The organism is Streptomyces sp. NPDC048338, assembly GCF_043201055.1.
Lineage (GTDB): Bacteria > Actinomycetota > Actinomycetes > Streptomycetales > Streptomycetaceae > Streptomyces.
In genome coordinates, this window is record NZ_JBICYQ010000008.1 from 343,347 (window position 1) to 399,606 (window position 56,260).

Genomic DNA, 56,260 nt, shown 5'->3' on the forward strand with positions numbered 1-56,260 from the left:
TGACGCCCAGGTGCTCCATCTTCGCGATCAGCCGCGGCAGGGCCGACTCGGAGGAGGACGTGGAGAGGATGAGCAGGAACTCGCGGCCCAGGTACTTCAGCAGCTTCAGGATGTCGACGCCGGCGACCAGCCGCAGCAGCGTGCCGAGGACCACGAAGACGAACAGCGCGCAGGTCACGTAGAAGCCGATCATGATGACGGCGAGCGACTTCAGCGCGTCCATGCCGGTGGCGCCGACGACCGCGGCGATCGCACCGAAGGCGCCGACGGGCGCGGCCCACATGATCATGCCGAGGATGCGGAACACCAGGCGCTGGATGTGCCCGATCCCGCGCAGGACCGGCTCGCCCGCCGTGCCCATCGCCTGGAGCGCGAAGCCGGCGAGCAGCGCGACGAGCAGGGTCTGCAGCACCTCGCCCTCCGTGAAGGCCGAGACCAGCGTCTTCGGGATGATCCCGAGCAGGAAGTCCGCTGTGGACTCGCTCGCCCCCTCCGCCTGCCGGGAACCGACCTCGGCGATCTCCTTCGTCAGGTGCAGCCCGGAGCCCGGCTCCAGGAGGTTGCCGACGACGAGGCCGATCGCGAGGGCCACGGTCGACATCACGAGGAAGTACCCGAGGGCGAGCCCGCCGACCGCGCCGACCTTCGCCGCCTTCCGGACCGAGCCGACACCGAGCACGATCGTGCAGAAGATGATCGGCGAGATCATCATCTTGATCAGGTTGACGAAGCCGGTGCCGAGCGGCTTGAGCTCGACGGCGACGCCCGGCGCCAGGAAGCCGACGGCGATGCCGAGCAGCACGGCGCCGATGACTGCCAGGTACAGGTAATGGGTACGGTCCCGTTGTGCGGCCACGGGGTCCTCCTCGTGCTGATGGGTGTCCACGTCCCGGTGGATCCCCGCGACTATCCATCAGCCTGTGACCCGGGTCACGGTTACGTGCCTTTCGTTCACGCACGACTCCGCGACACCGTCACGGACGGCCCGGCCTCGACCCGGGAACGATTCGGACGATCCGATTCCCCGGCGCAAATCCGGCCGGGCACACTTACCCGCATGCGCATACCCTTCCCCCGGCCCCGGAGCCTCGCCGGCCAGCTCTTCGCGATGCAGGTCGTGCTGGTCGCGGCGATCGTGGCAGGCTGCGCCGCCTTCGCGTACGTCACCGACCGGAGCCAGGCCGAGGAGACCGCCCGCCGGCAGTCCCACGCCACCGCGACGGCGGTGGCCGAGTCCCCGGCGGTGCTCGAGGCGGCCCGCTCGGGGCACCCGACGGCGCTGCTCCAGCCGTACGCGGAGTCGCTGCGGCACCACTCGGGTGTCACGTTCGTGGTGATCATGGCACCGGACGGGACCCGGTGGACCCATCCCGAGCCGGACCAGATCGGGCGCACGTATCTCGGGCACATCGAGCCGGCCCTGCGGGGACGGACCTTCTCCGAGACGCACCTGGGCGTCCTCGGCCCCTCCGTGCGGACGGTGGCCCCGGTCCTCGACCACGGCCGCGTCGTCGCGCTGGTGAGCGCGGGCATCACGATCGAGAAGATCAGCGAACAGGTCCGGGAGCAGGTCACGGCACTGCTGGGGATGGCGGGGGCCGCGCTGGCGCTCGGCGGCGTCGGCACGTACGTCATCAACGCGCGGCTGCGCCGGCACACCCACGGCATGAACGCGGGCGAGCTGAGCCGGATGCACGACTACCACGAGGCCGCGCTGCACGCGGTGCGCGAGGGGCTCGTGATGCTGGACGGACGGCGCCGGATCGCGCTGATCAACGACGGCGCGCGGGAGCTGCTCGGCCTCGACGCGGACGTGGTGGGCAGGTCGGCGGCCGACCTGGGGCTGCCCGCCTCCCTGACCGGAGCCCTGCTGGCCTCGGAGCCGCGGGTGGACGAGCTGCATCTGACGGCGGACCGGGTCCTGGTGGTGAGCACCGGACCGGTGGTGGGCGGCGAACGGCGCGGGACGGTCGTCACCCTGCGGGACCGCACCGAACTCCAGGCACTGTCCGGGGAGTTGACCTCGGAGCGGGGGTTCACCCAGGCTCTGCGCTCCCAGGCGCACGAGGCGGCGAACCGCCTGCACACCGTGGTCTCGCTGATCGAACTGGGCCGGGTGGACGAGGCCGTCGACTTCGCCACGGCCGAACTGGAACTGGCCCAGGCGCTCACCGACCGCGTGGTCGACGCGGTGGCCGAGCCGGTCCTGGCGGCACTGCTGCTGGGCAAGGCGGCGCAGGCGAACGAGCGGGGCGTGGAGCTCGTCCTGACCGAGGACAGCCGCATCGACGACGGCCTGCTGCCGCCCGCGATCCCGTCCCGCGATCTGGTGACGATCCTGGGCAACCTGATCGACAACGCGGTGGAGGCGGCGGGCGAGGCGACGTTCGACCCGGAGGGGTCCGAGGACGGGAACGCAGGGAACCCGGCCGAGGACGCCGAGAACGCCGAGAACGCCGAGAACCCAGAGAACCCAGAGGACGCGGAGAACGGGCCGAACGCCGAGGACGCGGCCGGCCCCGGATCCACCGGCGGTCCCGGGTTCCCGGCCGGCCCCGGACCGCGGGTGACGGTCACCGCCCGGGCCGGGGACGGGGTGCTGCTGATCCGTGTCGTCGACACCGGCCCCGGGGTCGCCGAGGAGGCCCGGGAGACGGTGTTCGACCGGGGGTGGTCCACCCGCGGACCGGGCCGTGGGCTCGGTCTCGCACTGGTCCGCCAGGCGACGGCGCGCGCGGGCGGCACGGTGACGCTGGCCGCGTCCCCGGACGGCGGCGCCGAGTTCACCGTACGGCTGCCGCTGGACCGGAGGCCCGGCCTCGTGGGGCAGCGGACCACCGATCCGGCCGTCCCCGCGACCGGCACCGTCCCCGCCGCCCCGTCCGTCAGCGGCGGCGCCGGGCCCGCGGCGGCCGGCTCCACGCGCACCGAGGTGACCGCATGAACAGCACGCCCATCCGTGTCCTCGTCGTCGAGGACGACCCCGTCGCCGCCGACGCGCACGCGCTGTACGCCGGGCGCGTGCCCGGGTTCACGGTCACCGGGGTCGCCCATTCCCGGGCGGCCGCCGTGCGGTGCCTGGAGCGCGGCCCGGTCGACCTGATCCTGCTCGACCTCTACCTCCCCGACGGCCACGGCCTCCACCTGCTCCGCTCGCTGCGCGCCGCCGGGCACTCCGCCGACGTCATCGCCGTCACCTCCGCACGCGACCTGGCGATCGTCCGCGAAGGGGTGTCCCTCGGGGTCGTGCAGTACGTGCTGAAGCCGTTCACGTTCGCCACGCTCCGGGACCGGCTCGCCCGGTACGCGGAGTTCCGCGCCGCCGCGGGCGAGGCGTCCGGGCAGGACGAGGTCGACCGGGCGCTGGCCACCCTGCGGACCCCGCAGCCCGCGGCCCTCCCCAAGGGGCTGAGCGCCCCCACGCTGGAGGCGGTCACCCGCACGCTCCGGGACTCCCCCGAGGGACTGACCGCGGCCGAGGCCGGGAACGTCGTCGGCATCTCGCGGATCACCGCGCGCCGCTACCTGGAGCACCTGGTCACGGACGGCCGGGCCGCGCGGGCGCCGCAGTACGGGCAGATCGGGCGGCCGGAGCTACAGTACCGGTGGATCACGTCGGCCGGGCGCACCCGCTGACCGACCGCCGGACCCCGCTTCCCCGGGCGCCCCGGCCCCTTCCGGGGGCGGCCCGTCGCTCGCGGCGCCGGCGAGAGCCGCCCTCTACGCGCGAAGACTCACCGTGAGTGACCGATCTCCCTCGGTTACTCATCGGTTCCCCCATTCCTACGACATTTGGCCTTGGGTAAACGCACCGTAGCCATCCGTGACGATCCGCTTCTACTGTGGCGCCGTGCACCAACCCCAGTCCCAGCCCTCTCCCCCGTTCGACACCGTCGCCGCGCGCCGTCTGCGCGAGGGCCTCGGCATGGCCCCGGGCCATGTCGCCTACGGTCTGCGGGCCCAGTACGGGCTCCTCGTCACCCCCGACACCGTGGTCGCGTGGGAGCGCGGGCGGCTCGCCCCGAACTCGCAGGAGATGACCGCGCTCGCGGGAGTCCTGTGGTGCGCGCCCGGTGACCTGCTCGCCGCGGCGACCACCCTGCGCGAGTACCGGATGGCCCGCTCCCTCACGCCCGAGGACCTGGCCCGGCGGGTCGGCGTGGACCCGGCCGCGTATCTGAGGATGGAGGAGAGCGGGCGCTGGCGCGGCAACGAACGCCAGACCGCCGCCCTCGCCGAGGCCCTCTCCCTCGGGCCGCGCGCCCTGCTGACCGCGACCGGCCGGGACGAGGACCTCGCCGCCCTGCTCCGCGACGCGGCGACCACCCGCTGGCAGGCGTACGTCCGCCCCGCCGTGCGGATGCTGCCTCTGCCCAAGCGGGTCCTGGAGTCCGCGCTCCAGCGGCTGCACACCGACTACCACGCCAGGATGGCCGCCACGAGCAGCTGGGGCGCCTCGGGCGACAGCGGGGACGCGGGCCGCGCCTACCTGGACGGCATCGTCGACCACTTCTGGGACGCGACGGGCGACTGAGGTCGTACTTCCAGCGCGTCCCCGGGGGAAGGGCTGCCGAGAACCGGCTGCGGATGTCCCAGGACCCGCTCGGGGTCAGCCGGACGCGGCCCGGCGGTCGAAGCTGAAGAGCTGGCCCCGCCCGTCCGCCCGGCACGGGGCCTGGGCCAGCCTCGCCCACGCGGCGGTGCGGTCGCCGACCACGGTCACGCACACGCCGGCGGTCGCCGAGCCCACGGGCACGATGCGGTAGCCGCGGACCGGCGTGCCGAGGGGCTCCAGCGTGAAGCGCTCGACGCGGGTCGGATCACCGCACTCCGAGTCCTCCAGCGCGGCGTCCGGTAGGCGGCCCCCGGAGGGGATGCCGGAGCAGCCGGGGCCGTGGTCGGGGTGGTCGGAGACGATCCGCCAGCGCTCCGCGCCGAGGTCCTTCAGCGAGTAGAGCGGGGTCGTGGCACCGGCGCACTCCTGCTGGAAGACCTGGCCGCTCCTTCCGCCGCGCCGCTCGCCGAGGCAGAGGTCCGAGCCGATCACCCGGATCCGCACGTCGCCCGCGGCCGGTGCCGTCAGCCGGGGCCGCCCCGGGGGCGCCTCCGGGGTGCCGTCGCCGACGAGCGCGACGACGACGCTGACCCCGGCGAGGACGAGTCCCGTGACGGCGACGAGCGCGACGAGCGTGCGCCGCACCCGGGGGCCGGCCCCGGGGCGCGGCGGCTCGGGTCCGGGGTCCGGCTCCGGGGCAGCGGGCCAGCGGAGCGCGCCGTCCGCGTGGTCGGGGCTCTCGCCGTCCTCGGTGCCTCCGTCGTCCTCGGTGCCGTCGTCCTCGCCGGCGGTCGGCCCCACCCTCTGACCGGGCACCGTGCCGGCCGCCTCGGGACCGGAGCCGTACGCCCCGCGCGCGGCCAGCTCCTTGCGGACCACCAGCCAGCTCTCCAGGGACGCCGGGTCCACCCCGCAGGCCAGGACGAAGGACGTCAGCAGCTCCTCGCGGGGCAGGGTCGCGCGCGACAGCATGTTCGCCACGGTGGAGCGGGGCAGCACCTGCCCCAGCGCCTCCGCATGGGCCGTCAGCTCGCGGTAGGTCAGTCCGGACCAGTTCTTGAGGTCCTGCAGGCGTGCGACGAAGGCCGCGGGGTCGCCGGCCCCGCGCGGGTCGGGTGCGCGCCGCCCGCCGCGGTCCCGCTCGGTCATCCGTACTCCCCGCCCTCGCCGTGCACGCCTCCGGCCGCGCCCGGGACGGAGTTGGGACATGTCCCGGACAGGGCCAAGCCTTGTTGATCGCGCTGTTCGGCTCAAGAGTGGAAACCGGCAATTCCGGGTCGGGGGCCGGAAGGGCGCGGGAGAACGCGAAGGGCCCCGACCGTCCACGGGGGGACGGTCGGGGCCCTTCGACGTGCGGGCCGCCCCGTGAGGTACGGGGGCGGCCGGGTCAGAAGACCGACTCCGCCTCGGACATCCGGTTCGCGGGCACCGTCTTGAGCTGCGTGATGGCCTCCGCGAGCGGCACCATCACGACGTCCGTGCCGCGCAGCGCCGTCATCCGGCCGAAGTCGCCGCGGTGCGCCGCCTCCACCGCGTGCCAGCCGAAGCGGGTCGCGAGCACCCGGTCGTACGCGGTGGGCGTACCGCCGCGCTGGACGTGACCGAGGATGACCGGCCGGGCCTCCTTGCCGAGGCGCCGCTCCAGTTCGACCGCGAGCCGGTTGCCGATGCCCTGGAAGCGCTCGTGGCCGTACTGGTCGATCTCGCCCTTCCGGTACTCCATGGAGCCCTCCGCCGGGTGGGCGCCCTCGGCGACACAGATGACGGCGAACTTCTTGCCGCGCGAGAAGCGCTCCTCGACCATCTTGACCAGGTCGTCGACCTGGAAGGGCCGCTCGGGCAGGCAGATGCCGTGGGCGCCGCCGGCCATGCCCGACTCCAGGGCGATCCAGCCCGCGTGACGGCCCATCACCTCGACGACCATCACCCGCTGGTGGGACTCGGCGGTGGTCTTGAGACGGTCTATGGCCTCGGTCGCCACACCCACCGCGGTGTCGAAGCCGAAGGTGCGGTCGGTGGCGGAGATGTCGTTGTCGATGGTCTTCGGCACACCGACGACGGGCATGCCGGCGTCGGAGAGCATCCGCGAGGCGGTCAGGGTGCCCTCGCCGCCGATCGGGATGAGGACGTCGATGCCGTACTCCCTGGCCAACTCCGGTGCGGACGCGGCGGCTTCGGCCAGCCGGTTGCGCTCCAGCCGGGCGGAGCCGAGGATCGTGCCGCCACGGGCGAGGATGCCGCTCACCGCGTTGAGGTCGAGCGGGCGGAAGTGCCCGTCGAGGAGACCCTTGAACCCGTCCTCGAAGCCGATGACTTCGTCTCCGTGACCGGTGAGCGCGCGGTGGACGACCGACCGGATCACTGCGTTCAGGCCAGGGCAGTCGCCGCCTGCGGTGAGAACTCCGATACGCATCGTGCTGTGTCTCCTGCTCGGGTAGCGGAAGGGGTGAGCCCTGTCGATTCTCACACGCCCCGACCGGCGCCCGCGCTCCCGACCGCCCGGCGCGTCCGGCTCCGGCCCCGCCCGGGCGGGGCCGGAGGGCGGCTCCCGCGCGGGTCCGCCGCGGCCCGGAACAGGGGCCGCGGCGGGCTCGGGCGGCCCTCCGGGACGGCTGCCCGGGGCCTTTCGTCCCGACCTCGCGGGACCGTCGTCAGGACCTTCCGTCCGGCGGGCGTTCTAGCCATCCCCGGAGGTATTGTCAAGAGGGCATTGCCACCCTATCGAGCTGCCTTGAGAACACTCGGCTGACGGAAACGGGACAGGAGACCACGGCGTGACGCGCAGCGTGTACGTGACCGGGATCGACCGCGGGGACGGCCGGCAGGTCGTCGAGCTGGGAGTCATGGAGCTCCTGACCCGCCAGGTGGACCGGGTGGGGGTCTTCCGGCCACTCGTGCACGACGGCCCCGACCGCCTCTTCGATCTGCTGCGGGCCCGCTACCGGCTCTCCCAGGACGCGTCGACCGTCTACGGCATGGACTACCACGAGGCGTCCGACCTCCAGGCGGAGCAGGGCACCGACGAGCTGGTCTCCCGGCTCGTCGAGCGTTTCCACGCGGTGGCCCGGGAGTACGAGGTCGTCCTCGTCCTCGGCACGGACTTCGCCGCCACCCAGCTCCCCGACGAGCTGGCCATCAACGCCCGGCTCGCCAACGAGTTCGGCGCCTCGGTCATACCCGTGGTGGGCGGCAAGGGCCAGCCCGCCGAGTCCGTACGGGCCGAGGCACGCAACGCCTACCGGGCGTACCACGGGCTCGGCTGCGACGTGCTCGCGATGGTCGTCAACCGGGTGGCCGCCGAGGACCGCGAGGTCATCGCCGAACGCCTCGCGAGCCGGCTGCCCGTCCCCTGCTACGTCCTGCCCGACGAGCCGGCGCTGGCCGCCCCCACCGTCGCCCAGATCGCGCACGCGCTCGGCGCCTCGGTCGTGCTCGGCGACGACGCGGGCATGGCCCGGGACGCCCTCGACTTCGTCTTCGGCGGCGCGATGCTGCCGAACTTCCTCAGCGCGCTGACCCCCGGCTGTCTCGTCGTCACCCCCGGGGACCGCGCCGACCTGGTCGTGGGCGCGCTGGCCGCCCACTCGTCCGGCACCCCGCCGATCGCCGGAGTGCTGCTCACCCTGAACGAGCGGCCCAGCGACACGGTGCTGACCCTGGCGGCCCGGCTCGCGCCCGGTACCCCGGTGATCTCCGTCCCCGGCACCAGTTTCCCCACGGCCACCGAACTGTTCGCCCTCGAAGGCAAGTTGAACGCGGCCACACCGCGCAAGGCGGAGACCGCGATCGGCCTCTTCGAGCGGCACGTGGACACCGGCGACCTGCTCAAGCGGATCTCGGTGGCCCGCAGCGGCCGGGTCACGCCGATGATGTTCGAGCACGACCTGCTGGAGCAGGCCCGCGCACACCGCCGCCGGGTGGTGCTGCCCGAGGGCGGCGAGGAGCGGGTGCTGCGCGCCGCCGACGTCCTGCTGCGCCGCGACGTCTGCGACCTGACGCTGCTCGGCGACGTGGAGGCGATCCGCAAGAAGGCCGCCGACCTCGGCATCGACCTGTCGGCCACCCAGCTGATCGACCCGCGCACCTCCGAGCTGCGCGACGCCTTCGCGGAGAAGTACGCGGCGCTGCGCGCCCACAAGGGCGTCACGGTCGAGCTCGCGTACGACGTGGTGTCGGACGTGAACTACTTCGGGACGCTGATGGTCGAGGAGGGCCTGGCCGACGGCATGGTCTCCGGTTCGGTGCACTCCACGGCCGCGACGATCCGGCCGGCCTTCGAGATCATCAAGACGAAGCCGGAGGCGTCGATCGTCTCCTCGGTCTTCTTCATGTGCCTCGCGGACAGGGTGCTCGTCTACGGCGACTGCGCGGTCAACCCGGACCCGGACGCCGAGCAGCTCGCGGACATCGCCGTGCAGTCGGCGGCGACGGCGGCCCGCTTCGGCGTCGAGCCGCGGATCGCGATGCTCTCGTACTCCACCGGCACCTCGGGTTCCGGCGCGGACGTGGACAAGGTGCGCGAGGCGACCAAGCTGGTGCGCGAGTCCCGTCCGGAGCTGCGCATCGAGGGGCCGATCCAGTACGACGCGGCGGTCGAGCCCTCCGTCGCCGCGACCAAGCTGCCGGAGTCGGAGGTGGCCGGCCAGGCGACCGTGCTGATCTTCCCGGACCTCAACACCGGCAACAACACCTACAAGGCCGTGCAGCGTTCGGCCGGCGCGGTGGCCGTGGGACCGGTGCTCCAGGGTCTGCGCAAGCCGGTGAACGACCTGTCGCGCGGCGCGCTCGTCAGCGACATCGTGAACACGGTCGCCATCACCGCGATCCAGTCCCAGGGTGAGGAGCTCCCCGCATGACCGCGTCCCGTGTCCTCGTCCTCAACTCCGGCTCGTCGTCGGTGAAGTACCAGTTGCTGGACATGCGCCGGCACACCCGGCTGGCGGTCGGGCTGGTGGAGCGGATCGGCGAGGAGACCTCGCGGCTGGTGCACACCCCGCTCCAGGGCGGGGGCGGCGAGAGGCGCGAGCGGACGAGCCCGGTCGCCGACCACGCGGCCGCGCTGAAGGCGGTGGCCGAGGAGCTGGCCGCGGACGGACTCGGACTGGACTCCCCCGAACTGGCCGCGATCGGGCACCGGGTGGTGCACGGCGGACTGCGGTTCACACAGCCGACCGTCGTCGACGACGAGGTGCTGGCCGAGATCGAGCGGCTGGTGCCGGTCGCCCCGCTGCACAACCCGGCGAACCTGACCGGCATCCGCACGGCGATGGAGCTGCGCCCCGACCTGCCGCAGGTCGCCGTCTTCGACACCGCGTTCCACACGACGATGCCGGAGCACGCGGCCCGGTACGCGATCGACGTGGAGACGGCGGACGCCCACCGCATCCGCCGCTACGGCTTCCACGGCACCTCGCACGCCTACGTGTCGCGCGAGACGGCGAAGCTCCTCGGCAAGGCGCCCGAGGAGGTGAACGTCATCGTGCTGCACCTGGGCAACGGGGCCTCCGCCTCGGCCGTTCGGGGCGGGCGGTGCGTGGACACCTCGATGGGCCTGACCCCGCTGGAGGGCCTGGTGATGGGGACCCGTTCGGGCGACATCGACCCGGCGGTCACCTTCCACCTCGAGCGGGTGGCCGGCATGTCGACCGACGAGATCGACGTGCTGCTGAACAAGCGGAGCGGGCTGGTCGGGCTGTGCGGCGACAACGACATGCGGGAGATCCGGCGCCGGATCGACGAGGGCGACGAGCGGGCGGCGCTCGCCTTCGACGTGTACATCCACCGGCTGAAGAAGTACATCGGGGCTTACTACGCGGTTCTGGGGAAGGTGGACGCGGTGGCGTTCACGGCGGGCGTCGGGGAGAACGCGGCTCCGGTGCGGGAGGCGGCGGTCGCGGGCCTGGAGGAACTGGGCCTCGCGGTGGACGCCGGCCTCAACGCGGTGCGGTCCGACGAGGCCCGGCTGATCTCGCCCGAGTACGCGCGAGTGGCGGTCGCCGTGGTGCCGACCGACGAGGAGCTGGAGATCGCCCGGCAGAGCTTCGCACTGGTGGAGGAAGTGAACGCCTGAGCGGCCACGCGCCCATTTGTACATTCCGCCAGACGGAATATTCCGCAGTGAAACAAACCGATAGGATCCGCCTCATGCGCCGTTCCAAAATCGTCTGCACGCTGGGCCCCGCCGTCGACTCGTATGAGCAGCTGAAGGCTCTCATCGAGGCCGGTATGAACGTGGCCCGATTCAACATGAGCCACGGGACCCAGGCCGAGCACCAGGAGCGGTACGACCGTCTCCGCAGGGCGGTGGCGGACACCGGCCGCGCCGTGGGCGTGCTCGCCGACCTCCAGGGCCCCAAGATCCGTCTGGAGACCTTCGCGGAGGGTCCCGTCGAGCTGGTGCGCGGTGACGAGTTCACCATCACCGTCGAGGACGTCCCCGGGGACAAGTCCATCTGCGGCACCACCTACAAGGGCCTGCCCGGCGACGTGTCCAAGGGCGACCAGGTCCTGATCAACGACGGCAACGTCGAGCTCCGCGTCGTCGAGGTCGAGGGCCCGCGGGTGAAGACGATCGTCGTCGAGGGCGGTGTCATCTCCGACCACAAGGGCATCAACCTGCCCGGCGCGGCGGTGAACGTCCCCGCCCTGTCGGAGAAGGACGTCGAGGACCTCCGCTTCGCCCTCCGGATGGGCTGCGACATGGTCGCCCTCTCCTTCGTCCGCGACGCCAACGACGTCAAGGACGTCCACAAGGTGATGGACGAGGAGGGCCGCCGGGTCCCCGTCATCGCCAAGGTGGAGAAGCCGCAGGCCGTCGAGAACATGGCGGATGTCGTCGCCGCCTTCGACGCGGTCATGGTGGCCCGCGGCGACCTCGCCGTGGAGTACCCGCTGGAGAAGGTCCCGATGGTGCAGAAGCGCCTCGTGGAGATGTGCCGCCGCAACGCCAAGCCGGTCATCGTCGCCACCCAGATGATGGAGTCGATGATCACCAACTCCCGCCCCACGCGCGCCGAGGCCTCCGACGTGGCCAACGCGATCCTGGACGGCGCGGACGCGGTCATGCTCTCGGCGGAGTCCTCCGTCGGCGCGTACCCGATCGAGACCGTGAAGACGATGTCGAAGATCGTCGTCGCGGCCGAGGAGGAGCTGCTCTCCAAGGGCCTGCAGCCGCTCGTGCCCGGCAAGAAGCCGCGTACGCAGGGCGGCTCGGTCGCCCGTGCGGCCTGCGAGATCGCGGACTTCCTGGGTGGCCAGGCGCTGATCGCCTTCACGCAGTCCGGCGACACCGCCCGCCGCCTCTCGCGCTACCGCGCGACGCAGCCGATCCTGGCCTTCACGACGGAGGAGTCGACCCGCAACCAGCTCACCCTGAGCTGGGGCGTGGAGCCCTTCCTCGCGCCGTTCGTGCAGACCACCGACGCGATGGTCGAGCTGGTCGACGCGGAGCTGCTGAAGCTCCAGCGCTACAACGAGGGTGACACGATGGTCATCACCGCCGGCTCGCCTCCCGGCGTCCCCGGCAGCACGAACATGGTCCGGGTCCACCACCTGGGCGGCGGAGAGCGCGACTGACGCGCTCCGCACGCGGCATGACGAGGGCCCCCGTCCGGATCGGACGGGGGCCCTCGTCATGTGTGGCCACCGGAGTGGCCGGTCAGCTCGGTTCGACCGTGTTGCGCAGGCCGGGCACCTTGAGCGTGCCGCCGAACTGGCCCGCCTGGATGACCTCCACGTCGCTGAAGAAGGCGAACGGGACGTCGAGCGGCGGCGGGGTCTGCGGGTTGAAGGTGATCGGGATCAGGCCGAAGAGGTTGCCCTTCAGCTGCTCCGTGTACATGGTCACCGTGCCGCTGCGGATGGTCGACGTCGAGCCCTTGTCGGAGCGGACGTGACCGGTGCGGCCCTGCGAGTGCACCGTGAACTGGTGCAGGTCCTTGATGTCGACCTCGCTCGCGGTGAACTTCAGTACCTTCTTGATCTTGCCGCTGCCCGTCTTGACCTCGACGATGCCGTGGTACTTGAGGCCCTTCAGCGTGAGCAGCGAGCTCTCGAGCTTCCACGGCTCGTCCGGGAGCAGCGGGATGCCCGGCTCCAGGTCGGCCGCCGCGAGCGCCTCGGGGTCGGGCTCGGGGCACGGGAAGCGCGGCTTGGCGCCCTCGGGTATGTCCTCGTCCTTCTTGACGTCGAGGCCCTTGGCGTCCTCGGGCAGCTCCTCGACCTTGGCACCCGCCTTGTCGGCGGCGTCCTTGATCGCGTCCTTGGCCTTGTCGGCCGGGGTCTGCGTCTTGGGTGCCGTGCCCGTCTCGGGAGCCTTCGTCGGAGCCGTCGTGGGGGCCGTCGTCGGCTCGGGAGCCTCGGTGGTGGCCGTCGGGGACGGCGTGCTCGTCGGCGTGGCGTCGGGGCCGTCGAAGAGGTCCTTGAGCTTGTCGCCGAGGCCCAGCGGGTCGAGCGGGTTGACGCTCTTCGTCGGGGTCGGCGTCGGAGCGGGCGCCTGCTGTACGGCGGGCCGCTGCTCCGTGACGGCCTTCGCGCTCTCGTCGGCCGAGGGCGTGGCGCCGGGTGCCGGCGTCTCCTTCTCCTCGGTGGCCTCCGGGGCGGGCTTCTCCGTCGCGGACGCGCTGGCGGTCGGCTCGGGCGTCTCGGCGGGCTTCGTCGTCTCCTCGGCGGCCGGCTCGTCCGAGCGGGTCACACACGGACCGGGAGCGAACGGGATGTCCTTCTCGTCGGCGAGGGCGAGCCGGGGCGTCAACCCCATGCCGACGAGCACCGCGGTCGGCATGGCCGCCAGGGCCATCGCCTTGCCCGCCGGTACCTGGATTCTGTTCAGCAGTGACTTGCGCGGGGCCGCGTGCCGCGGACCCCTGCTGGCCAGAGTGGCGCTGTCCCCAGTCGTCGCCGACTGCGACGACTGTGTTTCGTCACCCCGCACTGTTCCTCCCGCCGTTGGCGTCGATCGTCGTTTCGGTCGGCTGCGCACCGGGACCCGCCGAGAGGCCCGGCTCCTGACCGGCGCGCTGCTCCGGAACCGGCACCGGCACGACGGCGTCGAAGCCTTCGTCCCCCTCCGGGCCCTGCTGCGGACCGTCGTACCCGTACTCGCCCGGGACTTCCTCGTCCTCGCTCTGCTCGGTCTCCTCCACCGGGGCGCCCGGCGCCCAGGCGACCGAGAGGCAGCCGCCGACCATGGAGAAGAGGAAGCCGAAGACGAGACCGCCGAAGTTCGACACCGGGATGGAGACGAGCGCCAGCACGATCGCGGCCACACCCGCGAACACCCGGACGATCGGCTGGAACCACATGGTGAGGCCGAGCGTCACCAGCAGTACGCCGATGATCAGCGCGCCGGCACCGGCCGTGGTCGCCATGGCGATCGTCATGTTGCCGAGCCGCATGTCGGCGTACGGGAGGTACGCGATCGGCACGCCGCCCAGCATGGTGAACAGACCGGCCCAGAACGGCCGGGTACCCCGCCAGGTGCGGAAGCGGTGTTCGTTCGGGACTCCGCGGGAAGCAGTGGACTCGGCGCTCATGGAAAACAGCTCCCTGGAAGCGGTGTTGCTGTGAAAAGTCGAGAAAGTGGCGCTATGGCCGATAACGGGCGCAGGCCGTACGGGAACGACGGCCCACGCCCGCCGAGCGGGATGCTCGCCGAGTGATTACTCGGAGAAGCACTCCTTGGTGCCCTTGTGCAGCGACAGCTTCAGGTCGGGAAGCTTGAAGGTACCGGCGGTGGTCGCCCAGGCCTTCTGCTCCACGTTCTTCAGCGTCGCCGTCTCGGCACGCTGCGAGAAGCCGTACGGGTTCGCCTGGGTGCCCGGCTGGATGCCCGGCTTGCCCTGCGACTTCGGCAGGGAGCCCGCCGCAACACCGATGTCGATGTTGCCGAACTCCGCGTCCGCCTTCAGCGAGGAGACATCGAGGTAGATGTCCTTCGCGTAGACGGGCTCGCCGTTGTCCGTACCGGCGCGCAGCTCCAGCGAGACGTTGCCGATGAACGGAACCTTCGGCGTCACGACGGACTGGCACATGTTGGTGATCCACGCCTCGGAGAAGCCCGAGACGCCGACCGGCTCCGCGAACGGCTTGCCCTCGAGGTCCTTGCCGGACGCGAGGCTGCCGTACTGCACGAAGTCCTTGCCGACAAGGCTGTCGGCCTTAACCTTGAACTCCTGGCCGGAGATGCTGAAGGACGCGGCCAGCGCGCCCTGAGCCAGGCCGACACCGATCGCGGCCGTCGCGGCCACACTCGGCACCATGACGACGGCGAACCGCTTCCATCTGGTCCCGCCACGAACCTGGGACTTCATGAGAATTCCTCCTTCTCGGACGTACATCTCCGGATGGGCCCAGGGCCCGTCCTGGGATGGGAGAAGTGCTACGTCCTCGGGAAGAAGCGCCGGAACAACGGCCGCTGTGCGTCCGATTCACCGGCGATCACCCCCGAGCGACAACCACTGGCCACGCCTTGCGCGCAACCTGCTTGGACAGGCCCTGCCGGTGAGAGCAGGAACCCCCCTGTCCACGGCCGGCGCCACTGTCGCCGGCCCGCCCGGTGGGGACCCTCGCCGCTCACCCGGATGGTTGCCGGGCTTGGTGCGGTGGAGGACCGAGCGTCGCCGATCGTGGTCCATTACGGGCCGGGGCACAAGGGGGTTCGTTACTCGCTAGTAACGGCTGGATAACCACGCCACGACAGGGCGATGTCGGGCGGCCACACAGGGTGGAGCCTTGGCCCGAGACATAGGGGGAGGATGCCGTTGAAATACGGACAGAAATCCGGGTTCGATTTACTGCAAGTAACAGCGGCCGCGATTACCAAGTTTTGGTAAAGCGCGGCCGCGTTGTGTCACTGTGTCGCCAAATCGGCACCGTCCCGGGCGGGACGGACGGGGTCAGAACAGCACGCGTGCGAGCGCCTGACGGGCCGTCGTGACCCGCGGGTCGTCCGGACCGATGACCTCGAAGAGCTCCAGCAGGCGCAGGCGCGCCGCGTCCCGGTCCTCACCGGCCGTACGGCGCACGGCGTCCACAAGACGGCTGAAAGCGTCCTCGACATGACCGCCCACCAGATCCAGGTCGGCGGCGGCGATCTGCGCGGCGACGTCGGCCGGCCGGTCCGCCGCCTCCTTGCGCACCAGCTGCGGGTCCAGGTCCTGCACCCGGGCGAGCAACTCGGCCTGGGCCAGACCCAGCTTGGCCTCGGGGTGGGCGGGGTCGTCGGCGAGCACGTTCTTGTACGCCTGCACGGCACCCGCGAGATCGCCGGCGTCGAGCGCGGACATGGCCGCCTCGAGCAGGGCGTCGTACGGGCCGGCCGGCACCGGCGCCTCGTCGGCGACGCCCTCGGCGGAGGAGTCGACGGCGATTCCGGTCAGACCGAAGCGCTCCTCGCCGACCTGGATCAGCTGGTCGAGGGTCTGCCGGATCTGGGCCTCGGGCGCCGCGCCCTGGAAGAGCGGCAGGGCCTGGCCCGCCACGACCGCGAAAACGGCCGGAATTCCCTGGATGCCGAACTGCTGCATCAGCATCTGGTTGGCGTCGACGTCGACCTTGGCCAGCAGGAAGCGGCCGTTGTACTCGACGGCGAGACGCTCCAGGAGGGGGCCGAGCTGCTTGCACGGCTCGCACCACTCGGCCCAGAAGTCGATGACGACCGGAACCTCGGCGGAGCGCTGCAGGACATCGCGCTCGAAGCCGGCCTCGTCGACGTCGATCACCAGGGCGGAAGGGGCGACGGCAGGGGCGCCGCCGTGCCGGGCGGCCTCGGCGCGCGCCTGCTCCGCCTTGGCCTTGGCCTCTCCGGCCGCCTTCACCGCGGCGAGGTCGACGACGCCGCTCATGGACATGTTTCTGGGCTGCATGAGTACATCCTCCCCCTTCCGCGCGCGTTACCGGTAAGCCATGGCTGAACCGTGCCGCCCGCAGGCCTCCCGCCGGTGTGCGAGACGTACGGACGAACACGGTTCTCGTCAGGTTGCACCGGGTCCCCACCCGGTGCGTGTGGTCGTCGCTGGGGCCGCTCAAGCCTTTCGCTACAGGTCGTAGCGTAACTGTGCGGGGCACCGCGCGGCGAGGGGAGCGGGGAGTTCCCGGCGGTGAACTGCCTCACATCACGCGCCTCTGGCGCAATACCTACCGGCGGGTATGGTCGCCTCCATGTGCAGCCGTACCCGCTCCCGCACCACCGGCCGCCCCGGCCGTCCCCGTTCGGTCGAGGCCGATGCCGCGATCCTGGAGGCGACCCGCGCGGCCCTGGTCGACCTGGGCTGGTCCAAGCTCACGATGGGCGACGTGGCGACGCGGGCGGGGGTCGCCAAGACCACGCTGTACCGCCGCTGGGGCAACAAGAACGAGCTCGTGGTGGACGCCGTCGCGGTGCTCTTCGACGAGCTCGAACTGCCCGACCTCGGCAGCCTGCAGGCGGACATCGAGAACGTGGTGCTGCAGTTCGCCGAGCTGCTCCAGCGCCCGGAGACGAAGACGGCCCTGATGGCGGTGGTGGCCGAGTCCACCCGGGACGTACCGCTGCGCGAGCGGATCCGCACCTCGATCGTCGACCGGCAGAAACGGCTGGTACTGGAGGGGCGCCAACGGGCCCAGGCCCGGGGCGAGCTGCCCACCGACCGGGACCCCGCCACGGTCGACGCCACGGACGACCTGATCTTCGACGTGATCGCCGGCGCGGTGGTCCATCGGGCGCTCGTGAGCGCCGAACCGGTCGACGAGCAGTGGGTCCAGCGGCTGTGCGCGCTGCTCGTGGGCGGCATCGGCGCGGCGGCATCGCAGGGCTGAACGCGCCCCGGAAGGGCGGCGGATCCCCCGCTCGCGTGCGGACCTGCACCCGGGCCGCCTCCTGGAAGATCGTCCGGACAGCACCTATCGTCGCGGCGGTGACGACACCTCTGAACAGCGCCGTACGCGCGCTTCTGGACGACACCCATCCGGCGGTCCTGGCCACCGTCCACCCCGACGGCTCCCCGCAGACCTCGGTGGTCTGGGTGGCCCGCGACGGCGACGACCTGCTGATCTCCACCGAGGACGGCCGCCGCAAGGTCCGCAACATCCAGGCCGATCCGCGCGTGAGCCTGACCGTGTACGACCGCCGGGACCCGCTGCACTACGCCGAGATACGGGGCACTGCCACGGTCACCGAGGACGCCGGCCGGGCGCTCGCGGTGGCGCTCGCCGAGCACTACGAGGGGCCGGGCGCGGGCCAGGAGTACCTCGAACTGCCCCCGGAGGTGGTGCGCGTGGCCGTCCGGATCACCCCGCAGCGGGTGCTGGGCACGGCGGCGAAGCAGCCGTGACGACCGGAGGGGGCGGCAGCTGCCGCCCCCTCCGTCGTCCATCTCGCGTCCGCCCGAACAGGACCTAGAAGCCCGGCGGCTCCGTGTAGATGCCCCACTCGTCGCGGAGCACGTCGCAGATCTCGCCGAGCGTGGCCTCCGCGCGGACCGCGTCGAGCATCGGGCCGATCATGTTCGAACCGTCCCGGGCGGCGGCCAGCATCGCGTCGAGCGCGGCGCGGACGCGGGCGTCGTCGCGCCGGTCCTTGCGCTCGCCCAGGACCCGGACCTGCTCCCACTCGACCTCGTGGCTGACCCGCAGGATCTCCAGGTCGCCGGTGACCGAGCCGTGGTGCACGTTGACGCCGACGACCCGCTTGTCACCCTTCTCCAGGGACTGCTGGTACCGGAAGGCGGACTCGGCGATCTCGCCGGTGAACCAGCCGTCCTCGATGCCGCGCAGGATGCCCGAGGTGATCGGACCGATCGGGTGCCGCCCGTCCGGGTGGGCGCGCCGGCCGCGCTCCTTGATCTGGTCGAAGATCTTCTCGGCGTCGGCCTCGATGCGGTCGGTGAGCTGCTCGACGTACCAGGAGCCGCCCAGCGGGTCGGCCACGTTGGCCACACCCGTCTCCTCCATCAGCACCTGCTGCGTGCGCAGCGCGATCTCGGCGGCCTGCGCGCTGGGGAGCGCCAGGGTCTCGTCGAGGGCGTTGGTGTGCAGCGAGTTCGTGCCGCCGAGTACCGCGGAGAGGGCCTCCACGGCCGTGCGCACGACGTTGTTGTACGGCTGCTGGGCGGTGAGCGAGACACCGGCGGTCTGGGTGTGGAAGCGGAGCCACTGGGCCTTGTCGGTCTCGGCCCCGTAGACCTCCTTCATCCAGCGCGCCCAGATCCGGCGGGCGGCGCGGAACTTGGCGATCTCCTCGAAGAAGTCGAGGTGCGCGTCGAAGAAGAAGGAGAGACCGGGCGCGAAGACGTCGACGTCCAGGCCGCGCGAGAGACCGAGCTCCACGTAGCCGAAGCCGTCGGCGAGGGTGTAGGCGAGCTCCTGCGCGGCCGTCGCCCCGGCTTCGCGGATGTGGTAGCCGGAGACCGAGAGCGGCTTGTACGCGGGGATGCCCTGCGCGCAGTGCTCCATCAGGTCGCCGATCAGGCGCAGGTGCGGCTCGGGCTGGAAGAGCCACTCCTTCTGCGCGATGTACTCCTTGAAGATGTCGGTCTGGAGCGTGCCGTTCAGCACGGCCGGGTCGACGCCCTGACGCTCGGCGGCGACCAGGTACATGCAGAAGACGGGCACGGCGGGGCCCGAGATCGTCATGGAGGTCGTCACGTCGCCGAGCGGGATGTCCTTGAACAGGACCTCCATGTCGGCGGCGGAGTCGATGGCGACGCCGCAGTGGCCGACCTCGCCGAGCGAGCGCGGGTCGTCCGAGTCGCGGCCCATCAGGGTCGGCATGTCGAAGGCGACCGAGAGCCCGCCGCCGCCGGCGGCCAGGATCATCTTGTACCGCTCGTTGGTCTGCTCGGCGTTGCCGAAGCCGGCGAACTGGCGGATGGTCCAGGTCCGGCCGCGGTAGCCGGTGGGGTGCAGACCCCGGGTGAAGGGGTACTCGCCCGGCCAGCCGATCCGCTCGAACCCCTCGTAGGCGTCCCCGGGCCGGGGCCCGTAGACCGGCTCGACCGGGTCACCGGAGAGCGTGGTGAAGTCCGCGTCGCGCTTGCGGGCCTTGTCGTAGCGGGCCTGCCAGCGGCGGCGGCCTTCCTCGATCGCGTCAGCGTCCATGCCATCGAATTTACTAGGACGTCCTAGTAAACGTCTAAGGCAAACCTCCGCACATATGTGCGGAGGTGGGAGATCAGGCCTTGACCGGCTCCGGCTGCGCGCCGCTGACCAGCGGAAGCGTGTCGCGGACGACCTTGCGCTCGACGAAGAAGGCGGCGAAGGGGATGGTGCCCGACAGCAGGACCCAGAGCAGCCGGCCGAACGGCCACTTCGCCTTGGAGCCCAGGTCGAAGGCGAAGATCAGGTAGATGATGTAGAGGACGCCGTGGGCCTGGGAGACCGCGAAGGTCACGTCCTCGCCCGTCTCGAACCCGTACTTGAAGACCATGCAGGTGCACAGCACGAGCAGCATGACGGCGGTCACGTACGCCATGACGCGGTAGCGGGTCAGCACGCTGGATTTCATGCCGTCGAGCGTAACGGCACGTTCCGGGCGATCTTCGCGCGGGTCAGCTCTCGTCGAAGTCGTGCGCGTTCACGCGCAGGGGGCGCAGCATCGCGAAGATCTCGGCGCACTCCTCGGCGTCGTAGACCCCGAGCCCGAAGTCCATCCCCATCAGGTCGCGGGTGGCCGCCTCGACCACCTCGCGGCCCTTGTCCGTGATGGAGGCGAGGGTGCCGCGGCCGTCGTTGGGATTGGGCCGCTTGTCGACCAGACCGGACCGCACCAGCCGGTCCACGGTGTTCGTCACCGAGGTGGGGTGGACCATGAGCCGCTCGCCGATCTTGGACATCGGCAGCTCGCCGGCCTTGGAGAAGGTGAGGAGCACCAGCGCCTCGTAGCGCGCGAAGGTCAGTCCGTACGGCTTGACGACCGCGTCGACCTCGGCGAGGAGGATCTGGTGGGCCCGCATGATCGAGGTGATCGCGGCCATCGACGGGACCGGACCCCAGCGCTTCTGCCAGAGTTCGTCGGCGCGGGCGATGGGGTCGAACGGGAGACTGAGCGGCTTCGGCACGCGTCGACCTTACCCACTGGTCACATGCTGGTCAGCCCCGTCTCGTACTTCGGTCGTCCCGGCCTCGGTCGCCCGCACCTCGGCGACGACCCAGAGGACGGCGAACGTGCCGAGCACGCCGGCGCCGGCGACCACGAGATGCACGGCGGCGAACTCCGCGGCGAGGCCGGCCGCGGCCATCCCCACGCCCTGGACCGTCATCATGCCCGCGGTCATCAGCGTCATGGCCCGGCCCCGCTGCTCCTCGGGGACGGCGGCGACGAACCAGGCGTCGAGCCCCAGGGTGTACGCGCCGGTGGCGCCGGCCAGCAGCAGGGCGGCGGCGGCCAGGGCGACGCCCGGCTCGGTCACGTAGAGGAGGAGGGGCAGGAGCCCGACGGCGGCGAGCGGGACGACGATCCGTGACCGGGCCTCGGGCCCCAGCACGGAGCCGGCGAGCAGCTCGCCCGCGATGGTGCCGACCGGAAGGGCGCACATCAGCAGGCCGAGGGCGGCGGTGGAGACGCCGATCTCGTCGACGTAGGGGGCGGCGAGCGCCTCGGGGGTGACCGCGAAGAGCGGCGGGATCCAGAACATCAGCATGAGCGCGCGGACCCGGCGGTGGCGCAGCACGGCGAGCGTCCCGCCGAGCCCCTCGCGCGCGCCGGGCGCCCGGGCGGGCCGCTTCCGGGTGCCGAAGCGCAGCAGCAGCGCGGAGATCAGGAAGGTGGCGGCGGTGATCGCGATGGCCCCGCGCGGCGGGACGAGGGTGAGGAGCACGCCGCCGACGCCGAAGCCGGCGAGCAGGGCGCTCTGCGAGACGATCCGCAGCACGGACCGGCCCAGGACGAAGAGCTCACCCCCGCCCAGGATGTCGGTGAGGGTCGCCATGCGGGTGCCGTTGAAGACGGGCGCGACGGCGGCGACGGCGCAGCGCAGCACGAGGAGTCCGGCGACGGGGGTCACGGGGGCGGCCATGAGCGCGACGCAGCCGGCGCACACGAGGTCGCAGACGACGAGGACCCTGCGGGGCGGGTGGCGGTCGGCGACGCCGGCGAGCAGGGTGCCGCCGAGGAAGTAGGGCAGGAAGCCGAGCGCGAAGGTGAGGGAGGACAGGAGCGGGGAGCCGGTGAGGTCGTAGACGAGGACGGTGAGCGCGATCTCGCTGATGACGACACCGAGGAGGGACAGCAGGTGGGCCACGAAGACGGTCCGGAACTCCCGTACGGCGAACACGGCGCGGTAGCCGCGCCGCCCGTCCTCCCCGCCGGGGCCCGTGGCCCGCTCCGCGTCGGGCGTGGGCGCCGGCTCCCGGGCGGGGGCGGGGGCGGGCCCGGCGGCGGGGACGGGTTCGGAGGCCACGGCGCCCGGCGCGGTCGCGGGGGCGCCTGCGGTCGCGGCCGCCCCCGGGGCCGCGAGGGCGGGCTCGGGTGTCCGCGGGGAGGGCCGGGTCGGGGCCTGGGGCGTGTCGTCGGCTGGTCTCGGCATGCGGCGCAGACTGCCGGGCGCGGGACGGCGGACCTAGACTTTCGGCTCCAGCCGAATCTCCCGAGCCGGAGGACCCGTGCCCTACCACCTCCATTTCGGCGAGTCCGACCCGCTCCGGATCCGGTTCGCGATCTCGCCGCTCTGGGAGACGCACTCCGCCGTGCGGGTGCTCGCCCGGCCCCGGCAGCAGGGCTACCACCTGCCCTGGCTGCGACGGATCCGCGGCGCGGCCGAGGGGCTCGACCTGCGGCCGCTGCACCTGCTGATGCCGCAGCGCGGCCACAGTCCCGACTTCCTCTATCCGCCCCCGCTGCGGGCGACCGCGTCCTTCGAGGACGAGATCGCGGCCGTCCGGGAGACCGATCCGGCCCTCGCCCTGGACGACTTCGAGCGGGCACTCGCCGGCACCCCCGGGGCCGCGGACAGCGCCGAGGGCCAGCGCATGCTCGCCGACCCGGCCGGCGCCGTCCAGCGCCTCGCCGATCTGCTGCGGCTCGCCTGGGAGGTCCTGGTGGCCCCCGACTGGCCGCGGCTGCGCGCGCTGCTGGAGGCGGACGTCGCCTACCACTCGCGCCGGCTGGCGGAGGGCGGTCTGGAACGGCTCCTGGGCGAACTGCACCCCGCGTTCGACTGGGCCGCCGAGCGCGCGACCCTCACCGTCGACTACCGCGGCGAACACGTCCGCGCCCTGGACGGCCAGGGGCTCGTCCTGCTGCCGTCGGTCTTCATCTGGCCCGACGTGGTGAGCGGCTTCGACCCGCCCTGGCAGCCGACCGTCGCCTATCCGGTCCGCGGGATCGGCGGCCTGTGGACCGAGGCCCGCGAGCGGACGCCGGACAGTCTGGCCCGGCTGCTCGGACGGGCCCGCGCCGACGTGCTGTGCGCGCTCGACGAGCCGGCCGGCACGACCGCGCTGGCGCACCGGCTCGGGCTCGCCGCCTCCTCGGTGTCGGCCCATCTGGGCGTGCTGCGGGAGGCGGGCCTGCTGACCTCGCGCCGCCACGGCCACCAGGTGCTGTACGAGCGGACTCCGCTGGGGATCGCCCTGGCGGTGTCGCACCCCGACCCGATATGACCGTTGTGTCACGATGATCCGGCCCGTCTGACCCGTGACCCTGGGGGCCGGATGTCCCGCCGCACCACCACCGCCACCGTCGCGGCCCCCGTGGCCCTCGCCCTGGCCTGCGCGCTCCTCGTCGGCGGCTGCGACACCGGCGGCCGGGGCCGGACACCGGCCGGTCCGCCCTCCCCCGGCACGTCCGCAGCCCCCACCGGCGGCTCCCCCTTCTGGGTCGACCCCGACAGCGACGCGGCCCGGCAGGTCCGGGAGTACGAGGCACAGGGCCGCACCGAGGACGCCCGGATCCTGCGGCGGATCGCGGAGCGTCCGGTCGCCGAGTGGCCGGCCGGGGACGACCCCGCACCGGACGTCGCCAAGGCGGTGCGCGGCGCCGCGGCCGAGCGGCGGACCGTGGTGCTCGTGGCGTACAACATCCCGCACCGCGACTGCGGGATGTACTCGGCGGGCGGCGCGCCCGACGCCGGGGCCTACCGGGCCTGGCTGGACGCCTTCGCCGGCGCGGTCGGGGACGCGCCCGCGGTGGTCGTCCTGGAGCCGGACGCGGTCGCGCACATGGTGGACGGCTGCACCCCGGGGCAGTACCACGACGAGCGCTACCGGCTGCTGGCCGAGGCGATCCACCGGCTGAAGCGGCAGCCGCGCATCCGGGTCTACCTGGACGCCGGAAATCCGCGGTGGATCGACGATCCCGGCAAGCTGGTCGAACCCCTGCGGCGGGCGGGCGTCGGACGCGCGGACGGCTTCTCGCTGAACGTCTCCAACTTCGAGACCAACGACCGCGTGAAGGGCTTCGGCGGGCGGTTGTCGGCGCTGCTCGGCGGCGCCCACTTCACCATCGACACCAGCCGGAACGGCGCAGGCCCCCTGCCGGGGAACCGGGAGGAGGCCTGGTGCAATCCGCCGGGCCGGGCGCTGGGCGTGCCGCCGACCGACGACACCGGGGACGAACGGGTCGACGCGTACCTCTGGATCAAGCGGCCCGGCGACTCGGACGGCACGTGCCGGGGCGGGCCGGCCGCGGGCACCTGGTGGCCGGACTACGCCCTGGGCCTGGCCAGGAGGGCCAGGGCCTGAACCCGCGGACGACGGGCCGTCAGCCGACCTGCACCCACTTCGCCTCGGACGGGGTGCCGTCCCCGTCGGTCACGAAGAGCATGTACCAGCCGGGCGGCACCAGCGTGCGGTCCTTCGGCACGTCCACCGTCACCGTGCCCGCGCCCTTCGTCAGGCCCAGCTCGACGGAGCGCTGTTCGACGTCCGTGGTGTGGGTGACCGCGCTCGGGCGCATCAGCCGGGCGGTGGCGATCCGGGCCGCGTCCGCCGTCCGGAAGGTGACCCGGCCACCGCCGTCGACCTTCTCCGGTCCTTCCCCGAGGACGGGCCGGGTGGCGCCGGCCCGGTGCAGGGCGGGCGGGGTGAAGACCTCGATCCGCTGCTCGAAGGTGCCCAGCCTGGTGTTGTCCTTGTCGTCGAAGAGCGGGTCGGAACCGAAGGTGGCCACCCGCCCGTCGGGGAGCAGCAGCGCCTCGGAGTGGTAGTTGCGTCCGACGGTCGGCTCGGCCGCCTCGGTGAAGCCGTTGGTCCGCGGGTCGTAGAACTGCGCCTTGAGCACGTCACTGCCGCCGCGGCCGCGGTACTGGCGCGAGCCGCCGGTGGTGAAGACGGTGTCGTCGGGCATGAGGACGCTGCTGAGGTAGCGGGTGCCCTGCGGCAGCACCGGCCCGTCCCGGAACGACGGGGAGGCCAGGGAGAGGTCGACGATGGAGGTGCGGGCGGTGGACTTCGGGGATTCGCCGACCCCGCCGCCGCCGAGGACCATGAGCCGCTGCCGCTGGGCGGGCGGCAGGAGGACGGAGGAGGACGTCTCCAGTTGGTCCGGGTCCGTCAGCCCGCCGAGCCGGGTGAACGTGTTCTTCTCCAGGTCCCACAGGCCCGGCGCGCGGCCCTTGTCGGCGGGTCCGTAGCCGGCGTTGGAGCCGGTGTAGAGGAGCTTGCCGCCCTTCGTGAGGAAGAGCGAGGGGTAGGTGGGGAAGTAGCGGGAGGGTCCCCGGGACCACGTCCGGGTCGCCGGGTCGTAGATCTCGTTGTCGCCGGGGACGACGTCGCCCACGTCGTTGAGGCCGGAGACGGCGAGGACCTTGCCGTCGTCGAGGGTGACCAGGGTGGGGTACCAGCGGGCGTCCTTCATCGGGGCGACGGGGACGTAGCGCTCGGCCCGGGGGTCGAACTCGTAGGCGCCCTTGATGCCCTGGAAGTCCTGCTTCTCGGTGGTGAGCCGCTGGGCGAGCCCGTAGACGTTGTCGGCGTCGGCGCCCCTGAGGCCGACGATCTCGTACTGCGCGGCCTCGGTGGTGAGTGCCTGGGGGCCCTCCTCGCGCGCCTCGACGAAGACCCGTGCCTCGGCCGCGGTGACCTTGGTCTTCCACGGCTTCATCTGACCGCTCCCCGTGTACGAGACCTCGAACTCGCGCTTGGCCCTGGGCACCGTGACGTCGAACCTGCTGACGTACTCGACACCCGAGGGAGAGCGGAAGACGGTGCCCTTCCTGAGGGTGACGGCCTTGTCCGGGCTCTCGTTCTTGACGCGCATCCCGCCGCCGGCCTTCCGGACCTCGCCGTCGAGGATCTCGTAGCGGGCGGTGCCGCCGGCGACCAGGAGCCGGCCGTCGGGGAGCTGGGCGTGGCCGGAGCAGAAGAAGTCCACGGGGGTGGGGATCTTCTTGAAGGTGTCGTTCCGCGGGTCCCACAGCACGGTCTCGAAGGTGCCGGAGTCGAACTTCTTCTGGTCGTTGCCCGAGCCGGCGATGAGCAGCACCTTGCCGGTCCGCAGCAGCGCCGCGTGGATCGCGTTGACGCGGTACTCGGAGGGCACGTCGACCTGCTGCCAGGAGCCGTACTTCCGCAGGTACCCGGGCTGGGCGATCTTGTAGGCGTGGTAGTTCGCCTCGACGAAGGAGACGGCGGCGGGGGCGTTCAGCGCCGCGAGGACCACGACGGCTCCCCCGCCGACCAGGTTCTTCCTGAGCTTCTTCGACGGCTGTCGGACCATGTGTCAGCTTCCTCCGGTCGTCGTGGGCGCCGCCGCGGTCGGTCCGGCGGGGCCGGACGCGGCGGTCGTCGTCTTCGTCACCAGGACGGCGGTCGGGAGCGCTCCGGGCTCGGCGGCGGGAGCACCGCCCGTCCGGGCACCGCCGCCGACCCGGCCGCCGCGCAGGACGGTCCAGCCCCAGACGGCGAGCGGGCTGAGCGTGAGCGCCAGGGCGAGGAGGGACCAGGTGCGCATGGCCGCGTGGGTGTGGTGGAAGTGGACGGAGGCGGCCAGGGAGACGACGAGGACGGCCGCCCAGGCGAGGTGGATCCGGAAGGTGAGGGGGCGGTCCGGGCTGGCCTCGCCGCCCTTGGGGGTGACGACGAACCGGCCGCGGGTGCGCAGCACCGCGGCGCCGAGGGACTTGAGGTAGATCGGGGCGGAGAGCGCCGACATCGCCATGCCGGCCAGCCCTCCGGACCCCTCGGGCTCGTGCGGCGAGACGTTGTGCCGCCGGTTCCAGAGGTACAGCCCGATCTGCAGGGCCACCGCGTCGCTGTAGATCATCAGCCAGACCGCGGAGGACACCTGGGTGCCGGACGCCCCGAACCAGAGGAACAGCACGCAGCTGAGGATGCCGAGGAGCCAGTTGACCGCCGTCATCGGGTAGTAGACGAGCATCAGGGTGTAGTTCAGGAAACGGCCGGGCGGCACCCTGAAGGGAGTCTTCCAGTACTGCTTGATCAGCGTCTCGTACGTGCCCCGGGACCAGCGCAGCTGCTGGGTGAAGAAGTCGGTCCAGGAGGCCGGGCCCTCGCCGACGGCGAGGACGTCGGGGGTGTAGACGGACCGCCAGAAGTGACCGGTGCCGGGATTCCTGCGCCGGTGCAGCTCGAAGCCGGTCGCCATGTCCTCGGTGATCGAGTCGTACAGGCCGCCGACCTGTTTCAGTGCGGACACCCGGACGGCGTTGTTGGTGCCGACGAACATGGGCGCGTGGTAGCGGTTCCCGGCCCGCTGGATCAGGGCGTGGAAGAGGAACTGCTGGGACTCCGCGGCCTTGGTGACGGGCCCGGTGTAGTTGCCGTAGACCTGTGGTCCGACGACGAAGGCGACGTCCGGGTCGCGGAAGTAGCCGAGCATCCGCTCCAGGAGGTTCGGCAGGGGGACGTGGTCGGTGTCGACGGAGGCGAAGAACTCGTAGGCGTCGCCGTGCATCGCGAGCCAGGCGTTGTAGTTGCCGTGCTTGGTGCGGGCCTTGTGGACGCCCTTGGCACGGTTCCACTCGGGTACTCCGCGCCGGGTGAAGTGCCGGACCCCGAGTTCGGCGCAGAGGGCCCTGGCCCCCTCGTCGTCGCCCTCGTCGAGCAGCCAGACGTCCAGCGGCCCGTCGTGCCGCAGCCGCCTCGCGGCCGCGAGGGTCGCGCGGACCATGGCGAGCGGTTCCTTGCCCGGCACGTACGTGGTGAGGAAGGCGACCCGGGTGCCCTTCTCGGCGTACACGGGTATCGGGTCGCGGGCGACCATGGTGGCGTGGGCGATCGAGGCGACGTTCACCAGCATGAAGAAGCAGATGAGGCCGATCGACACCAGCATCACCGTGTCGAGATGGACGAGCAGGCTGTCGCCGTCCTCGCGGACGGTCCAGTGGCTGGGCCAGACGAGGTAGACGAGCAGGGTCGCGGACAGCAGGGGCGCGAGGGCCATGAGCAGGACGGCTCGTATGCGGTGCGGCTCCTTCGCCAGCAGGCTGCGGTACCTCACCCGGTACGCCGTCGTCTCCGGCTCCGTGAGGGGACCGGCGATTCGGCTGTAGGTCTCGTAGTCGTAGCCTTCCGGCCGCACGGTGCCTCCAGCTGCCGTCGGACAGGTCGATATCCCCACGAAAGGGGACGACCGTCGCCGACGCGACCGGAATTCGTCCGAGCGAGCGTTTTCGCGGTGCGCGGTGCCGCTGGGCCGATTCAGCGACGCCCGTCGCGCCGCAGCCGGTGCCGGACGGCCCGCTGGGCGAGCGGGCCGAGGTCCTCCAGGGCGGCGGCGATCGAGGCCAGCTGCTCCAGGGAGGCGAGCACCTGCTCCGCTCCGTCCGGGTCCACCCCCTCGTACAGTTCGAGCCCCACGAAGGCCGCGGCGCAGGTACGGGCGAGTCCGGCGGGGTCGGTGAGCTCGCCCAGCGGGTTGCCGGCCAGTACCCGGGCGAGAACGGCTTCGAGTTCCTCGATCCAGAGGTCGAGACCGGCCGCGGTGGCCGGCGCCAGGCGCGGCTGGGTCTGCGCTCCGGCCAGCAGCTGGGCCAGTACGGCGACATGACCGCCGGCCCGCTCCTCGGCGTGCATCTCCCGGCCGAACTGGAGCAGTTCGGCGAAGGTTCCGATCGCGGCGAGCCGCTCGCGGTAGCGGGTCACGCGCCGCTCCGCGCCGTGCCGGCAGGCGGCGGCGAGGAGCTCGTCCATGGAGCCGAAATGGTAGAAGACCAGGGCCTGGTTGACCCCCGCGGCGGCGGCGACGGAGCGGGCCGAGGTCTTGGCGATGCCCTGTTCGGTGAGGGTGCGCAGGGCGCCTTCGAGGAGCTTCTCCCGGGTCTCGCGGCCGCGCGCGTCCTTGGCGGTGCCCGGGGAGGGGCTCCGGCGCGCGTCGCCCGCCTTCCCCGCGTTCTCGGGGTCTGCGGTCACGCGGGTCCCTCCTCCCGTACGGAGCCCGGCGCCGGGCTCTATCACGTCCACCCCGCGGGCGCAGCCGGCCGGCGGGCCGGACGGGCCTCCGCACTCCGTACGCCTGACGGCCAGTCGGTCGACGGGGGGGCACGGAGGAACGGGCCGGGCGGACGGATGCCGGTCGCCGTCGGCCCGGTGGCGCTCCCCCGCGGAGACACCGGTGCCGACGACGGCCGAAACTCATTGAGCGACCGCTCAAAAAGAAGGTAGCCGATTTTGAGCGGTCGCTCAAACGACGGCCACGGAGAGAGCCCCCGACCCGTGGACGGGCGGGGGCTCGACGAGGTGCCGGCGGCACCTCGGGGCGAAGAGCCGGAGGTCAGGCCTCCAGGTGGCGCTCCACCGTGGCGACCTTCGCGGTCAGACCGTCCGTGACGCCCGGCCGGATGTCGGCCTTGAGCACGAGGGAGACCCGCGGGGCGCGCTCCTCGACGGCGGCAACGGCCCGCTTCACGACGGCCATGACCTCGTCCCACTCCCCCTCGACGGAGGTGAACATGGCGTCGGTGCGGTTCGGCAGGCCCGACTCGCGGACGACCCGGACGGCGTCGGCGACGTACTCGCCGACCTCCTCCCCGACGCCCAGCGGGGTGACCGAGAACGCGACGATCACGCGTTCACCGTCCCCTCGTGACGGGCGCGGGACGCGATGACCGCGTCCTCGGCCTCGCCCTTCAGCTTGCGCTCGGCGAAGAAGCCGCCGAAGGGCAGCACGGAGAGCAGGAAGTAGAGCGCCGCCGTCTTGAAGCCCCACTTGGTCCGGTTCCAGGCGTCCAGCCAGAACAGCACGTAGAGGACGAAGAGGATGCCGTGGATCGCGCCCATCACCGGGACCGCGTTGAACTCCGTGGTGCGCTTGAGCACCGAGCAGACCAGCAGCAGGAGGAACGAGACGGCCTCCGGCGCGGAGACGAGTCGGAGACGGTGGAGGGACGAGGCGGTCTTGATGTCCACGGGGGTCACCTTTGGATCGGGATCGACGATCTTGTGAAGGGATGCACAAGCGCCCGCCCATTGTGGCACCCGACTTTGCCGGCTCTTTATCAGGGTCGGGATCCTCCGCAGGTCCCTGGTGGCCGCCGCACCCCGCCCCGTAATCTCCCTCCGTGGCAATGTTCCGACTCCAAGGCAGCAAAGTGCTCGCCGTCGACATGACCGGCGACGCCGTCAAGGCGAAGAACGGCTCGATGGTCGCGTACGACGGCCAGATGGCCTTCAAGAAGATGTCCGGCGGCGGCGAGGGCCTGCGCGGGATGGTCACCCGTCGCCTCACCGGCGAACAGATGGAAGTGATGGAGGTGAAGGGCCAGGGGACCTGCTGGTTCGCCGACCGCGCCTCCGAGATCAACCTGGTCTCCCTGCACGGCGACAAGCTCTTCGTCGAGGCGAGCAACCTGCTCTGCACCGACGCGGGCCTGCGCACCGGCACCACCTTCACCGGCCTGCGCGGTGGGGCGACCGGCAACGGGCTCTTCACGACGACCGTCGAGGGCACCGGCCAGGCCGCGATCATGTCCGACGGCCCGGCCGTGGTCCTGCGCGTCACCCCGCAGTACCCGCTCTCCGTCGACCCCGGCGCGTACATCGCCCACCAGGGCAACCTCCAGCAGCACTTCCAGTCCGGTGTGACCTTCCGCACCTTCCTGGGCGAGGGCGGCGGCGAGGCGTTCCAGATCCGCTTCGAGGGCGACGGGCTCGTCTACGTGCAGCCCAGCGAGCGGAACACGATCGGGGGTGACGTCTGATGCCGTTCCGCGAGATCAACTCGAAGATGGTCGAGGCCACGGTCGTACCGGGGCAGCGCATGTTCAGCCAGCGCGGCGCGATGCTCGCCTATCGGGGCGACGTCTCCTTCACCCCGAACATCGCCGGAGGCCAGGGCGGCGTCATGTCGATGATCGGCCGCCGTGTCGCCGGCGAGGCGACGCCGCTGATGACCGTCGAGGGCAGCGGCACGGTGATGTTCGGCCACGGCGGGCACCACATCCAGGTGATCCGGCTGACCGGCGACACCCTGTACGTCGAGGCCGACCGGCTGCTCGCCTTCGACGGCACGCTGGAGCAGGGCACGATGTTCATGGGCTCCCAGGGCGGGGTCATGGGCATGGTGCGCGGCCAGGTCACGGGCCAGGGGCTCTTCACCACCACGCTCAAGGGGCACGGCGCCGTCGCGGTGATGGCGCACGGCGGCGTCATCGAACTGCCCATCACGCCCGGCCGCGCCGTCCACGTGGACCCGCAGGCGTACGTCGCCCACCACGGCGACGTACGCAACAAGCTCTCCACCGCGCTCGGCTGGCGCGACATGGTGGGACGCGGCTCCGGCGAGGCGTTCCAGCTGGAGCTCAGCGGCAACGGCTCCGTGTACGTCCAGGCCTCGGAGGAGAAGCTGTGAGCGCCCCCGTGATCCACGATCCGATGACCCTGCCGTCGGACGACAACGTCAACGCCTACACCTTCTGTGTGGAGCTCAAGGGCTCCCAGTGGTTCCTGCAGAAGGGGAAGATGATCGCCTACTACGGGCGGATCGACTTCAACGGCATCGGCCACGGCCGGCTGGACCGCCTGGTGCGGACGTCCTTCCACTCGCCGCTGCACGCGAGCGACTGGGTGGTCGCCGAGGGCAGCGGCAAGATGCTGCTCGCCGACCGGGCCTTCGACGTGAACTCGTACGACCTCGACGAGGGCAACCTGACGATCCGTTCGGGCAACCTCCTGGCCTACCAGCCGACGATGGCCCTGAAGCAGTCGATCGTGCCGGGCTTCGTGACGCTGATCGGCACCGGCAAGTTCGTGGCCGCCTCCAACGGCCCGGTGGTCTTCATGGAGCCCCCGCTGCGGGTGGACCCGCAGGCGCTGGTCGGCTGGGCGGACTGCCCCTCCCCGTGCCACCACTACGACCACGGGTACATGACGGGCGTGATGGGCGGGGTACGGGCCCTGACGGGGCTCGGCGGGACCTCGGGCGAGGAGCACCAGTTCGAGTTCGTCGGAGCGGGTACGGTGCTGCTCCAGTCGACCGAGCTGCTGATGGCGGAGCGGGCGATCGGCGAGACGCCGGCCCAGGCGGGCGTTCCGGGCCATGGTCCGCACGGTTCCGGCCAGGGACCGCTCGGATCCGTACCGCGCCTTCCCGGGCAGCTGGGGGACCTCCAGCGCCGCTTCGGCCTCTGACCCTCCCCCCGCCTCCGGGCGGGGGAAACCCCGCTCACCCCGCCCGGAGCCCGGGCGGGGCCGCGGGTCGGGCGCGGTCCGCGGACGCGTCGGCGACCGTCCGGGGCGGGTGCGAACCGGCCGGGTCTGATTCCGGCCCGGCCGGCCGCCGGGCCGCTCCGGGTCCGGCGCGTGAGCGGTAGTCTGCGGAGTGTGACGCCCTCGAACGTCTGCACCCGTTTGCCGGGCTCCGGGTGCCCCGCGTCACAGTCCCCTACTTCGTCCAGTATTCAACTTCTTAGGTAGAATCCATATATGGAGACCGAGACGGCCACCCCCTGGCTCAACGACGCCGAGCAGTGCGCCTGGCGCACCTACCTGGACGTCAACAGAATGCTGACGTACCAGCTGGAGAAGGACCTCCAGCCCTTCGGCCTGACCATCAACGACTACGAGATCCTGGTGAACCTCTCGGAGTCCGACGACCGTCGTCTGCGCATGAGCGATCTGGCCGCGGCCACGCTGCAGTCCAAGAGCCGCCTCTCGCACCAGATCACCCGGATGGAGAACGCCGGCCTCGTCCGCCGCGAGAACTGCGAGTCGGACCGCCGCGGTCTGTACGCCGTCCTGACCGACCAGGGCATGGAGACGATGCGCAAGGTGGCACCCCACCACGTCGACTCGGTGCGCAGGCACTTCATCGACCAGCTCTCCCCCGAGGCGCTCGGCGACCTGCACGAGTCCCTCAAGCCGGTCGCGGAGCAGCTCCGGGGCCGACGCGGCAAGCCGTAGCGCACCGCCGGGCCCCCTCGGGCCCGCACGGCCGCTGCCGGGCGTGTGCGGCGCCGGCGGGCCCGAAAGCGGGGTGACCCCCCGTGGGCGGCCCCGGGCGCGCCGGGAGCGCGGAGCGGCACCGAGAACACCGAAGAGGGCCTCCCCGTGCGGGGAGGCCCTCTTCGGTCGTGTCAGTTGCCCGTCAGGCTCGCGATGAGCTCGTCGGAGGCCGCGTACGGGTCCAGCTCACCGGCCACGATGCGCTCCGCCAGGGCGTCCAGGCGGCGGTCGCCGTGCAGGTCGCCGATCCGCTCGCGCAGCGCGGTGACCGCGATCGTCTCGACCTCGCGCGCCGAGCGGGCCCGGCGGCGGTCGGCGAGCACTCCGTGCTCCTCCATCCACGCGCGGTGCTTCTCCAGCGCCTCGACGACCTCGTCGATGCCCTCGCCCCGCGCCGCGACCGTCTTGACGATCGGCGGACGCCAGTCGCCCGGGCCGCGCGCCTCGCCGAGCCCCAGCATGTGGTTCAGCTCGCGGGCCGTCGCGTCGGCGCCGTCCCGGTCCGCCTTGTTCACGACGTACAGGTCGCCGATCTCCAGGATGCCCGCCTTGGCGGCCTGGATCCCGTCGCCCATGCCCGGCGCCAGCAGCACCACGGAGGTGTCCGCCTGGGAGGCGATCTCCACCTCGGACTGGCCGACACCGACGGTCTCCACGAGGATCACGTCGCAGCCGGCGGCGTCCAGCACGCGGATCGCCTGCGGGGCGGACCAGGCCAGACCGCCGAGGTGGCCACGCGTGGCCATGGAGCGGATGTACACGCCCGGGTCGGAGGCGTGCTCCGACATCCGGACGCGGTCACCGAGCAGCGCGCCGCCGCTGAACGGCGACGACGGGTCGACGGCCAGGACGCCGACCCGCTTGCCGGCCCGCCGGTACGCGGCCACCAGCGCGGAGGTCGACGTGGACTTGCCCACGCCGGGCGAGCCCGTCAGGCCCACCACGTACGCACCGCCGGTCAGCGGCGCCAGCGCCGCCATGACCTCGCGCAGCTGCGGGGACGCCCCCTCCACGAGCGAGATCAGCCGGGCCACGGCCCGCGGCCTGCCCTCCCGCGCCTGGGCGACCAGTTCGGGGACGTCCACCATGTGCCGATGCTCCTTGCTCGCCGGGACTGCGCCTAGTTGCGGACGTGGATGATCAGCGCGTCACCCTGACCGCCGCCGCCGCACAGCGCGGCCGCACCGGTGCCGCCGCCGCGCCGCTTGAGCTCCAGGGCCAGGTGCAGCACCACGCGGGCGCCGGACATGCCGATCGGGTGACCGAGCGCGATCGCGCCACCGTTGACGTTCACCTTCTCGGAGGTGACGCCCAGGTCCTTCATCGACTGGTGGGCGACCGCCGCGAACGCCTCGTTGATCTCGATCAGGTCGAGGTCGTCGACGCTCAGGCCCTCCTTCGCGAGGGCGTGCAGGATCGCGTTGGACGGCTGCGACTGCAGCGAGTTGTCCGGGCCCGCCACGTTGCCGTGCGCGCCGATCTCCGCGATCCACTCCAGGCCCAGCTCCTCGGCCTTGGCCTTGCTCATCACGACGACGGCGGCGGCGCCGTCCGAGATCTGCGAGGAGGTGCCGGCGGTGATGGTGCCGTCCTTGGCGAACGCCGGGCGGAGCTTGCCGAGGGACTCGGCCGTGGTCTCGGCGCGGATGCCCTCGTCCTGGGAGAAGACGACCGGGTCGCCCTTGCGCTGCGGGATCTCGACCGGGGTGATCTCGGCCTCGAAGACGCCGTTCTTCTGCGCGGCGGCCGCGCGCTGGTGCGACAGCGCGGCGATCTCGTCCTGCTCCGCGCGCTGGATGCCCAGGCGGGTGTTGTGCTTCTCCGTGGACTCGCCCATGGCGATGTTCTCGAAGGCGTCGGTGAGGCCGTCGTACGCCATCGCGTCGAGCATCTCGATCGCGCCGTACTTGAAGCCCTCGCGGGACTTGGGCAGCAGGTGCGGGGCGTTGGTCATCGACTCCTGGCCACCGGCCACGACGACGTCGAACTCGCCGGCGCGGATGAGCTGGTCGGCCAGCGCGATCGCGTCCAGGCCGGACAGACACACCTTGTTGACGGTGAGGGCCGGGACGTTCATCGGGATGCCGGCCTTGACGGCGGCCTGACGGGCGGGGATCTGGCCGGCGCCCGCCTGGAGCACCTGGCCCATGATCACGTACTGCACCTGGTCGCCGCCGATGCCGGCGCGGTCGAGCGCCGCCTTGATGGCGAAGCCTCCCAGGTCGGCGCCGGAGAAGGACTTGAGCGAGCCGAGCAGTCGCCCCATGGGCGTGCGGGCGCCCGCGACGATCACTGAGGTGGTACCGGTCGTTCCAGACATGAGACACGGCCCCTTGGGATGAGGAGTGAACGAGGGTTTACCGCCAATGTACTGAGCGGTGCCGCGCGAGGTCACCGGCCCACCGGTGTGACGGCGCGCACGTTGCGTAACCACCTCTCTGGCGCTGCACTGGAGGAATGCTGACGCGAATCGACCACATCGGGATCGCCTGTTTCGACCTCGACAAGACCGTCGAGTTCTACCGTGCGACGTACGGTTTCGAGGTGTTCCACTCCGAGGTCAACGAGGAGCAGGGCGTCCGCGAGGCCATGCTCAAGATCAACGAGACCTCCGACGGCGGTGCCTCGTACCTCCAGCTCCTGGAGCCCACCCGCGAGGACTCCGCGGTGGGCAAGTGGCTGGCCAAGAACGGCGAGGGTGTCCACCACATCGCCTTCGGGACCGCGGACGTGGACGGCGACGCCGCCGACATCCGCTCCAAGGGCGTCCGGGTCCTCTACGACGAGCCCCGGATCGGCTCCATGGGCTCCCGCATCACCTTCCTCCACCCCAAGGACTGCCATGGTGTCCTGACCGAACTGGTCACCTCGGCGGAGCCCTCCGGCGACCACTCCTCGGCGGAGCACTGACCTCCGGATTCCCGGCCCGGTAGAGTGGGCGGCTCCGGGCCGGGGCCGGTCGGTGCCGCATGCCATGCGGCGTCGAAGTCGGGGTATCCGATCTGCCACCATTCCCCGGGGGGCCCGTTCGCCGGGGAACGGTGCTCAGAGGAGTTGCGACCAGGGGACGGATGGGACCGCGCAGTGCGGGGCTACGAACGCCAGGAGAGCCACCGAGCTGAAGACGACCATCTTTCGCGGTTCGAAGCCGAGATGGACCGGCTGAAGACCGAGCGGGAGAAGGCAGTCCAGCACGCCGAGGACCTCGGTTACCAGGTCGAGGTCTTGCGTGCCAAGCTGCACGAAGCGCGCCGCACGATCGCCACCCGGCCCGCGTACGACAGCGCGGACATCGGCTACCAGGCCGAGCAGCTGCTGCGGAACGCGCAGATCCAGGCCGAGCAGCTGCGCCAGGACGCCGAGCGCGAGCTGCGCGACGCCCGCGCCCAGACCCAGCGGATCCTTCAGGAGCACGCCGAGCACCAGGCGCGCCTGCAGGCCGAGCTGCACGCCGAGGCCGTCCAGCGCCGGCAGCGGCTCGACCAGGAGCTGGCGGAGCGCCGCCAGACCGTCGAGGCGCACGTCAACGAGAACGTCGCCTGGGCAGAGCAGCTGCGCGCCCGGACCGAGTCCCAGGCCCGCCGCCTGATGGAGGAGTCCCGCGCCGAGGCCGAGCAGTCGCTCACCACCGCGCGCGCCGAGGCCACCCGGCTCGCCGAGGAGACCCGGCACCGGGTCGGTTCCGAGGCGGAGTCCGCCCGTGCCGAGGCCGAGGCGATCCTGCTCCGCGCCCGCCGGGACGCCGAACGGCTCCTGAACGCCGCCTCCACGCAGGCGCAGGAGGCCACCAGCCACGCCGAGCAGCTCCGGTCGGCCACCACCGCCGAGAGCGACCAGGCCCGCCAGCAGGCCACCGAGCTGTCCCGCGCCGCCGAGCAGCGGATGCAGGAGGCCGAGGAGAAGCTCCGCGAGGCCCGTACGGAGGCCGAGAAGGCCCTCACCGAGGCCAGGGAGCAGGCGGCCAAGACGCTCTCCTCCGCCGAGTCGACGAACGAGCAGCGCACCCGCACGGCGAAGGCGGAGATCGCCCGGCTCGTCGGGGAGGCCACCAAGGAGGCCGAGACCCTCAAGGCCGAGGCCGAGGAGAAGCTCCGCGAGGCGACCGCCGCCGCCGAGAAGCTCGTCTCGGAGGCGTCCGAGAAGGCCCGTACGGTCGTCGCCGAGGACTCCGCCGCAGCGCTGGCCAAGGCCGCGCGGTCCGCCGAGGAGGTCCTCACCAAGGCGTCCGAGGACGCCCGCGAGACCACCCGCAAGGCGTCCGAGGAGGCCGAGCGGATCCGTCGCGAGGCCGAGAGCGAGGCCGACCGGCTGCGCAGCCAGGCCGAGGAGCAGGCCGGCGAGGTCCTGGGTTCGGCCAAGGACGACACCAAGGAGTACCGCGCCAAGACGGTCGAGCTGCAGGAGGAGGCGCGCCGGCTGCGCGGCGAGGCCGAGCAGCTGCGTGCCGAGGCGATCGCCGAGGGCGAGCGGATCCGCGGCGAGGCCCGGCGCGAGGCCGTCCAGCAGATCGAGGAAGCGGCCCGCAGGGCCGAGGAGCTGCTGACCAAGGCCCGCACGGACGCCGACGAGATGCGTGCCGGCGCGAGCGCCGAGGGCGACCGGGTCCGTGCCGAGGCCATGGAGCGCGCGCAGACGCTGCGCACCCAGGCCGAGGAGACCCTGGATCGCACCCGCGCCGAGGCCGAGCGGATGCGGACCGAGGCCGAGGAGCAGGCCGAGGGCGTCAAGGAGGCCGCCGAGCGGGCCGCCACCGAGCTGCGCGAGGAGGCCGAGCGGGCCGTCGAGGCGCGGCACGCGGAGGCCGCCGACGAGCTGACCCGGCTGCACACCGAGGCGGCGTCGCGGGTCGAGAACGCCGAGCAGGCCCTCACCGACGCCCGCGCCGCGAGCGAGCGCATCCGGCGCGAGGCGTCCGAGGAGACGGAGCGGCTGCGCGCCGAGGCCGCCGAGCGGATCCGCACGCTCCAGGCGCAGGCCGAGCAGGAGGCCGAGCGGCTGCGCACGGAGGCCGCGTCGGACGCGTCCACCTCGCGCGCCGAGGCCGAGAACGCCGCGGTCCGGCTGCGGACCGAGGCGTCCGCCGAGGCCGAGCGGCTGAAGACGGAGGCCCAGGAGACCGCGGACCGGGTCCGCGCCGAGGCCGCGGCCGCCGCCGAGCGGGTGGGAGCCGAGGCCGCCGAGGCGCTGGCCGCCGCGCAGGAGGAGGCCAACCGGCGCCGCCGGGAGGCCGAGGAGACCCTGGACTCGGCCCGTTCCGAGGCCGGCCGGGAGCGCGAGAACGCCCGCGAGCAGTCCGAGGAGCTGCTCGCCTCCGCCCGCAAGCGGGTGGAGGAGGCGCAGACCGAGGCGCAGCGTCTGGTCGAGGAGGCGGACAGCCGCGCGACCGAGATGGTGTCGGCGGCCGAACAGACCGCGCAGCAGGTCCGGGACTCCGTCGCCGGGCTCCAGGAGCAGACCGAGGAGGAGGTCGCCGGCCTGCGCAGCGCCGCCGAGCACGCGGCGGAGCGCACCCGCACCGAGGCGCAGGAGGAGGCGGACCGGGTCCGCGCCGACGCGTACGAGGAGCGGGAGCGGGCGACCGAGGACGCCAACCGCATCCGCGCCGGGGTCCAGGAGGAGACCGCGGCCGCGAAGGCGCTGGCCGAGCGGACGGTCGCGGACGCGATCGCCGAGTCGGACCGGCTGCGCGCGGACACCGCCGAGTACGCCCAGCGGGTACGGACCGAGGCGTCGGACTCGCTGGCCGCGGCCGAGCAGGACGCGGCCCGCACCCGTGCGGACGCCCGCGAGGACGCCAACCGGATCCGGTCCGAGGCCGCGGCCCAGGCCGATCTCCTGGTCTCCGAGGCGACGGCCGAGGCCGACCGGATCACGTCCGAGGTCTCGGACCTGCTGACCGAGGCGGAGCAGGTCAAGGAGGACGGGGAGGCGCACGCCGAGGCGCTGCGCACCGCCGCCCTCAGCGACGCGGAGCAGGTCCTCGACGACGCCCGCAGGGCCGCCGACAAGCGCCGCACCGACGCCGCCGAACAGGCCGACCAGCTCATCGGCGAAGCCACCGCCGAGGCCGAGCGTCTCACCGCCGAGGCCGCCGAGCTGCTGGAGAGCACCGAGCAGGACGCGCTGCGGCTGCGGACCGAGGCGGAGCAGGTCAAGCGGGACGGGGAGGCGCACGCCGAGGCGCTGCGCACCGCCGCCCTCAGCGACGCGGAGCAGGTCCTCGACGACGCCCGCAAGGCCGCCGACAAGCGCCGCACCGACGCCGCCGAACAGGCCGACCAGCTCATCGGCGAAGCCACCGCCGAGGCCGAGCGGATCGCCGCCGAGGCGGCGCGCCAGGCCGACCGGACGCGTACCGAGGCGTCGGACGAGGCCGAGCGACTGCGGGCCGAGGCCGCGGACAACGTGGGCCAGGCCCAGCAGGCGGCCGAGCGGATCCGCGCCGAGTCCGAACGCGTCCGCGAGGACGCCGAGGCGGCGGCGGAGCAGATGCGGGCGGACGCCCGGTCCGAGGCGGACCGGACGCTCGACGAGGCGCGCGAGGCCGGTGCCAAGCGCCGTGCCGACGCGGCCGAGCAGGCCGACCAGCTCATGGCGAAGGCCCAGGAGGAGGCGCTGCGCGCGGCCACCGAGGCGGAGTCGCAGGCGGACACGATGGTCGGCGCGGCCCGCAAGGAGGCCGAGCGGATCGTCGCCGAGGCGACGGTCGAGGGCAATTCGCAGGTGGAGAAGGCGCGTACGGACGCGGACGAGCTCCTGGTGGGAGCGCGCAGCGACGCGACGGCCATAAGGGAGCGGGCCGAGGAGCTGCGTGCCCGGCTCGAGGGCGAGATCGAGGAGCTGCACGAGCGGGCGCGGCGCGAGACCGCCGAGCAGATGAAGACGGCCGGCGAGCGGGTCGACAAGCTCGTGAAGGCGGCGACGGAGCAGCGGGCCGAGGCCGAGGCGAAGGCCAAGGAGCTGGTGTCCGAGGCGAGTTCCGAGGCGGGCAAGGTGCGCATCGCCGCGGTCCGCAAGGCCGAGGCGCTGCTCAAGGAGGCGGAGCAGAAGAAGGCCTCGCTCGTCGGTGAGGCGGAGAAGATCAAGGCGGACGCCGAGAGCGAGGCGGAGAAGATGATCTCCGAGGGCAAGCGCGATCTGGATGTCCTGGTGCGTCGCCGCGAGGACATCAATGCCGAGATCTCCCGTGTCCAGGACGTCCTCGAGGCGTTGGAGTCATTCGAAGCACCTGGCGGAGCGAAGGACGGGGTGAAGGCGGGTGCGTCCGCGGGGGTTACACGTTCGAGTGGCAAGCCTTCCGAGGGCTAGCCACTCAAAAGGCTGGACATTCTCCAGATCAAACGGGCATCCGCTCGATGACACGCCGCTTCGGCGCCTAGGATTCCCTCTAACACCTCACCGGTCTCATTCGACAGGAACCCCATGAGCGACACTTCCTCCCCCTTCGGCTTCGAGCTCGTGCGGCGTGGTTACGACCGCGGTCAGGTGGATGACCGCATTACCAAGCTCGTCGCCGACCGTGACAGTGCTCTGGCCCGAATCACCTCTCTGGAAAAGCGCATCGAGGAGCTCCACCTCGAGACGCAGAACGCCCAGGCCCAGGTCACCGACGCCGAGCCGTCGTACGCCGGTCTCGGTGCGCGTGTCGAGAAGATCCTCCGCCTCGCCGAGGAGGAGGCGAAGGACCTGCGCGAGGAGGCCCGGCGCGCCGCCGAGCAGCACCGCGAGCTGGCCGAGTCGGCCGCGCAGCAGGTGCGCAACGACGCCGAGTCGTTCGCCGCGGAGCGCAAGTCGAAGGCCGAGGACGAGGGCGTCCGGATCGTCGAGAAGGCCCAGGGTGAGGCCAACTCGCTGCGCGCCGAGGCGCAGAAGGACGCGCAGTCCAAGCGCGAGGAGGCGGACGCCCTCTTCGAGGAGACCCGCGCCAAGGCCGCCCAGGCCGCCGCGGACTTCGAGACCAACCTGGCCAAGCGCCGCGAGCAGTCGGAGCGCGACCTGGCCTCGCGTCAGGCCAAGGCCGAGAAGCGCCTCGCGGAGATCGAGCACCGCGCCGAGCAGCTGCGGCTGGAGGCCGAGAAGCTGCGTACGGACGCGGAGCGCCGGGCCCGTCAGACGGTGGAGACCGCGCAGCGCCAGGCCGAGGACATCGTGGCCGACGCGAACGCCAAGGCCGACCGGATCCGGTCGGAATCGGAGCGCGAGCTGGCGGCGCTGACGAACCGTCGCGACTCGATCAACGCGCAGCTGACCAACGTCCGCGAGATGCTGGCCACCCTGACCGGTGCGGCCGTGGCCGCGGCGGGTTCCCCGATCGACGACGAGCCGGCCACCCGCGGTGTCCCGGCCCAGCAGACCCGGTAGCAGGCACGGCGAGTGAGCCGAAGGGGCTGAGGGGTCCCGGAGGCGAACCGGGCCTCCAAGAAGGTGCGAAAACCCTCCGTCATTCCGGTGGCGGAGGGTTTTTCGCGCCCGTAGGTTGGTACGCATGATCGAGCTCGAGGGCCTGACGAAACGGTTCGGAACGAAGACGGCGGTCGACCATCTCTCCTTCCAGGTCCGGCCTGGCGTGGTGACCGGCTTCCTGGGGCCCAACGGGGCCGGCAAGTCGACCACCATGCGCATGATGCTGGACCTGGACAACCCGACCAGCGGATCGGTCCGGATCGACGGCAAGCACTACCGCGAGCTCCAGGAACCGCTGAAGTACATCGGGGCGCTGCTCGACGCGAAGGCGATGCACGGCGGCCGGTCGGCGTACAACAACCTGCTGTGCCTCGCGCAGTCCAACCGCATTCCGTCGAGCCGGGTCGGCGAGGTGCTCGACCTGGTCGGTCTGACGCAGGTCGCGAAGAAGAAGTCGAAGGGCTTCTCGCTCGGCATGGGGCAGCGGCTGGGAATCGCCTCGGCGCTTCTCGGTGATCCCGAGATCCTGATGTTCGACGAACCCGTCAATGGTCTGGACCCCGAGGGAATTCACTGGATCCGCAATCTGATGAAGGCGCTGGCCGCCGAAGGCCGGACGATCTTCGTTTCCAGCCATCTGATGAGTGAAATGGCCCTGACAGCCGATCATCTGATCGTGATCGGTCAGGGAAAGCTGCTGGCAGACACGTCGATGGCCGATTTCATCCACCAGAATTCGCGCAGCTACGTACGCCTGCGCTCGCCGCAGCAGGAACAGCTCCGCGACGTCCTGCGGGCCAACGGCTTCACCGCCGTGGAGGCGGGCGGCGGCACCCTCGAGGTGGACGGCGCGACGACGGAGAAGCTGGGTGAACTGGCCGCGGAGAACCGGCTCGTCCTGCACGAGCTGAGTGCCCAGCGCGCCTCCCTGGAGGAGGCGTTCATGCAGATGACGGCCGGCGCCGTGGAGTACCACGCGCACGGCACGGACGTACACGGCGCGGCCGCGCCCGACGCCGCCGGTCCCCGCTGGGGCGACACCACCAAGGGAGCCTGAACGATGGCAGCGGTATCCGCGGTCCTCCAGTCGGAGTGGACCAAGATCCGTACGGTCTCTTCGACGATCTGGACGCTGGCCAGCGCGCTGCTGGTGACCGTGGCGATGAGCGCGGCGCTGTGCGCCCTGCTGGCGTCCACCTTCGACGACCTCTCGGAGGCCGAGCAGGCCACCTTCGACCCGACCTTCGTCAGCTTCTCCGGACTGGTGCTCGGTCAGCTGGCGATGGTCGTCTTCGGCGTCCTGGTGGTCGGCACCGAGTACTCCTCGGGGATGATCCGCACCTCGCTGGCGGCCGTCCCGCAGCGCGCGACCTTCCTCTTCAGCAAGATCGCGGTGGCCGGCGCGCTGGCCCTGCTGGTCGGCCTGGCCACCAGCTTCCTCTCCTTCTTCCTGGGTCAGGCGCTGCTCGGCGAGCACCGCACCACCATCGGCGCGGACAACGTGCTGCGGGCGGTGGTGGGCGGCGGCCTCTACATGGGGCTGATCGCGCTGTTCTCGATGGGCGTGGCGGCGATGCTGCGCTCCTCGATGCTGTCGCTCGGCATCCTGGTCCCGTTCTTCTTCCTCGTCTCGCAGATCCTCTCCGCGGTCCCGAAGGCCAAGGAGGTCGCGCGCTACTTCCCGGACCAGGCCGGCTCGAAGATCATGCAGGTCGTGCCGGACGCGATGAACTCCGAGGAGGCCCCGTACGGCCCGTGGGGCGGACTGGGCATCATGCTGGTCTGGGTGGCCGCGGCACTGCTCGGCGGCTACCTCGTCCTGAAGAAGCGGGACGCCTGAGGGGACGGGAGGCTGGTAGCGGGGGCGCCTGGCAGCGGGGGACTTGTGGGGTGCGGGTCTTGGGGCTCTTGGGCCCTGGCTACTTCGATTGCTTCTGGTGGTTGGCCGCCCTCTCTCCGAGTGTGGCGGGTTGCGGCGCCGCTTCAAGGGCGCTCCTTCGTCGCGTCGGCTTCGCCGATTTCGCTTCGCTCCACCCTTGACCCGTCGCCTCCACCCGCCTTTTCACACTCGGAGGGCGGCCCGGGGAGGGGGTCCAGGGCGGGGGCCGGTGCCTCTCGGGCGCCGTCGGCCCCCGTCGGGTCCGGGGGTGGCTTCCCGCACCCATTGAATGGGGCAGTCGGGCACGGCTTAGCGGGTGCCACTCGATTCCTGGCGGGGATTCATGCCCCGCTGGTCATTCTCCGGTGGTGGGTGAAGCCGAATCCGAGACCCCTTGGAGAGTCGACGCCCCAGACGGGCCTCGTCCACCCGGTCCGGATCCTTCGCTGGCGAGTGGGACTCCCGAATGACGCTACGACGTACATTACTTGCGGTAACTGGGCGGGATATGGGACTTCTAGGGTCATATCGGACTCTCGGGGGGCTTAATGTACGCCGTAGCGTCATCGGGCAGCCGATCCCAGACCGGCGATGGGACGGGCGGGGCGGATGGGATTCGCCTGACCCGAACTGGCGATGCCGCCTGCGGATTCGGCTTCACCCCCACCGGAGAGTGACCAGCGGGGCATGAATCCCAGCCAGGGAACGACCGCTCGACGCTAAGCACCGCCGGGTCGCCCCATTCAATGGGTGCGGGAAGCCACCCCCGGACCCGACACGGGCCGACGGCGCCCGGGAAATGCGCACCCCCCGCCTGGCCCCTCCCCGGGCCGCCCTCCGAGTGTGAAAAGGCAGCCGGGACCGGGCGGTCAAGGGTGGCCGCCAGGCCATCGCGCAGCGACGCGACGAGGAACGAGGAGCGCCCTTGAGGGCACGGGCCCGGCTGCCACACTCGGAGAGAGGGCGGCCAACCACCAGAAACCGACAAGAGCCCCGGCCCCAACGCCCCAAAAACCCGCACCCCCCAAGCCCCCTCCCCCGGAACCCCCTCCCCCTCCCCCCCGCCCTCATCCCGCCGCGGACGGATCGCGCGGCACCGGCACCGCGTCGGACCCAGGCGGCACGTCGGGCGGCGTGCCCTCGTCCGCGAGGACCTCGTCGAAGCCGTCCCATCCGCGCCAGTCCCACACGTCGACGGCCGGGTCCGCGTGGAGCGGGGTGAAGCGGCCGCGCTCGAAGTCGTCGCCGTCCAGGTCGAACCACCGCTCGTCGACGACCTCCGTGCCGAGGCCGACCGTCCGCGCGGTCAGCCGGACGAGGAGCTTCACCCCGACCGAGTCGCTCAGGTCCTTGCCCTGGATGTGCCGGAAGGGCAGCGCGTCCGCGGGCGCGTCCAGCGGGATCCACACGGTGAAGGGCGCGCCCCGTTCGACCGCGAGCCAGGAGCGTTCGTCGGCGGGCTCGCCCTTCTCGTCGAGGACCTTGAGCCACTTCTTGTAGATGACCAGGCTGCCGTCGTGCGGCGACCGCTCCAGGTAGCGCAGATGGGCGCGGGCGCGCAGGTCGACCACGGTGAGGTTGTCCAGGTAGTTGTAGAAGCGGACGGCGATGATGGCGTCGTCGCTGGCCGCGTGCTCCCGGGAGTAGCCGGGGAAGTCGGCGGCCCACGCGTGGGAGATGCTGGCCCTCCGGCGCCAGACGAACGGCCGCAGCGCGAAGAGCTTGATCATGACGACGCCGAGCACCACGGCCGGGGCGAGTGCGCCGGTCACCGAGGCGACCGAGGCCAGCACCTGGTGGGTCAGGTTCCCGTCCTGCGGGCTGAGGTTGTCCGTCCCGACGCAGGCGCGCAACGCCTCCAGCGAGGTGCTGACCACCTTCTCGACGTCGCCGAACCGGTCGGCCAGCGGGACCGGCGACGACTCGGTGAGGGTCCAGGCGACGGCGATGACGGTCGAGAGCGCCATCAGGGCGCCGAGGGTCATGGCCATCAGGACGTGAACCGCGCGCCCGGCGATCCACCACCGTACGGACGTACGACGTCTCGGATGCGGACGGGTGCGCCGTCTCCAGTTTCTTGTGAACCGCAACTCCACTTCCCCCCAAGTGAATTGATACCGCTGGTCGCATTCTGCCCGAGCGGAGGTGTGTCCGGTATACGCCGGGTCGGCCGTCCCGTACGCTCTCCCGGAACGGTCCGGCGCACCCTGCACAGCTCGTCGACCGCACGACCCCGAAGGGCCCATCCGATGAACCGCAGCCTGGCAGCCCTCGGCCTGGACGAAGTCGCCGCCGAGCGTCCCCTCGTCTATCCCGGACGCCCCGCGACCCAGCCCTCCCTGCTCGCTCAGGACGAGCTGCTGCCCCTGGACGTACGCCCCGCCCGGCTGGGCGCCTGGCAGGCCGAGCAGGGCGGCACTCTCGACGACGTCCTCGTGGCGCACGGCCAGACCCCGGTCGGCCGCCGCCATCCGGTCATCGCGGTGGGCTCCAACGCCTCGCCGGGCCAGGTACGGCACAAGCTGCTCCGGCTGGGCCTGCCCGTGTTCGTCCCCATGGTCCCGGTGCGTGTCGAGGGGATCGGCGTCGGCTGCTCCGGCCACATCAGTCCCGCGGGATACGTGGCGGCCACGCCGGTCGTCGCCCCGGGGACCACCACCACCCTGGTGGTCACCTGGCTCGACGGGCGCCAGCTGAAGGCGGTCGACGACACCGAGTTCCCCGACTACCGGCGCGCGATCCTGCCCGGCGAGGAGTTCGCGATGACGATGCCGTCCGGGGAGCGGCTGGGCGGCGCCTACATCTACTTCAGCGCGCACGGCACGCTCGCCCCCGTCGGCGGGCGGCCCCTGCCGGGCGGCGGCGACCAGGCGACGATCCTGTCCGGGCTGCTCGGCCGCTCCCCCCGCCTCCACGAGCTGCTGGGCCCGGACCCCGAGGCGTGGGTGGAGCGGGCGGGCGGGGACACCGGGACGCGGGCCCGGGGGACGACCCTCTTCGGCGAGGAGGGATGGGTGCTGCCGCCGGACGACTTCGTGCCGTACCTCGACGAGTCGGACACCCTGCGCCGGTACGACGACCTGCCGCCGCTGCCGGGCTCCCTGCCGTCCGGGACCGGGACCGGCTGAGCCGGTCCGGCGGTCCGGCGGTCCGGGCACCCGCCGAAGGCGTCCGGCCATTCCTCCGCCTTGGCCGGAACCGTCAACGGCTCGATAAGCTCCTAGCTCATACGGGGGGCTCCGGCCGACGGCCACGGCCCCGACGACGACCTGACCTGTCGATGGGGCTGGAGAATGATCGAGGCAGTCGGCCTGACGAAGCGCTACGGCGCCAAGACGGCCGTGTACAACCTTTCCTTCCAAGTACGGCCGGGGACCGTCACCGGCTTCCTCGGACCCAACGGCTCCGGCAAGTCGACGACGATGCGCATGATCCTCGGCCTCGACCGGCCGACTTCCGGCCACGTCACGATCGGCGGGCACCCCTTCCGGCAGCTGCCGAACGCGCCCCGCCAGGTCGGCGCGCTGCTCGACGCCAAGGCCGTGCACGGCGGACGCAGCGCGCGCAGTCACCTGCTCTCGCTCGCCCAGCTCGCCGGCATCCCGGCGCAGCGGGTCGACGAGGTGCTCGGGGTCGTCGGCCTCCAGGAGGTCGCCAAGCGCCGTTCCAAGGGCTTCTCGCTCGGCATGGGGCAGCGCCTGGGCATCGCGGCGGCGCTCCTCGGCGACCCGCAGGTGCTGCTCTTCGACGAGCCGGTCAACGGCCTCGACCCCGAGGGCATCCTCTGGGTGCGCAACCTGATGAAGAAGCTGGCCTCCGAGGGCCGGACGGTCTTCGTGTCCAGTCACCTCATGAGCGAGATGGCGCTGACCGCCGACCACCTGATCGTGATCGGGCGGGGCCAGCTGCTCGCGGACATGAGCGTCACGGACTTCATCTCGGCGAACTCGGCCGACTTCGCGCGCGTCCGGACGCCGCAGACCGAGCCGCAGCAGCGGGAGAAGCTGACCACCGCCCTCACCGAGGCCGGCGGGCAGGTGATGTCCGAGCCGGACGGGGCGCTGCGGGTGACCGGGCTCGCCCTGCCGCGGATCAGCGACGTGGCGCACGAGGCGGACGTACGGCTCTGGGAGCTGTCGCCGCACCAGGCGTCGCTGGAGGAGGCGTACATGCGGATGACGCAGGGCGCCGTGGACTACCGCTCCACCGAGGACCAGCTGGCGCACCTTCAGCAGCCTCAGCCGCAGCAGTTCCCGCACGCCCCGCAGCAGCAGCCGGGGTACGTGGTGCCCGAGGTGCCGCAGCAGGGCTGGTACGCCCCGCCGCCGCCCGGACAGAACCCGTACGCGACGCAGAGCGAGCCCGCCCCGAAGCCCGAGGACCCCCGATGACGACCCCCTACTCCTACGTGTCCCCCATCCCGGTCCGCAAGGCGCACCTCGGTGACGCGCTCGCCTCGGAGTGGACCAAGATCCGCTCCGTGCGTTCGACGATGTGGACGCTCGGCGTCATGGTGCTGCTGATGCTCGGCATCGGGCTCGGCGTCGCCGCCCTGGTCGCCGCCAACGCCCCCGAGACCCAGAACGAGTCCGCGCTCGGCCTCGGCTTCTTCGGCATGCTGCCGGGCTCGATCTGCGTGATCACCCTCGGCGTGCTGACCATCGCCTCCGAGTACGGCACCGGCATGATCCGTACGACGCTGACCGCGTGCCCGAGCCGGGCCCGGGTGCTGACCGCCAAGGCGATCGTCTTCTTCCTGCTCGTCTTCACCCTGACCACGGTCGTCGCCGCGCTCACCGGCGCGATCCAGGTCGCGATGGTCAGCGCCGCCGAGCCGACGGGCGCGGAGTGGCTGCGGGCGACCGTGGGCGCCGGTCTCTACCTGGCGCTGCTCGGCCTGCTCTCGCTGGCGCTCGGGTCGATCATCCGGCACTCGGCCGGTGCGATCACCGTGATGATCGGCGTGCTGCTGCTGCCGCTGGTGGCCGCCATGTTCATGTTCTCGGAGTCGCTGAAGTCGGTGCAGGAGGCGCTCCTGATGTACGCGATCCCCTCGCAGATGATCGCGCTCTACAGCGAGACCCCCGCCTTCAACGGCGAGGGTCCGGCCGGCTGGGAGCCGGTCCTGGTGCTGGCGGCCGTCACGGCCGCGGCGATGGGCGGCGCGTACGCCCTGCTGAACAGCCGGGACGTCTGACGACGGCCCGGTCCGCGCGTCAGTGGCGCGGTGCGTTACGGGACCGCTGCACCCGCGAGGTGCGGCGGTCCTTCGCGTTCCAGCAGGCCTTGTGCCAGTGCCGCCGGTCCTCCACTCCCCCGTACTCGGGCCAGGCCACCACGTGCGGGGCTCCCCCGGGGATCTCCTGGTCGCAGCCGGGGCAGCGGTAGCGCTTGCCGGGCGCGCTCGCACCGGCCACGTGCCGGACGCACCACTCCTCGCCCTGCCATGACTCCGTGCGCTGCGACCCCCCGTACCGGTCGCCCGCATCACCCTGGGGATCGGGCTTCTCGCCGCCCTGGGGGCGGTTGCGACGCGGCGACACTCTCTTCACCTCACGGGGTCGGGGAACGCTGGGAGCACAGACGGTTCCGTCCAGCCTACGGGGCGCGACGCGCTGCCCCGCCCGGCCCCGGGAGCGGGTTAGCGGAAAATCGCAAGAACTTCATGAAGAGCCGTTGCCTTTGGCACGTGTCAGACGTTGTTGCCGGTGTGGAGGGGGAGAAACGCGTCGGCCGCAAGGAGGCAGAAGGCGATGCGCGTGGGTACGTTTGTTCTGGCCGCCCAGTTCCCGGGGCAGGGCCAGGGGGAGGCACTGCACCGTGCGGTGCGGACCGCCGAGGTCGCCGAGGAGGCGGGGCTCGACTCGGTCTGGCTGGCCGAGCACCATTTCGTTCCGTACGGCGTCTGCCCGTCGGCCGTGACCCTGGCGGCGCTGCTGCTGGGCCGCACGCGCCGCGTCCGGGTGGGCACGGCGGTGAGCGTCCTGCCGAGCGTCCATCCGGTCGCGCTCGGCGAGCAGGCCGCCCTGCTGCACCTCACCTCCGGAGGACGGTTCACCCTCGGGGTGGGCCGCGGAGGTCCGTGGGTCGACCTGGAGGTCTTCGGCGCGGGCCTGGAGGCGTACGACCAGGGCTTCCCCGAGTCGCTCGACCTGCTGTTGCGCTGGCTGAGCGAACCCCGGGTGGGGGCGGACGGCGAGCGGTTCTCCTTCCGCGAGGTGGCCGTGGTGCCCCGTCCGGACGAGCTGATCGGCGGGGACCCGACGCCCGAGGTGGTCGTCGCCTGCACCTCCCTCAGGAGCGTCCGCCTCGCCGCCGAACGCGGGCTGCCGATGCTGCTCGGGATGCACTGCGGCGACGAGGAGAAGGCCGACATGGTCGCCGCGTGGCGGCGCTGCGCACGCGAGGCCGGGCGCGACCCGGACGAGATCGCGCGGATCGGCGCCGGACACGTCTCGGCGGGCGTCGCCCAGCTCGCGGACCGCGGCGCGGACGCCGCCGAGGCGCTGGTGAAGGCCATGCCCGGCTGGCTGAAGCAGGGGCTCGACGCCCATGTGACCGTCGACGGCCGGCACCGGTCGATGCGCGATCCGGTGGCCTACACGGAACTGCTGTGCGGACTGCACCCCGTGGGCACACCGCGACGCGCCGCGGACCGGCTCGCGGCGACGTCGGAGCGGACGGGCATCACGCGCTTCGCGCTGCTCGCCGAGGGCTCGGGCGACCTCGCCGCCACCGAGGAGAACGTGCGGCGGCTGGGTGCCGAGGTGCTGCCCCTGCTCGTCTGAGGCGAAGGACGTCATGGAGGGTCGCCGGGGGGGGGCGGGCACCGGGGGATGCTGCCGCTCCGGTGTCTCTCGCATCGTTCGTGTCTCCCGCGATGCGGAGCGGCAGCACCGTGCCTCAGCAGTCGCGGAGTTCCGGCGACTGGTTGAGCAGCTGGCCCCGCACGGAGGTGAAGCGGGCCAGCCGCTCGTCAACCGCCGGGTCCAGCGGGAACACCGCCACACGGTGGCAGTTCTGGAAGGCAAGACGCACCCCGAAGTGCCGCTGCAGCGCACCACGGATCGCGTCGCTCGCCAGTGCACGCAACAGCTGACCACGTGCCTGCTCGTTCGGCGGCGGCGTCTGGTTGTCGGCGAACTCTCCACCGTCGACCTTCAGCTGGGCCACCAGAGAACTGATCATCTCCCATGCGTAGGGCAGGGAGGTCCGGACGCAGTCGACGAAGTCGGCTTCGTCGACCTCGCCTCGCTCGGCCTGTTCCAACAGCGCCGGTGAGACGTCGAGCGACATGGGTTCTCCTCTCGCGACCCCGACGGGCGGGGTCTTACGGGCAGGGATGAAGGACCCCCCGTACGACACGCTGCGTGCACGGACGGCGACCTCCTGCTTCCACGTTAAGCGCGCGGTCCGAAGCACACCAGGAGATTGGGAACACAACCGGCCAATAACCGACGGGCGCGGGACGGGTGTTAACAGCCGAATCGCGCGGAAGAGCGTGCGTCTTGTAGCGTTGCCGACCATGCGTCTCGTCATCGCCCGCTGCTCCGTGGACTACGCGGGCCGGCTCACGGCCCACCTGCCCTCCGCTCCCCGTCTGATCCTGGTCAAGGCAGACGGAAGCGTCTCCATCCACGCGGACGACCGGGCGTACAAACCGCTCAACTGGATGTCCCCGCCGTGCACGCTGAAGGAGGGCGTCGACGGCGAGGCCGGCATCTGGACCGTGGTGAACAAAGCGGGCGAGAAACTGATCATCACGATGGAGGAGATCCTCCACGACTCCTCGCACGAACTGGGCGTGGACCCGGGCCTCATCAAGGACGGCGTGGAAGCGCACCTCCAGGAGCTGCTCGCCGATCGCATCGAGACACTTGGCGAGGGCCACACCCTGATCCGCCGCGAGTACCCCACGGCGATCGGACCGGTGGACATCCTGTGCCGTGACGCCGACGGCGGCACGGTCGCGGTGGAGATCAAGCGCCGCGGCGAGATCGACGGCGTGGAGCAGCTGACCCGGTACCTGGAGCTGCTGAACCGCGATCCCCACCTCGCGCCGGTGAAGGGCGTCTTCGCGGCGCAGGAGATCAAGCCGCAGGCCCGGGTGCTCGCGACCGACCGCGGCATCGACTGCGTGGTGCTCGACTACGACGCGATGCGCGGCATCGAGGACGACAAGCTGCGGCTGTTCTGACCGCCGCGGGGCCGAACTCCTCCGCCAGGTCCTCACCGAACCAGGTGGGGACGAGCAGCGTTGGCCCTCAGTGATCCGGACGAAGCACCCAGGCACCTCCGGGCGATCGTCCCGGGTCCACGACGACGGCCCCGGACGCGGTGAACGCGTCCGGGGCCGTCGTCGTCGTACGGGAGCCGTCAGGCCGGGGTGCCCTCGGGGGCGGTGGAGACGGGGGGCCCGCTGCTGAGCGTCGCCGAGGCCGAGTTGCCCGGGTTCTCGGAGGTCGCCGTGTCGGTCGGCGTCGGCTGCGTGGTCGGCGGAGTCGTCGGCGGAGTCGTCGGCGGGGTGGTCGGGGGGCGGGTCGTCGGCGGCCGGGTCGTCGGCGTCGTCGTCGGGCGCGGGCTGGTCGGCGCCGTGCTGGGCGCTCCCTTGGTCGGGCCGCCGGGGCTCATGGAGCCGGCCGGGGACGACGGGGTCGCCGCCGTGCCGCTCGCGCCGGGCGAGGCGGATCCGGAGGCGCCGGGAGAGGGGGACTCCGACGGGCCGTCCGTCGAGCCGTCGCCCGCCGGCACGTCCACGTCCAGACCGCCGTCGCCCTCGTCGGCCGTGCTGTCGGAGGTGACCCGGCCGGTGCCGGGGTCGTCGGTGCTGCCGGAGGTGGCGCCGATGATGACCACGGTGCCGAGCACGGCGGCGAGGAGAGCGCCGGTGCTGACGGCGACGACGTTGCGGCGGGCGCCGGCGAGCACGCCCCAGCGACCGGCGGACCGGCGCTTCTCGTCGCCGTCGGCGACGGCGGAGTGGGTGAGCACGGTCGGACCCGGGTCCCCGAAGCCGGGGAAGGCCGGGACCGGCTTCGTGACGGCCTTGGCCGGGCCGGCGGGCAGGGCCGGGATGCCGCGGGGCGGGGACACGGGTCCCTCGCGCCGGGTGGCGGTCGTCTCCTCCTCGCCGTGGCCCGGGACCGCGGTGCGGTCCGCGACCAGGGCGAGCGCCCGGCGGCCGGCGACGGTGCCGCGCTTGTCCGACAGGACGCCGCGCATGCCGACCGAGGCCTCCAGTTCGGCGCGGGCTCGCTCCAGGTTTCCGGAGCAGAGCGCCAGGACGCCCAACTCGTGGTGGAAGTAAGCCTCTTCGGCGACCTCGCCGGCGAGCCGGGCGGCCTCCTGACCGCTGCGCAGCGTCCGCTCCCAGGCGCCCCAGTGCAGCCCGGCGGCGAAGGCGGGGGCCGCGCTGCGGGCGAGGAGGACGGCGGTGGCGGGGTGCTCGGAGTCGGTGCCCGGGACGAGCGCGCCCAGGGCCGCCAGCAGGGCGTCCGACTCGGCGGCGGCCCGTGTGGGCGTGACGGAGGGGTGCCCGGCCCACCAGGCGTAGTGCTGGGCCACGGTGTGGGCCCGGTCGGCCGTGTCCTCGCCGTACCCCTGGGCGAGGAGCTGGGTCTGCACCCCCGCGGCGAGGCGGTAGCGGGTGCCGGCCGGGGAGAGCAGTCCGCAGCCCATGAGCTCGCCGAGGGCGGCGTCGGCGTGGGTGTCGCCGACGAGGGCGGGGAGGTGGGCCTGGTGCGGCACCTCGCCGCCGAGGGCGACGGCGAACCTCAGGGTCTCCTGCGCGGAGCGGCTGAGGCGGGAGGCGAGCAGGGCGGCGGGGGCCGCGCCCTCGCCGAGGCTGGGCAGCGGTATCTCGCGCAGCTCGACCTCGTCGGCGTCGACGACGGCGGCGTCGTTGTCGATGTCGTCGGCCTCGTCGGTGGCCCGGCTCGTGCCGGCGGCCGGGCCGAAGGCGTCGTCGAGCGCCCCGAAGGCGTCGAACTCGACCGGCGTGACCCGCAGTTGGTCTCGCTGCCGGAGCAGCGCGCCCGCCTGCACGAAGCGCAGCGGCAGTCCTTCGGACTCGAACCAGAGGTCACCCGCCCAGTTGGCCTCGTCCTCGGTGAGGGACCGGCCGACGGAGCTCTCCAGGAGTTCGAGGGCGGCGGACCGGCCGAGACCGGCGAGCGCGACCTCCTCGACGTGCGCCGCGGGCGAGGCGGCGGCGACGTCGGGGGTGGCGCTGAACAGGAACGCGCATTCGGGGGCCGCGGTGAGCAGCTCGTCGAGGGTGGCGCCGCCGAACTCCAGGTCGTCCACGACGACGACGGCGCCGATGCCGGCGACCCGGTCGAGCAGGGTGGGGCGGTCGGGGCGCTGGTCCGGCGCGTACTCGACCGCGGCGAGGAGCTCGTACAGCAGCTCGGTGGGGGTGCGGTGCAGGCCCGAGAGCCGGACGACGCCGTCGGGCGCGAGGTCGGCGCAGTCGGCCGCGACGCTGTCGAGGAGGGTGCTGCGGCCGGAGCCGGCGGGGCCGGTCAGGCGCGCGGAGCGGCCCCGGGACAGGAGCTGGACCAGCTGGTCGCGCTGCTCCTGCCGTTCGAGCATCGGGAGCGGCACCGCGGCGGGGCCCGGCAGTACGGGCGGGCCGGCGGCACGGGTCGCCTCGACGCGCTCCTCGCCGGTGCGGCGGCGGGACGGCCCGGGCTGCTCGCCGGGCGGGCAGGCCTCGATCTCGCTGCCGTCGACCGGGTTGACGGTCAGCAGCAGGTCGCCGGAGACGAGCCGGGTGGTACGCGCCCGGGTGGGTACGGAGGGCCCGCGTTCGGGCAGCAGCCCGCCGCGGGTCTCGCGGGTGTCGTCACCCTCGTTGTCGTGGCCGAACTCTTCCGGCCCCCGGTTCATCGGGTCCATGATCCAAGCCCCCAAAAGCGGTGCGCGCCGAAGCCCCTCCCGGCCGATCTGCACGCTCGCCGTCGCTTCTGGTCCGGTGCCCGCCGGGTGGGTTCGTGAATGGGCAGGCGAGCCGAACCCTAGACCGTCTTCCGCCATCCGGGAACAGGCGGGGTACCGCGCCGCCCCAGACGTCACGGTCTTGTGAGGATTGAGGCGGGACGCCTCATTCTCACAAGCGCTTCACAGCCGGTTCACACCCGGGGCAGCGACTCGGCCGCCAGGCCGCCCTCGATGGCGAGGATGCGGTGCAGCCGGGTCGCCACCAGCAGCCGCTGCATCTGCGGCGGCACGCCTCGCAGCACCAGCCGCCGGCCGCAGCGGCCGGCACGGCGGTGCGCGCCCATGATGACCCCGAGCCCGGTCGCGTCCCAGGAGTCGAGACCGGTCAGGTCGAGCACCAGGTCGCCGACGCCGTCGTCGACGGCCGAGTGCAGGACCGTACGGGCGTCCGCCGCGCTACGGACGTCGAGGCGGCCCCCGACGACCAGCTCGACATGGTCGCCCCTGATGTGCATATGCGCTCCCCGGGAGTGCTCCGTCTTTGCAACAACTGACTGCCGTGCGAGCAGAAGCGTTGCGCCTTGTAAGCGAACTGATACCGAATTCACCCTGTGGGGTGATGGTGAAGCGACCGAACAGAACTCAGTTCCGACTCGCAGCGATTCAGTGCTTGTAGAAGCCCTGCCCGCTCTTGCGGCCGATGTCACCCGCGTCCACCATCCGGCGCATCAGCTCCGGCGGGGCGAACTTCTCGTCCTGGCACTCGGTGTAGATGTTGCTCGTGGCGTTCACCAGGATGTCGATGCCCGTCAGGTCGGCGGTCGCGAGCGGGCCCATGGCGTGACCGAAGCCCAGCTTGCAGGCGATGTCGATGTCCTCGGCGGTGGCGACGCCCGACTCGTAGAGCTTCGCGGCCTCGACGACGAGCGCGGAGATCAGCCGCGTGGTGACGAAGCCGGCCACGTCGCGGTTGACGACGATGCAGGTCTTGCCGACCGACTCGGCGAACGCCCGCGCGGCGGCGAGGGTTTCGTCGCTGGTCTTGTACCCGCGGACGAGCTCGCAGAGCTGCATCATCGGGACCGGCGAGAAGAAGTGGGTGCCGACGACGGCCTCCGGGCGCTCCGTCACCGCGGCGATCTTGGTGATCGGGATGGCCGAGGTGTTGGAGGCGAGGACCGCGCCGTCCTTGGCGACCTTGTCGAGGGAGCGGAAGATCTCGTGCTTGACCTCCAGCTTCTCGAAGACGGCCTCGACGACGATGTCGGCGTCGGCCACCGCTTCGAGCTCGGTGGTCGCGGTGATGCGGCCGAGCGCGGCCTCGGCGTCGGCGGCGTCCAGCTTGCCCTTGGCGACGAACCGGTCGTACGACGCCTTGATGCCGTCGGTGCCACGGGTGAGGGCGGCGTCGGTGACGTCACGCAGGACGACGTCCCAGCCCGCCTGGGCCGAGACCTGCGCGATTCCGGACCCCATGAGTCCGGCCCCGATGACGGCGAGCTTCCTGGCCACGATCTTCCACCCCTTAACGCCTGTTCACTTCTCTGGCTCTTCGGCGGAGATTAGCGGGAGTGAGCCGCCGTGTGACCGTGAAGTAATGCGCGTCACGCCCCGTTTGACGGACGTCACACTCGCGACAGGTCCCGCGGCCCGCTCGCCGATCCGGACGCGGGGCGCCCGGCAGGATCCGCGAGACACGCCCCCGCCGCGCAGGGCGTGCGTCAGGAGCCGCGTACGGCGTAGGTCAGGACGCGGTCGCTCAGCAGGTCCTCGATCTCGTCGAGGAGGACCAGGGCCTCGCGGGAGACGGTGGTGGCCTTGCGGCCGGGCGTCATCTCGCGGGTGATGTAGCCGACGACGGTGTTCTCGATCCAGGCCAGCTGTCCGCCGACGAGCAGCGGCAGCGGGTCGTCGGCGGGCGCGCCGGCCTCCTCGCGCAGGGTGGCGACGACCGCGTCCTGGACCTCCTGCTGGAGGTAGAAGAGCCTGGCCTTGAGGGTGGGCGCGTGCTCGATGACGTTCATGAAGGCGTCGAAGCCCTCCATCAGCCCGTACGCGGGTGAGACCGCCCCGATGTCCTGGCGCATCCCGCGCAGCACCGCGGCCGCGGCCGACTCCCCCGCGTCGCGGCCGCGGATCATCCGGGCCAGGCGCATCGTGACCCCGTC

49 protein-coding genes (2 of these 49 only partly in view) are annotated in these 56,260 nt (G+C 72.1%); 24 read left to right on the forward strand and 25 right to left on the reverse strand.

Going from position 1 to position 56,260, the window contains the following annotated elements; genetic code table 11:
* A protein-coding gene (locus tag ACGFZF_RS20825) for a cation:dicarboxylate symporter family transporter (RefSeq protein ID WP_393556095.1) crosses the window boundary here: on the reverse strand, positions 1 to 856 show its 5' portion. Its footprint begins 506 nt before the window's first position; 856 of the gene's 1,362 nt are visible here — the first part of the coding sequence; it begins with the start codon at positions 854 to 856; its stop codon lies off the left edge, out of view.
* Positions 857 to 1,057: 201 nt separating this feature from the next.
* Between ACGFZF_RS20825 and ACGFZF_RS20830 the strand changes: the two genes are divergently transcribed.
* From ACGFZF_RS20830 to ACGFZF_RS20840, 3 genes are all read left to right on the forward strand, one after another.
* Positions 1,058 to 2,944, forward strand: a complete 1,887-nt coding sequence (locus tag ACGFZF_RS20830) for an ATP-binding protein (protein WP_393556097.1) — start codon at positions 1,058 to 1,060, stop codon at positions 2,942 to 2,944.
* Complete coding sequence (locus ACGFZF_RS20835) at positions 2,941 to 3,636, forward strand: response regulator (RefSeq protein WP_356607642.1); 696 nt, start codon at positions 2,941 to 2,943, stop codon at positions 3,634 to 3,636. Before ACGFZF_RS20830 ends, ACGFZF_RS20835 begins: the two co-directional genes overlap by 4 nt.
* A 193-nt stretch (positions 3,637 to 3,829) precedes the next feature.
* Positions 3,830 to 4,534, forward strand: coding sequence for a helix-turn-helix domain-containing protein (locus tag ACGFZF_RS20840; protein ID WP_393556209.1), 705 nt, complete (start codon positions 3,830 to 3,832; stop codon positions 4,532 to 4,534).
* A 75-nt stretch (positions 4,535 to 4,609) separates the two neighbouring features.
* On the opposite strand, the gene ACGFZF_RS20845 is transcribed toward ACGFZF_RS20840, so the two are convergent.
* Both ACGFZF_RS20845 and ACGFZF_RS20850 read right to left on the reverse strand, forming a co-directional pair.
* Entirely contained in the window at positions 4,610 to 5,704 is a 1,095-nt protein-coding gene (locus tag ACGFZF_RS20845; RefSeq protein WP_393556100.1) for a hypothetical protein, read from the reverse strand.
* A 238-nt stretch (positions 5,705 to 5,942) separates the two neighbouring features.
* Positions 5,943 to 6,968 (reverse strand): ATP-dependent 6-phosphofructokinase, encoded by a 1,026-nt coding sequence (locus ACGFZF_RS20850; RefSeq protein WP_393556102.1) that lies wholly within the window; start codon positions 6,966 to 6,968, stop codon positions 5,943 to 5,945.
* A 361-nt stretch (positions 6,969 to 7,329) separates the two neighbouring features.
* On the opposite strand from ACGFZF_RS20850, the gene pta reads away from it, so the two are divergent.
* The 3 genes from pta (at position 7,330) to pyk (ending at position 12,130) form a co-directional block, all read left to right on the forward strand.
* Entirely contained in the window at positions 7,330 to 9,411 is a 2,082-nt protein-coding gene (gene pta / locus ACGFZF_RS20855; RefSeq protein ID WP_393556104.1) for a phosphate acetyltransferase, read from the forward strand.
* Entirely contained in the window at positions 9,408 to 10,625 is a 1,218-nt protein-coding gene (locus tag ACGFZF_RS20860) for an acetate kinase (protein WP_393556106.1), read from the forward strand. The genes pta and ACGFZF_RS20860 overlap by 4 nt, the downstream gene beginning before the upstream one ends.
* A 74-nt stretch (positions 10,626 to 10,699) precedes the next feature.
* On the forward strand, positions 10,700 to 12,130 hold the full coding sequence (gene pyk / locus ACGFZF_RS20865; RefSeq protein ID WP_393556108.1) for a pyruvate kinase: 1,431 nt from the start codon (positions 10,700 to 10,702) through the stop codon (positions 12,128 to 12,130).
* Between the two features lie 82 nt (positions 12,131 to 12,212).
* On the opposite strand, the gene ACGFZF_RS20870 is transcribed toward pyk, so the two are convergent.
* The 4 genes from ACGFZF_RS20870 to ACGFZF_RS20885 form a co-directional block, all read right to left on the reverse strand.
* A complete protein-coding gene (locus tag ACGFZF_RS20870; protein WP_393556110.1) occupies positions 12,213 to 13,487 on the reverse strand; it encodes a hypothetical protein in 1,275 nt (424 codons plus the stop codon).
* Entirely contained in the window at positions 13,477 to 14,088 is a 612-nt protein-coding gene (locus ACGFZF_RS20875) for a DUF6114 domain-containing protein (RefSeq protein ID WP_393556112.1), read from the reverse strand. Before ACGFZF_RS20875 ends, ACGFZF_RS20870 begins: the two co-directional genes overlap by 11 nt.
* Before the next feature lie 126 nt (positions 14,089 to 14,214).
* A complete protein-coding gene (locus ACGFZF_RS20880; RefSeq protein WP_147981283.1) occupies positions 14,215 to 14,865 on the reverse strand; it encodes a DUF6230 family protein in 651 nt (216 codons plus the stop codon).
* A 585-nt stretch (positions 14,866 to 15,450) separates the two neighbouring features.
* Complete coding sequence (locus ACGFZF_RS20885; RefSeq protein WP_393556115.1) at positions 15,451 to 16,419, reverse strand: tetratricopeptide repeat protein; 969 nt, start codon at positions 16,417 to 16,419, stop codon at positions 15,451 to 15,453.
* Positions 16,420 to 16,714: 295 nt separating this feature from the next.
* Between ACGFZF_RS20885 and ACGFZF_RS20890 the strand changes: the two genes are divergently transcribed.
* A complete protein-coding gene (locus ACGFZF_RS20890; RefSeq protein WP_393556117.1) occupies positions 16,715 to 17,350 on the forward strand; it encodes a TetR/AcrR family transcriptional regulator in 636 nt (211 codons plus the stop codon).
* A 98-nt stretch (positions 17,351 to 17,448) separates the two neighbouring features.
* Entirely contained in the window at positions 17,449 to 17,865 is a 417-nt protein-coding gene (locus tag ACGFZF_RS20895) for a PPOX class F420-dependent oxidoreductase (RefSeq protein WP_393556119.1), read from the forward strand.
* A 64-nt stretch (positions 17,866 to 17,929) separates the two neighbouring features.
* On the opposite strand, the gene ACGFZF_RS20900 is transcribed toward ACGFZF_RS20895, so the two are convergent.
* The 4 genes from ACGFZF_RS20900 to ACGFZF_RS20915 all read right to left on the reverse strand — a co-directional run bounded on the left by ACGFZF_RS20900 (position 17,930) and on the right by ACGFZF_RS20915 (position 22,056).
* Entirely contained in the window at positions 17,930 to 19,630 is a 1,701-nt protein-coding gene (locus ACGFZF_RS20900; protein ID WP_393556121.1) for a methylmalonyl-CoA mutase, read from the reverse strand.
* A gap of 73 nt (positions 19,631 to 19,703) precedes the next feature.
* A complete protein-coding gene (locus ACGFZF_RS20905; RefSeq protein WP_147981278.1) occupies positions 19,704 to 20,036 on the reverse strand; it encodes a DUF3817 domain-containing protein in 333 nt (110 codons plus the stop codon).
* 43 nt (positions 20,037 to 20,079) lie between these two features.
* A complete protein-coding gene (locus ACGFZF_RS20910; RefSeq protein WP_356607666.1) occupies positions 20,080 to 20,589 on the reverse strand; it encodes a MarR family transcriptional regulator in 510 nt (169 codons plus the stop codon).
* 9 nt (positions 20,590 to 20,598) lie between these two features.
* Positions 20,599 to 22,056: an MFS transporter gene (locus tag ACGFZF_RS20915; protein ID WP_393556124.1), complete on the reverse strand. Its 1,458-nt coding sequence runs from the start codon at positions 22,054 to 22,056 to the stop codon at positions 20,599 to 20,601.
* A gap of 76 nt (positions 22,057 to 22,132) precedes the next feature.
* On the opposite strand from ACGFZF_RS20915, the gene ACGFZF_RS20920 reads away from it, so the two are divergent.
* Complete coding sequence (locus ACGFZF_RS20920) at positions 22,133 to 23,131, forward strand: DUF5937 family protein (protein ID WP_393556126.1); 999 nt, start codon at positions 22,133 to 22,135, stop codon at positions 23,129 to 23,131.
* Between the two features lie 51 nt (positions 23,132 to 23,182).
* Positions 23,183 to 24,211: a glycoside hydrolase family 6 protein gene (locus ACGFZF_RS20925; RefSeq protein WP_393556128.1), complete on the forward strand. Its 1,029-nt coding sequence runs from the start codon at positions 23,183 to 23,185 to the stop codon at positions 24,209 to 24,211.
* Positions 24,212 to 24,230: 19 nt separating this feature from the next.
* On the opposite strand, the gene ACGFZF_RS20930 is transcribed toward ACGFZF_RS20925, so the two are convergent.
* The 5 genes from ACGFZF_RS20930 to ACGFZF_RS20950 form a co-directional block, all read right to left on the reverse strand.
* Positions 24,231 to 26,186, reverse strand: a complete 1,956-nt coding sequence (locus ACGFZF_RS20930; RefSeq protein ID WP_393556130.1) for a galactose oxidase-like domain-containing protein — start codon at positions 26,184 to 26,186, stop codon at positions 24,231 to 24,233.
* Between the two features lie 3 nt (positions 26,187 to 26,189).
* Complete coding sequence (locus tag ACGFZF_RS20935) at positions 26,190 to 28,010, reverse strand: glycosyltransferase family 2 protein (protein WP_393556132.1); 1,821 nt, start codon at positions 28,008 to 28,010, stop codon at positions 26,190 to 26,192.
* Positions 28,011 to 28,129: 119 nt separating this feature from the next.
* A complete protein-coding gene (locus ACGFZF_RS20940) occupies positions 28,130 to 28,840 on the reverse strand; it encodes a TetR/AcrR family transcriptional regulator (RefSeq protein WP_393556134.1) in 711 nt (236 codons plus the stop codon).
* A gap of 361 nt (positions 28,841 to 29,201) precedes the next feature.
* A complete protein-coding gene (locus ACGFZF_RS20945) occupies positions 29,202 to 29,495 on the reverse strand; it encodes an MTH1187 family thiamine-binding protein (protein WP_356607680.1) in 294 nt (97 codons plus the stop codon).
* On the reverse strand, positions 29,492 to 29,836 hold the full coding sequence (locus ACGFZF_RS20950; RefSeq protein ID WP_393556137.1) for a DUF3817 domain-containing protein: 345 nt from the start codon (positions 29,834 to 29,836) through the stop codon (positions 29,492 to 29,494). The genes ACGFZF_RS20945 and ACGFZF_RS20950 overlap by 4 nt, the downstream gene beginning before the upstream one ends.
* Before the next feature lie 152 nt (positions 29,837 to 29,988).
* Here ACGFZF_RS20950 and ACGFZF_RS20955 point away from each other — a divergent pair, with 152 nt between their 5' ends.
* From ACGFZF_RS20955 to ACGFZF_RS20970, 4 genes are all read left to right on the forward strand, one after another.
* Positions 29,989 to 30,627, forward strand: coding sequence for an AIM24 family protein (locus ACGFZF_RS20955; protein ID WP_187282897.1), 639 nt, complete (start codon positions 29,989 to 29,991; stop codon positions 30,625 to 30,627).
* Positions 30,627 to 31,277, forward strand: a complete 651-nt coding sequence (locus ACGFZF_RS20960) for an AIM24 family protein (protein WP_393556139.1) — start codon at positions 30,627 to 30,629, stop codon at positions 31,275 to 31,277. Before ACGFZF_RS20955 ends, ACGFZF_RS20960 begins: the two co-directional genes overlap by 1 nt.
* On the forward strand, positions 31,274 to 32,056 hold the full coding sequence (locus ACGFZF_RS20965) for an AIM24 family protein (RefSeq protein ID WP_393556141.1): 783 nt from the start codon (positions 31,274 to 31,276) through the stop codon (positions 32,054 to 32,056). The genes ACGFZF_RS20960 and ACGFZF_RS20965 overlap by 4 nt, the downstream gene beginning before the upstream one ends.
* Before the next feature lie 294 nt (positions 32,057 to 32,350).
* Positions 32,351 to 32,827: a MarR family winged helix-turn-helix transcriptional regulator gene (locus ACGFZF_RS20970; protein WP_393556143.1), complete on the forward strand. Its 477-nt coding sequence runs from the start codon at positions 32,351 to 32,353 to the stop codon at positions 32,825 to 32,827.
* A 173-nt stretch (positions 32,828 to 33,000) separates the two neighbouring features.
* Here ACGFZF_RS20970 and meaB read toward each other — a convergent pair whose 3' ends face one another.
* Entirely contained in the window at positions 33,001 to 33,957 is a 957-nt protein-coding gene (meaB, locus tag ACGFZF_RS20975) for a methylmalonyl Co-A mutase-associated GTPase MeaB (protein ID WP_356607689.1), read from the reverse strand.
* Between the two features lie 32 nt (positions 33,958 to 33,989).
* Positions 33,990 to 35,189, reverse strand: coding sequence for an acetyl-CoA C-acetyltransferase (locus ACGFZF_RS20980; RefSeq protein WP_393556146.1), 1,200 nt, complete (start codon positions 35,187 to 35,189; stop codon positions 33,990 to 33,992).
* A gap of 137 nt (positions 35,190 to 35,326) precedes the next feature.
* Here ACGFZF_RS20980 and mce point away from each other — a divergent pair, with 137 nt between their 5' ends.
* From mce to ACGFZF_RS21005, 5 genes are all read left to right on the forward strand, one after another.
* Complete coding sequence (gene mce, locus ACGFZF_RS20985) at positions 35,327 to 35,779, forward strand: methylmalonyl-CoA epimerase (RefSeq protein WP_356607693.1); 453 nt, start codon at positions 35,327 to 35,329, stop codon at positions 35,777 to 35,779.
* A gap of 174 nt (positions 35,780 to 35,953) precedes the next feature.
* A complete protein-coding gene (scy, locus tag ACGFZF_RS20990; RefSeq protein ID WP_393556149.1) occupies positions 35,954 to 40,177 on the forward strand; it encodes a polarized growth protein Scy in 4,224 nt (1,407 codons plus the stop codon).
* A gap of 114 nt (positions 40,178 to 40,291) precedes the next feature.
* Positions 40,292 to 41,230 carry a cellulose-binding protein gene (locus ACGFZF_RS20995; RefSeq protein WP_352191692.1) on the forward strand — a complete coding sequence of 313 codons (939 nt, stop codon included), beginning with the start codon at positions 40,292 to 40,294 and terminating at the stop codon, positions 41,228 to 41,230.
* A 124-nt stretch (positions 41,231 to 41,354) separates the two neighbouring features.
* Positions 41,355 to 42,329 carry an ABC transporter ATP-binding protein gene (locus ACGFZF_RS21000; RefSeq protein ID WP_393556151.1) on the forward strand — a complete coding sequence of 325 codons (975 nt, stop codon included), beginning with the start codon at positions 41,355 to 41,357 and terminating at the stop codon, positions 42,327 to 42,329.
* Between the two features lie 3 nt (positions 42,330 to 42,332).
* On the forward strand, positions 42,333 to 43,112 hold the full coding sequence (locus ACGFZF_RS21005) for an ABC transporter permease (protein ID WP_393556153.1): 780 nt from the start codon (positions 42,333 to 42,335) through the stop codon (positions 43,110 to 43,112).
* Positions 43,113 to 44,218: 1,106 nt separating this feature from the next.
* Here the strand turns inward: ACGFZF_RS21005 and ACGFZF_RS21010 are convergent.
* A complete protein-coding gene (locus ACGFZF_RS21010; protein ID WP_393556155.1) occupies positions 44,219 to 45,142 on the reverse strand; it encodes a hypothetical protein in 924 nt (307 codons plus the stop codon).
* Between the two features lie 258 nt (positions 45,143 to 45,400).
* Between ACGFZF_RS21010 and ACGFZF_RS21015 the strand changes: the two genes are divergently transcribed.
* From ACGFZF_RS21015 to ACGFZF_RS21025, 3 genes are all read left to right on the forward strand, one after another.
* Positions 45,401 to 46,279, forward strand: a complete 879-nt coding sequence (locus tag ACGFZF_RS21015) for a hypothetical protein (RefSeq protein ID WP_393556157.1) — start codon at positions 45,401 to 45,403, stop codon at positions 46,277 to 46,279.
* A gap of 165 nt (positions 46,280 to 46,444) precedes the next feature.
* Positions 46,445 to 47,542, forward strand: a complete 1,098-nt coding sequence (locus ACGFZF_RS21020; RefSeq protein ID WP_393556159.1) for an ABC transporter ATP-binding protein — start codon at positions 46,445 to 46,447, stop codon at positions 47,540 to 47,542.
* Positions 47,539 to 48,348, forward strand: coding sequence for an ABC transporter permease subunit (locus ACGFZF_RS21025; protein WP_356607708.1), 810 nt, complete (start codon positions 47,539 to 47,541; stop codon positions 48,346 to 48,348). Before ACGFZF_RS21020 ends, ACGFZF_RS21025 begins: the two co-directional genes overlap by 4 nt.
* Before the next feature lie 19 nt (positions 48,349 to 48,367).
* On the opposite strand, the gene ACGFZF_RS21030 is transcribed toward ACGFZF_RS21025, so the two are convergent.
* Positions 48,368 to 48,694 (reverse strand): ATP/GTP-binding protein, encoded by a 327-nt coding sequence (locus ACGFZF_RS21030; RefSeq protein WP_393556161.1) that lies wholly within the window; start codon positions 48,692 to 48,694, stop codon positions 48,368 to 48,370.
* Positions 48,695 to 48,904: 210 nt separating this feature from the next.
* Between ACGFZF_RS21030 and ACGFZF_RS21035 the strand changes: the two genes are divergently transcribed.
* Positions 48,905 to 49,939, forward strand: a complete 1,035-nt coding sequence (locus ACGFZF_RS21035; RefSeq protein WP_393556163.1) for an LLM class flavin-dependent oxidoreductase — start codon at positions 48,905 to 48,907, stop codon at positions 49,937 to 49,939.
* Between the two features lie 115 nt (positions 49,940 to 50,054).
* Here ACGFZF_RS21035 and ACGFZF_RS21040 read toward each other — a convergent pair whose 3' ends face one another.
* Positions 50,055 to 50,447, reverse strand: a complete 393-nt coding sequence (locus ACGFZF_RS21040; protein ID WP_017236120.1) for an SCO5389 family protein — start codon at positions 50,445 to 50,447, stop codon at positions 50,055 to 50,057.
* Between the two features lie 229 nt (positions 50,448 to 50,676).
* Between ACGFZF_RS21040 and nucS the strand changes: the two genes are divergently transcribed.
* On the forward strand, positions 50,677 to 51,348 hold the full coding sequence (nucS, locus tag ACGFZF_RS21045; protein ID WP_187282896.1) for an endonuclease NucS: 672 nt from the start codon (positions 50,677 to 50,679) through the stop codon (positions 51,346 to 51,348).
* A 179-nt stretch (positions 51,349 to 51,527) separates the two neighbouring features.
* Here nucS and ACGFZF_RS21050 read toward each other — a convergent pair whose 3' ends face one another.
* From ACGFZF_RS21050 to ACGFZF_RS21065, 4 genes are all read right to left on the reverse strand, one after another.
* Positions 51,528 to 54,050, reverse strand: coding sequence for an ATP-binding protein (locus ACGFZF_RS21050; RefSeq protein ID WP_393556166.1), 2,523 nt, complete (start codon positions 54,048 to 54,050; stop codon positions 51,528 to 51,530).
* 233 nt (positions 54,051 to 54,283) lie between these two features.
* Positions 54,284 to 54,607, reverse strand: a complete 324-nt coding sequence (locus tag ACGFZF_RS21055) for an STAS domain-containing protein (protein WP_024761898.1) — start codon at positions 54,605 to 54,607, stop codon at positions 54,284 to 54,286.
* Between the two features lie 148 nt (positions 54,608 to 54,755).
* A complete protein-coding gene (locus ACGFZF_RS21060; RefSeq protein ID WP_393556168.1) occupies positions 54,756 to 55,604 on the reverse strand; it encodes a 3-hydroxyacyl-CoA dehydrogenase family protein in 849 nt (282 codons plus the stop codon).
* Positions 55,605 to 55,813: 209 nt separating this feature from the next.
* A protein-coding gene (locus tag ACGFZF_RS21065) for a TetR/AcrR family transcriptional regulator (RefSeq protein ID WP_393556170.1) crosses the window boundary here: on the reverse strand, positions 55,814 to 56,260 show its 3' portion. The gene runs 192 nt beyond the window's last position; the window shows 447 of its 639 coding nt (coding positions 193-639); its start codon lies off the right edge, out of view; its stop codon occupies positions 55,814 to 55,816.

What these genes read in the sequence shown, in the direction of transcription:
- ACGFZF_RS20930 (WP_393556130.1), bottom strand. Translation starts at nt 26,186, where the DNA reads ATGGTCCGACAGCCGTCGAAGAAGCTCAGGAAGAACCTGGTCGGCGGG.
- ACGFZF_RS20830 (WP_393556097.1), top strand. Translation starts at nt 1,058, where the DNA reads ATGCGCATACCCTTCCCCCGGCCCCGGAGCCTCGCCGGCCAGCTCTTC.
- ACGFZF_RS20885 (WP_393556115.1), bottom strand. Translation starts at nt 16,419, where the DNA reads ATGCAGCCCAGAAACATGTCCATGAGCGGCGTCGTCGACCTCGCCGCG.
- ACGFZF_RS20880 (WP_147981283.1), bottom strand. Translation starts at nt 14,865, where the DNA reads ATGAAGTCCCAGGTTCGTGGCGGGACCAGATGGAAGCGGTTCGCCGTC.
- ACGFZF_RS20995 (WP_352191692.1), top strand. Translation starts at nt 40,292, where the DNA reads ATGAGCGACACTTCCTCCCCCTTCGGCTTCGAGCTCGTGCGGCGTGGT.
- ACGFZF_RS20925 (WP_393556128.1), top strand. Translation starts at nt 23,183, where the DNA reads ATGTCCCGCCGCACCACCACCGCCACCGTCGCGGCCCCCGTGGCCCTC.
- ACGFZF_RS20860 (WP_393556106.1), top strand. Translation starts at nt 9,408, where the DNA reads ATGACCGCGTCCCGTGTCCTCGTCCTCAACTCCGGCTCGTCGTCGGTG.
- ACGFZF_RS21020 (WP_393556159.1), top strand. Translation starts at nt 46,445, where the DNA reads ATGATCGAGGCAGTCGGCCTGACGAAGCGCTACGGCGCCAAGACGGCC.
- ACGFZF_RS21040 (WP_017236120.1), bottom strand. Translation starts at nt 50,447, where the DNA reads ATGTCGCTCGACGTCTCACCGGCGCTGTTGGAACAGGCCGAGCGAGGC.
- mce (WP_356607693.1), top strand. Translation starts at nt 35,327, where the DNA reads ATGCTGACGCGAATCGACCACATCGGGATCGCCTGTTTCGACCTCGAC.
- meaB (WP_356607689.1), bottom strand. Translation starts at nt 33,957, where the DNA reads ATGGTGGACGTCCCCGAACTGGTCGCCCAGGCGCGGGAGGGCAGGCCG.
- ACGFZF_RS20890 (WP_393556117.1), top strand. Translation starts at nt 16,715, where the DNA reads ATGTGCAGCCGTACCCGCTCCCGCACCACCGGCCGCCCCGGCCGTCCC.
- ACGFZF_RS21050 (WP_393556166.1), bottom strand. Translation starts at nt 54,050, where the DNA reads ATGGACCCGATGAACCGGGGGCCGGAAGAGTTCGGCCACGACAACGAG.
- ACGFZF_RS21025 (WP_356607708.1), top strand. Translation starts at nt 47,539, where the DNA reads ATGACGACCCCCTACTCCTACGTGTCCCCCATCCCGGTCCGCAAGGCG.
- ACGFZF_RS20850 (WP_393556102.1), bottom strand. Translation starts at nt 6,968, where the DNA reads ATGCGTATCGGAGTTCTCACCGCAGGCGGCGACTGCCCTGGCCTGAAC.
- ACGFZF_RS21005 (WP_393556153.1), top strand. Translation starts at nt 42,333, where the DNA reads ATGGCAGCGGTATCCGCGGTCCTCCAGTCGGAGTGGACCAAGATCCGT.
- ACGFZF_RS21010 (WP_393556155.1), bottom strand. Translation starts at nt 45,142, where the DNA reads ATGGCCATGACCCTCGGCGCCCTGATGGCGCTCTCGACCGTCATCGCC.
- pyk (WP_393556108.1), top strand. Translation starts at nt 10,700, where the DNA reads ATGCGCCGTTCCAAAATCGTCTGCACGCTGGGCCCCGCCGTCGACTCG.
- ACGFZF_RS21015 (WP_393556157.1), top strand. Translation starts at nt 45,401, where the DNA reads ATGAACCGCAGCCTGGCAGCCCTCGGCCTGGACGAAGTCGCCGCCGAG.
- ACGFZF_RS20875 (WP_393556112.1), bottom strand. Translation starts at nt 14,088, where the DNA reads ATGAGCGCCGAGTCCACTGCTTCCCGCGGAGTCCCGAACGAACACCGC.
- ACGFZF_RS20980 (WP_393556146.1), bottom strand. Translation starts at nt 35,189, where the DNA reads ATGTCTGGAACGACCGGTACCACCTCAGTGATCGTCGCGGGCGCCCGC.
- ACGFZF_RS20845 (WP_393556100.1), bottom strand. Translation starts at nt 5,704, where the DNA reads ATGACCGAGCGGGACCGCGGCGGGCGGCGCGCACCCGACCCGCGCGGG.
- ACGFZF_RS20905 (WP_147981278.1), bottom strand. Translation starts at nt 20,036, where the DNA reads ATGAAATCCAGCGTGCTGACCCGCTACCGCGTCATGGCGTACGTGACC.
- ACGFZF_RS20835 (WP_356607642.1), top strand. Translation starts at nt 2,941, where the DNA reads ATGAACAGCACGCCCATCCGTGTCCTCGTCGTCGAGGACGACCCCGTC.
- ACGFZF_RS21035 (WP_393556163.1), top strand. Translation starts at nt 48,905, where the DNA reads ATGCGCGTGGGTACGTTTGTTCTGGCCGCCCAGTTCCCGGGGCAGGGC.
- ACGFZF_RS21000 (WP_393556151.1), top strand. Translation starts at nt 41,355, where the DNA reads ATGATCGAGCTCGAGGGCCTGACGAAACGGTTCGGAACGAAGACGGCG.
- ACGFZF_RS20960 (WP_393556139.1), top strand. Translation starts at nt 30,627, where the DNA reads ATGCCGTTCCGCGAGATCAACTCGAAGATGGTCGAGGCCACGGTCGTA.
- ACGFZF_RS20970 (WP_393556143.1), top strand. Translation starts at nt 32,351, where the DNA reads ATGGAGACCGAGACGGCCACCCCCTGGCTCAACGACGCCGAGCAGTGC.
- ACGFZF_RS21055 (WP_024761898.1), bottom strand. Translation starts at nt 54,607, where the DNA reads ATGCACATCAGGGGCGACCATGTCGAGCTGGTCGTCGGGGGCCGCCTC.
- ACGFZF_RS20915 (WP_393556124.1), bottom strand. Translation starts at nt 22,056, where the DNA reads ATGCCGAGACCAGCCGACGACACGCCCCAGGCCCCGACCCGGCCCTCC.
- ACGFZF_RS20900 (WP_393556121.1), bottom strand. Translation starts at nt 19,630, where the DNA reads ATGGACGCTGACGCGATCGAGGAAGGCCGCCGCCGCTGGCAGGCCCGC.
- nucS (WP_187282896.1), top strand. Translation starts at nt 50,677, where the DNA reads ATGCGTCTCGTCATCGCCCGCTGCTCCGTGGACTACGCGGGCCGGCTC.